Here is a 57,671-nt window from a genome sequence, read left to right as displayed (position 1 = left end):
CGAGGTAGGTCAGGGCGTATTTGTCGTAGCAGGTGGCGACCGCGCGCCAGTGTTTGAGCCGGTTGAAGCTTCGCTCGACGGTGTTACGGTGCTTGTAAATTCGGCCTGAGAACCCCGGAGGCCGTCCTCTGTTGCGGCCTTTGGCTTTGCGGCGGGTGATCTGGTCGCTGCGCTCGGGGATGGTATGGGCGATCTTGAGCCGGCGCAGCTGTGCCCGCGTCGAGTCATAGGAGTACGCCTTGTCCGCCAGCAGGCGAAACGGGGCGTATGAGTTGCTGCACCGGGCGGCCAGCAGTGGCCAAAGCATCGGATTATCACCGGCTTGACCGGCCGACAGTGCCAGGGTGACCGGACTGCACAGCTGGTCGGTCAAGGCGTGGATCTTGGTAGTCAGCCCGCCGCGGGAACGCCCAATGGCGTGGTCATCGGGCTCATCGAGATATTTCTTGTAATTCGACAGATCCCCCTGTGCGGCGCCCGGGGCGCTCCGGCTGCGTGTTGGTGGGCGCGCACACTGGTCGAATCGACCGACAACAGTGCGCCCAGGTCGGCGTCCTCGGCGTCGAGGTCAGAGGCGATCGCCGCGAAGATCCGCGCGTAGATGCCATCGACCGACCAGCGTAGATGCCTCTCGGCCACCGATTGCCAGGGACCGAAGTGCTCGGGCAGGTCACGCCACGGAGATCCCGTACGGTAACGCCAGATAATGCCCTCCAGAGTACGTCGATGATCGTTCCACGGCCGGCCACGCCGCCGCCCCGCAGGCAACACCGCCACGATCAGCGACCACAAATCATCAGAAATCGCATGCGTCCGCATCACCCAAACAGCATCAGCCAAAACACCATTCACATTAAGCAGACACGCCCTAGCCCGCCTTTCCCAACGCGCCAAGCCGCGGAATCGACCCCTGCCTGGACTACGATCACGGCCGTCGGCGACAACCGACGCCGGACTGCGACGACAACGATAGGCAGGTTGGCATGACGGCGACTTCCGATGACAGTGCTGCGGTTCCGCGGTTCGACGGCCTGCGCGCCCTGTTCATCAACACAACCCTGAAGCGCTCCCCGGACCTCAGCCACACCGAGGGGCTGATCGCGCGTAGTTCGCAGATCATGCGCGAGCACGGTGTCGAGGTGGACAGCTTCCGTGCCATCGACCACAACATCGCGACCGGCGTGTGGCCGGACATGACCGAACACGGCTGGGAGGCCGACGAGTAGCCCGACCTGTATCAGCGGGTCCTGCGGGCGAACATCCTGGTGCTGTGCGGACCGATCTGGCTGGGCGACAACAGTTCGGTGATGAAGCTGGTGATCGAGCGTCTCTACTCGTGCTCAGGCCTGCTCAACGAGAACGGACAGTACGCGTACTACGGCCGGGTGGGCGGTTGTCTCTTCACGGGCAACGAGGACGAGGTCAAGCACTGCGCGATGAACGTGCCGTGATGCATCAAGTCAAGATGCCTGCGAAACCTGGTTCATGCATCAGGTAAGGAATGCCCGCGAAATCGGGGTCAGCTGGTGGTCTTGCTTTTGATGCGGATGCCGGCTTTGAGGGCGGGTAGAGCGGCGGGTATGGCGGCGGGGTAGAGCTGTTCGGTCTTGTCTTTGGCGAGTCTGAGCAGGGCGGCTTGCAGGTCGGCGATCTGGTGGGCGATCGCGGCGGGGTTGAGGCTGTTGCGGTAGGTGAGCAGCTCTGTTTGTTGGGCCGCTGAGAGGACTCCGGCGGCCAGCAGCCGGTCCAGGGGTCTGGGGCTTGTCGTAGAGCCGGCGGCGGTGACCGTCGCGGCTGCAGCCGTAGCTGATGGGTTTGATGGTGGGGGTCAGGTAGTTGAGCCGGTCGTTGACCAGGTGCCACAGCCGGTTGAGCACGGCGCGTTCTTCGTCGGTGTCGTAGCGGTAGTAGAACCCGTAGCGACGCACGAGGTGGTTGTTTTTGGACTCGATGGTGGCCTGGTCGTTCTTCTTGTAGGGTCGTGAGCGGGTGAAGAAGATCTCCATGTCCGCGGCCCACTTGATGACCGCCTTATTGAGGAATTCGGTGCCGTTGTCGAAGTCCAAACCCGTTACCTTATAGGGATTTTAGTAATTCCGGTTTTGAGGGCGCCCAGGATGTGGGGGTGGGCGTTGTTGCGCACCGTGCGGGTGAACACCCAGCCGATGTGCATGTCGGTGAGGTTGACCGTGCGGGCGAACTCACCTTTCAGTGTCGGGCCGCAGTGCGCCACGGTGTCGCCTTCGAAGAACCCCGGAGATTCTTCGGCCTCATCGCCTGCTTTGCAGATGGTGATCGAGGACCGCAGCAGCGGGGAGGGTTTCGTCGTCGACACACCCGAGATCTGGTCGCGGGCCTTGGCGCCGCGCAGGTAGCGGTCGATCGTGGCGCTGCTCATCGCCAACAGCTCGGCACGCACCGCCGGGCCGTAACGGTCACGGCCGTCCACCAGTTCGCCGTGGCGTTCTAGAGCATCCAACTGAAGTGCCATGGAAGCGGCCAGGTACCGGCCGCACTGCCCGCCTGAGGCCGCCCACACCTTCTGCAACACCTTGAGCGCATCCTAGGAGTACTTCGGATTGCGTTGCCGGCGAGTCCGTTTGGCGACCTGCCGACCCGCTCCCGCCGGCGCGGCCGCCGCCCTCAACCGCCGCCGGGCGTTGTCACGCGACCAGCCGGTGACCGCCACCACCTGATCCAGAATCTGCCCCTTGTCCGCCTTCGGCGCCCCCACATACGCCCTGGCGAACTTCGCGGTGATCTCGGCCCGAGACGACATCGACAGCCCACTTCCCATGCCTGCTGAGGATCGACCGTTTCGCGGGCATTTTTACGTGATGCACCGAGGACGCTTCACGGGCATTTCTCGTGATGCTTGCCGCGTGCTTTACAGCCTGCAGCATCTGGGGTAGACTATCCCCCCGAAGGCCGATGCGGGCTGGATCGGCGAGGCCGGCCCCGGTCCGTCGTATCTCGACCCCGGTTCGGGCGGGCCGCAAAATGACTTCACCAACCGCAACACCACGTTTATGACCTTCAACTTGATGCACCTGGCGCAGATGTTGGCGCGCGCCGGTGGTGTCCCGGCATACAGGAACCAACGCACCGAATGGGACGCCGGGTGCCGCCCGGACTTCGCCAATCCCGATTACCGCTAAGCGGCCTGCTGGCGGCGCGCCGAGTTGTTTCGGCTAGCCTCACTTTGTTGTTCGGTGGTGCTGATCGAAGTCCGGTGAATTAGCGCAAGACACTCAGACCTCGTTCAAGACGAGTTGGTATCTGCTCGGACCGGCTTTCGTAGCGGCGATCGCCTACGTCGATCCCGGCAATGTCGCGGCCAATGTCAGCTCCGGCGCCCAGTTCGGCTACCTGCTGTTGTGGGTCATCGTGGTGGCCAATGTCATGGCCGGCCTGGTGCAGTACCTGTCGGCAAAGCTCGGGCTGGTCACCGGACATTCGCTGCCGGAACAAATCGGCAAGCGAATGGGGCGCCCGGCCCGGCTGACCTATTGGGTGCAGGCCGAGATCGTCGCAATCGCCACAGACGTGGCCGAAGTCGTGGGCGGCGCCATCGCCCTGCGCATCCTGTTCGGCCTGCCACTACCGATCGGCGGGATCATCACCGGTGTGATTTCGCTGCTGCTGCTGCTCATCCAGGACCGCCGCGGCCAACTCCTGTTCGAGCGAGTCATCACCGGACTGCTGTTGATCATTGCCGTCGGCTTCACGGCCAGCTTCTTCGTCGCAACACCTCCCCCCGATGCGATGTTCACCGGACTGGTGCCGCACTTTCAGGGCACCGAAAGCGTGCTGCTGGCCGCCGCGATCCTGGGGGCCACGGTGATGCCGCACGCGGTATATCTGCACTCGGGCCTGGCCCGTGACCGCCACGGCCATCCCGAGCCCGGGCCATACCGGCGCCGGCTGCTGCGCGTCACCCGCTGGGACGTGGGTCTGGCAATGATCGTCGCGGGCGGGGTCAACGCCGCGATGTTGCTGGTTGCCGCCCTCAACTTGCAGGGCCGGGAGGACACCGCCTCGATCGAAGGCACCTACGCTGCCGTGCACGACACGCTGGGCGCGACCATCGCGGTCCTGTTCGCGATCGGATTGCTGGCCTCCGGTTTGGCGTCGACGTCGGTGGGCGCCTACGCGGGCGCCATGATCATGCAGGGATTGCTGCATTGGTCGGTCCCCATGGCGGTGCGGCGTTTGGTCACGTTGTGCCCCGCCGTGGCGATCTTGGCGCTGGGCCTGGACCCGACCCGCACCCTGGTGCTCTCACAGGTCGTGCTGTCCTTCGGCATACCGTTCGCGGTGCTTCCGCTGGTCAGGCTCACCAGCAATCCCGAGGTGATGGGTAGCGACACCAACCATCGCTTGACCACCTGGATCGGCTGGGGGGTGGCGGTGCTGATCAGCGTGCTCAACGTGGCGCTGATCTATCTGATGCTGACCGGCTGACGGCTTCCCGACACCCGCCAAACCGCGAACAATGGGTGCTTGACGGGCCAGGACTCGCAAACCGTCGGTGCCCGGCTTCCCGGTTGGGATCGGTAGCGAATCCGAGCTTGTGTACTTGCCGCGACTACGCCTGGCGAGGCGGGGCATGAACAGAGGAAGCTCACCATGAACACCACCGCAAACCTGAAGCGGATGTTCACCGCCGCGCTGGTGTCCGGGGGTGTCGCGGCAGCCGGGTTCGGGTTGACCGCGGGCACCGCACACGCTGGGCCCGGAGCCCATGGACCGGTGCCGCAAGCGCCGCGAGGCCCCTACGAATGGTGTCCCGGGGACCCGGTGCCGGCGGGCGGTGTCAACTGGGACATGAACGTCTGCCACACCTGGTATTGGGTGGACTACCGATTCCAGGCCAATCGCGGCGGATTTGTCTATGAAGGCGACGCGCCCCCGGCGGATCTGGGCTATATCCCGCTGCTGTGCCTGCCCGGGCTGTGAGCGCGGCGACAATACGGCAGGATGGATTGCGTCGTCGTCCGTGCTGGCCCGCGGGGAGTTGGTTTGCGTCAAAAAACACCGCGTCGAAGTCTGCCGAGCCGATGGTGACCCGCTAAATGCTCACCGGCCGGCATCTGTACTTCGCATACGGTTCCAACCTGTGCGTACGGCAGATGTCGGCGCGATGCCCCGACGCGAGCGACCCGCGTCCGGCGGTCCTGTCCGATCACGACTGGTTGATCAACGAGCGCGGGGTGGCCACCGTTGAGCCGCTCACCGGCGGCCAGGTGCACGGTGTGCTCTGGCAGATCTCCGATCGGGACCTGGCCACGCTGGACAGCGCCGAGGGGGTTCCGGTCCGCTATCGGCGTGACCTGCTGTGCGTGCGCACCCACGACGGACCGACGACGGCCTGGGTGTATATCGACCACCGGATCACCCCGGGTCCGCCCCGGCCGGGATACCTCAATCGCGTCATCGACGGCGCGCTACATCACGGACTACCGCAACGCTGGATCGACTTTCTGCACCGCTGGGATCCGGTGCATTGGCTCCAGCCGGTATCCGCGGCGGCTTCCGGCGCTGGGCCACAATCGCTTTCGGCATTGTTGAGCGAGCCCGGCCTGAGCGAGATCAGCCAGCTACGGTCGCGCTTCGGCTTCCTCGCCATCCACGGCGGCGGCCTGGAGAAGATGACCGACGTCATCGCCGAGCGAGCCGCCGATGCCGCTGGCTCATCGGTGTACGTGCTGCGACATCCCGACCGCTACCCCCACCACCTGCCATCGTCGCGGTTCGACCCCGGCGAGTCGCCGCGGCTCGCGGAGTTCATCGACCACGTCGACGTCGCGGTCTCACTGCACGGCTACGGCCGCATCGGACGTGGCACCCAGCTGCTGGCCGGCGGCCGCAACCGCGAGCTGGCCGACCACCTGGCGCGCCACCTTGAACTGCCTGGTTACCAGGTGGTCACCGATCTGGACGCCATCCCGGCGGAGCTACGCGGGCTGCATCCGGACAACCCGGTCAACCGGGTCCGCGGCGGTGGGGCGCAATTGGAACTGTCCATCCGGGTGCGAGGGCTCAGCCCCCGCAGCCCCCTGCCCAGGGACGACGGTTTGTCGCCGGTCACCGCCACCCTGGTACAAGGCCTGGTGGCTGCCGCGCGTGCTTGGTAAGTGTCGATGGTGGAACGGAGATTGTTGGTGGCCAAAGATTTTCGCTTCGGGTTGAGCGTCCGCTTCATCAAATCGCGCGCAGCGCTGCAAGAGCTGGCCAAACGGGCCGAAGATCTCGGTTTCGACGTTCTCTGCGTGCCCGATCATCTCGGTGCCGCGGCGCCGTTTCCCACCCTGACCGCCGCCGCGATGGTGACCACGAAGATGCGGTTGAGCATGTATGTGCTCAACGCCGCCTTCTACAAGCCGGCCCTGCTGAGCCGCGACGCCGAGGCCCTGGATCTGCTCAGCGAAGGTCGTCTCGAGCTCGGCCTGGGCACCGGCTACGTCCGGGTAGAGTTCGATGCCGCCGAGCTGCCCTACCCCAGCGCCGGAGCCCGCGTCGACTATCTCGAACACATGACGGCCTACCTGAAGCAGCATCACCCGACGGTGCCGATCCTGATCGCCGGCAACGGTAACCGGGTGATGACGTTGGCGGCCCAGCAGGCCAACATCGTCGGGCTGACCGGGTCCAACGTCCACGGGGCAGACGATCCGCTGGCCGAACGTGTGGACTTTGTCCGCCGGGCCGCCGGCGACCGGTTTGACGCGCTCGAGCTCAACCTGGCGATCACCGCCCTGCCCAACGAAGGCGAAACCGCGCCCGACCTGGCGATGACCCGCCGGTACGCGCCAGAGCTGTCCGACGAACAGATACTGGCGCTGCACTCGGTGCTCGGCGGGTCACCGCGCGAAATTGCCGACACCTTGGCAGGCTACCGCGATATCTATGGGGTGACGTCGTTCACCGTGCAGGACAATCACCTGGATAACTTCGCAAAGGTGATCGCCGAGCTGCGCTGAGTCGCCCCCGGTAAGCTCAGCGAAGCCGCCCCCGTAGCTCAGGGGATAGAGCACGGCTCTCCTAAAGCCGGTGTCGCAGGTTCGAATCCTGCCGGGGGCACCATGTGAACAGGACATATGGATGTCCGCACAAGATTTGCGCAACTAATGCGGCGTGGCTCCAACCGGAATGGAGCCCACGATGCCCACCACACCCCACGACAACGATGGTCTCAGCCCTGCCGGCCTGCGCTGGCTTGCCCGCCCGACCACCGACGTCGGCCCGGCCACTCCGGCACCCGCGTGGTGCGCACCCGGCACCATGCCGGTGTGGGAGCGACTATCCGAGCAGTACGGCGGCGGGCAGGAGTGTGGCTGGTACCGCTATTTCCCCGACTATGACGATGGCGTCGGGGCTGATGTGTGGATCCGCGCTTATGACCGCATCGTGGACGGACGCTTACTGCGCACCGACGCGGAGATCCACTACGTGGAGCCGTCCAGCCGCGGCGTCACCCCAGCGCAAGCTCGGCAGTTGGCCGCCGAGCTGCTCAATGCCGCTGACGTGCTGGACGGGCGGCCGTGAACAACACCAACCGGGCGCGGGTGGCCCGCAAACGCGCCCAGCGGCTGGGCCTGGCGCTGACTCAGCGGGGCGTCGTGTTCACGCTCCGCGACGAACACGACGTAACCCTCGCTGTCGGCCCGCTCGGTGTGGTCGAGGTCTACATGATTCAACAGGCTCAGCCCAAGCGCCCCGGGCCGCCACCGAGCACCTCGGCGCCCGAATCGTGGCGCCGCGATCTCGACGACTATTTGTTGGCGTTGGCCGCCGGCGGGCAACGCGCGTTGACCATCCGACTGCGGAAGGCGATCTTGCGTACTGCCGCCCGGGGGGTGGGCTGCCCGCCTGCTGAGATCACCGCCGAGCAGCTCGTGAATTGGCTCGGCCGGCAACAGCACCTGTCTCAGGAGGGCAGGAAGAGCTACCGAACAACCTTGCGAGGGTTTTTCACGTGGCTGTATGAATTGGACCGGATACCCGTGTTTATCGGAGATTCCCTACCCAAGGTGCGTTTCCCCAAATCGCCACCCCGACCGGCGACCGACGACGCCTGGTGGACGGCGTTGGCGAAGGCCGACCGGCGCACCGAGATGATGTTGCGGCTGGCCGGTGAGGCGGGGCTACGGCGGGCTGAAATCGCGCAGGTGCACACCAGCGATTTGATGGACGGGGGTGCGCTGTTGGTCAAGGGAAAGGGCGGGAAACAGCGCGTAGTGCCGATCAGCGACCACCTGGTCGCGTTGATCCGCGAGGCACAACCGGGGTGGTTATTTCCAAACGTGGCGGGGCAACACCTGACCCCGGGGCATGTGGGCAAGCTGATGAGCCGGGCACTGCCGGATCATTGGACCGCCCACACCCTGCGCCACCGCTTCGCATCCCGCGCCTACCGCGGATAACACAACCTGCGGGCAGTGCAGGCGCTATTGGGGCATGAGTCGATCCTGACCACCGAGCGATATGTCGCCATCTGTGACGATGAGGTCCGCGCGGCTGCTGCGTGCGCGTTGGGTGACCGGTGACCGCCGCGCCGGGGTCGTCCCGCGACCAGGGTGACAGTCCCTCGAGGCCCGTGGCGACGACCTTCACGGAGATTGTTGCCAGGTTCGGTGAGCAGCTGCGGTGTGAGGCTATGACCCAGCTCAGAGGCCGCTGCCTGCGGCCCGTGCGCTGGCGGCTCAATCTCCATGGCTGCGAGCAGGTGCTGTTGTGCGGTCACCGGTCACCAGTGATGACAGCGGCCACCTGCCGCCGCTGGGTCGGGACGCGCGGAGCCGGCCACTCCGAGCACACGCAGCGTACAATGCAGAATTATAGTTGCATTTGGCAGGAATTTAGATGGTAGTCTCGCGTACATGAGGAGTAGACGGGCAATACCACATGATCCAACCCGAGTTTCTGCTGCAGCCGCAAAGGAATCATTCCAGCATTCTGCATGCTCAAGACTAGTGCGACTCCGACAAAAACCCCCAGCGCAGCTTCGAGGGGAAACCGAGCTTATCTACGTTAACCAACAGATGGCGCACGACCACGCCCACACCGACGCCCCTATGACAACAGGCCCCTCAGGCACGGCCTCAAGAATTAGAAGTGGTGACAGCCCAATGCCCGACTTGGATCTCGCCAGTGACCAACACATCCGTACCACGCTGCTCAACGTCCATGAGCTAGTGCGCCAACTGAATGCCCACCTTGGCCCCACCCTAGTGGCCACGCTTGCTGGCGTCCGTGATCGCGGACTGCCCTTGAAGTGGGCTACAACGGATGGCCCCACGCCCCGCGCAGAACCTGAAAGGCGTCTACGCATGGCGCACCGAGTGTGGGGCCATCTCAGCAGCGCCGAGAACGAACATGTCGCCCGGGCATGGTTCATCGGCGCGAACCCGCGCCTGGGCGAGGAAAGCCCAGTGATGAAGCTTCGGGAAGGTGACCTTCCCGCAGTTATGAATGCCGCCAAGGCCTTCATGGAAGGAACCGACGACTAGGGCGTGTCTGCTTAATGTGAATGGTGTTTTGGCTGATGCTGTTTGGGTGATGCGGACGCATGCGATTTCTGATGATTTGTGGTCGCTGATCGTGGCGGTGTTGCCTGCGGGGCGGCGGCGTGGCCGGCCGTGGAACGATCATCGACGTACTCTGGAGGGCATTATCTGGCGTTACCGTACGGGATCTCCGTGGTGTGACCTGCCCGAGCATTTCGGTCCCTGGCAATCGGTGGCCGAGAGGCATCTACGCTGGTCGGTCGATGGCATCTACGCGCGGATCTTCGCGGCGATCGCCTCTGACCTCGACGCCGAGGACGCCGACCTGGGCGCACTGTTGTCGGTCGATTCGACCAGTGTGCGCGCCCACCAACACGCAGCCGGAGCGCCCGGGCGCCGCACAGGGGATCTGTCGAATTACAAGAAATATCTCGATGAGCCCGATGACCACGCCATTGGGCGTTCCCGCGGCGGGCTGACTACCAAGATCCACGCCTTGACCGACCAGCTGTGCAGTCCGGTCACCCTGGCACTGTCGGCCGGTCAAGCCGGTGATAATCCGATGCTTTGGCCACTGCTGGCCGCCCGGCGCAGCAACTCATACGCCCCGTTTCGCCTGCTGGCGGACAAGGCGTACTCCCATGACTCGACGCGGGCACAGCTGCGCCGGCTCAAGATCGCCCATACCATCCCCGAGCGCAGCGACCAGATCACCCGCCGCAAAGCCAAAGGCCGCAACAGAGGACGGCCTCCGGGGTTCTCAGGCCGAATTTACAAGCACCGTAACACCGTCGAGCGAAGCTTCAACCGGCTCAAACACTGGCGCGCGGTCGCCACCTGCTACGACAAATACGCCCTGACCTACCTCGGCGGTGCCACCCTGGCCGCCATCATCACCTACCACCGCGTCCGCAATTAGCAGACAGGACCTAGACGCGGTGCGGTCCGAATGGCATCGGCGGCGCGAACGTGACCCTCGTCGCCGGCATCGACTCGTCCACCCAGTCCTGCAAGGTGCTGGTATGTGACGCCGACACCGGTGAGGTGGCCCGCAGGGGCCAGGCCGCGCACCCCGATGGAACCGAAATCGATCCTGCCGCATGGGAATCCGCCGCGCAAGCAGCGATCGCGGCCGCCGGCGGATTCGACGACGTCGAGGCGGTGGCGGTGGGCGCCCAGCAACACGGCATGGTGTGCCTGGACATGGCCGGAGCGGTGGTGCGGCCCGCGCTGCTGTGGAACGACGTCCGCTCGGCCGACGCGGCCCTGGCGCTCATCGACGAACTCGGTGGCCCACAGGCGTGGGCACAAGCCGTCGGCCTGGTGCCGTTGGCCGCGGTCACGGTGGCCAAGCTGCGCTGGCTCGCCGACAACGAACCGCAACATGCCGACCGCACCGCCGCGGTCTGCCTGCCCCATGACTGGCTGACGTGGCGGTTACGCGGGGACACCGATGTCGCCACGCTGACCACCGACCGCAGCGACGCCAGCGGCACCGGCTACTACGACGCCGGCAGCGATCGCTACCGCTTTGACCTACTCGAACTCACCATGCACGGCCGCCGCCCCAACCTGCCCAGGGTGCTCGGCCCGTCGGCGCGAACTACCCGCGGCAGCAAAACATTCGGCGCGGGCCTGGGCGACAACGCCGCCGCGGCGCTGGGCCTGGGCGCCTACGAAGGCGACGTGATGGTCTCGATCGGGACCTCGGGGGTGGTGTGCGCCGTCGCGGCCGATCCGGTTCGCGACGAGGCGGGTCTGGTTGCCGGGTTCGCCGACGGCACCGGACGCTATCTGCCGTTGGTGTGCACGCTCAACGGTGCCCGGGTGCTCGATGCGGCGGCGGCGATGTTGCGGGTCGACCACGACGAGTTGTCCCGGCTGGCGCTGTCGGCGCCGCCCGGCAGCGCCGGACTGGTTCTTGTCCCGTACTTGGAAGGCGAGCGAACCCCTAACCGTCCCAAGGCAACTGGCGCACTACATGGCCTGCGGCTGGCCAACGCCACGCCCGCGCACCTGGCCCGGGCAGCGGCGGAAGGGCTGCTGTGCGCATTGGCTGACGGCCTGGCGCAGCTCACCGAACACGGCGTGGTCGCACGCCGGGTCCTGCTGATCGGCGGCGGCGCCCGATCGCAGGCGCTGCGCGAGATCGCGCCGCTGATATTCGGTGTGCCCGTGCTGGTTCCGGACCCCGCGGAGTACGTCGCCCTGGGGGCTGCCCGGCAGGCCGCGTGGGCGCTGCGCGGCTCGACTCGGCCACCCTCGTGGCAGCCACCGGCAACCGACGAGTACACCGGCGAGCCGTCACCCGCCGTACGCCAGCGCTACGGGCAGGTCCGCGAGCTGACCGAAGGAGTGGCTAGCGTCCCGGGCCCGGGCGAAACACCGCCAGCACCCGATACTTCGCGGTGAAACTGGCCTGGTCGTATTGCTCACCCACCTCGCCGTCATGAGCAAGCACGGTCGGCGCGTCCACGGTGCTGAAGCTGAATTCGGGCACCTGCAGTTCGTGGTAGAGCGGGCTGCGCTGCAGCCGGCCCAGGGCCAGCGCGGTGAGGATCCTGACGGTCGCCAAGCGGCGTCCGGTCTCGAGGATGCGCACATCGATCAGGCCTACGCCGATGGCAAATGCGGCGGCGCTGGCGGAGTGTCCGGACGGCAGCGAATTGGATGTCGGCCGTCGTCGGACTCGTCTGGCCAGCGGCACCGAGTCCGAGAGCGGACGCGGGCGCTGCCGGATCCGCTTGGCCACCTGGTTAGTAAACAAGCTGGCCGCCCCCAGCGTCACCACCCCGCGCACCGCGCCCCGTTGCGCGGACTGACTTGTCGACGCGAGCAGGCCCGCGGCCATCGCGAACCACAGCTTGGAATGGTCGGCCGCGCGGGTCAGCGGCGGCATCACCGTGTCGAGCAGCGGGGTGGGTGTGTCGGCAATCGCTTCGAACAATTCCCGATCCAGCGCCCCCAGGCCCCGGGTGATCTGTTTGATGCTGCGCGCTCGTTGCCACGGCCGCCCGTTCATTCGCTCCACCCTAACCAGCGCCCGGGCGCGGGCTTCAGCACTGGCGGTTCGGTTCGCGCCCGCCCCCCGCGCGGCGCGCCCAAGACAGCCGGATCGGGTCGCTGGGGTGCGGTCGCAGCGGGGTGGTTTCGATGGTCATCCACCCCGAAAGCGGGAGCGACTCCACCACGGCCATCAGCTCGCCGGGGTCGTGCGCACGCCATAACCCCAGCATCCGCGGGCCGTCCGGGCCGGCCGGTAGCGCCCAGAACCGCACCAGGTGACCGGCCTCGGCCAGCTCGTGACAACGGCGGGCCTCGCGCTCGGTGGCGTCGTCGACAACCCGCGCCGACGTGCCGGACGGGACGGTGAGCGTGGTCGTGATCAAGAACTCCGGCCCCTTACCGGGCCGAGGGGTTACCCCAGCACCGAGCGGGTCGTTGGGGTGGGCGCCGAGCACGGCGACCTCGTCGCTGCGCCAATCCTGCAGCGGCACCGTCACCAGCAGCTTGCGCTGTGACGGCTCGTCGCGCGCGGCGAACAGACCCAGGGTGCACCATTGGCCCGGTCCGCACGGCGGACGCCACAACCGCAGCAAGCGGCCCTGGGCACCCAGCTCACGCCAGCCGGCATTCTCGCTCACACGGGCCCAATCGATCTCAGCCGCCGGTGTGCCCCGGGGAACCTCGATGGTCATGCTGACCAGAAATTCCATGCTGTCTCCCGGTGCCACCGTTGCGCACCGGATGCCTACAGCGCAAGAACCGCCAGGAAATTCGGGTACCGCGGTCACGCGGTAGAGCGTGCGAAGCCCTTAGAAGACGCGCACCCAGTCGACGAGCATTTCCTGGGGATACGTACCCGCCGCGGGGTCACCGCCACCGGAACCACCGACCGCAAGGTTCAACACCGGGAACACGGTGTAGTCGGGGTCGTTGAACGGCCATTCACGGATGGGCTCGTTCAAGTCCTCGATGCCGGTGGCCGGAACGCTGAAGTAGGGCTGCATGCCGTCGGCATAGTCGAGCCAGAAGTACATGCCGGTCACGTTCCAGGTGACCCGCCAGTTGTGCCAGTTGTCGTCCACACCGATCGGGAAGGTCTCGAATGCCGTTCCGTCGGGGTTGGCGTGCACGGTGGTCCCCGACGGCCAGGAGCCATTGCCGTACCACTCGATCAGGTCGATTTCGCCGCTGCGGCCGGGATCGTCGTTGGACAGCCACCAGGCCGGCCACATACCGGGCGCCAGGCAGTTGAACTTGATGCGGGCTTCCCAGGTGGTCACGATGCCGCCGCGCCAGAGGCCATGCACCAGGCCCCCGAAGTAGTCGTTGCCGCTCCTGGTGGCGCGCAGGACCAGGTTGGAGTTGCCGTCGAGGAAGACGTTTTGACGGTTGTCGCGGTACTGCCCCCAAAATTCGGGCCGGTCAAAGCCCACTGGGTTGCGGATTGGCGTCCGGTGGTTGGACACCTGCCACTTGGACGGATCGGGGGCAGAGCCGGCCGGGCCATCAAACTCGTCGTGCCACAGAAATATGGGGCCGGCGCCCGCCGCGGGGGCGGCGGGGGCGGGTTCCGGTGCGGCGCCGGCAGTCGGGGCCGGGATAGCGGCCGCAAGCGCGCCAAATCCTGCCATCATGATCATGCGACGGCGATCAATCTCCTGCATGAGCATGGGACGATAGCAGCTAACGCCCCGCTACGTTGACTCCGAGCGAGCAATCCTGGGATAACCGCAGTTCACAGCGCTAACCGGGGAACAATTCCGCGGCCCGCCAACGAATGCCGGTCGCGGCGGGACGGCTCGGTTCCGCGATCGGTCCGCGAAAAGCGAATCAGCACAACGCATCTCGGTACATCGCGAAGTCCACCAACCCCAAAGCGCCCTAGCCACTTGAGGGTTCGCCGAGCTTGACCAGCGTCTTGCCGATATTTGCCCCGGTGAACAATCCGTTAAGCGCATCTACGCAGGAGTCAATACCTTCGTAGACGGTCTGCCGATGCTTGAGACGCCCCTCGGCCTCCCATTTGCGCAGGTTGGCGAAGGCTTCGTCGAAACGGCCCCATTGATCGAGCGCGTTGAACCCCTGCATCAGCGCGGTCTTGGACAGCAGGTTGACGTAGTTGGCCGGCCCCGGATGTTCACCGGTCAGATAGCTAGAGATAACCCCGCACAGCACAACTCGGGCCTTGGGAACGAGCCGGCCCAGCACCGAGTCGAGGATCGGGCCGCCGACGTTGTCGAAATAGACATCGACGCGCCGGGGGGCAGCGCGCTTTGAGCGCCGCGTCCAAGTCGTCGTTCTTGTAGTCGATGCACGCGTCGAAACCGAAGTTCTCGACCACCGCCCGGCATTTCTCCCGCCCACCGGCAATGCCCACCACTCGGGCGCCGGCGATCTTGGCGATCTGCCCGGCGATCGACCCGGTGGCGCCGGCCGCGGCGGAGACCACCACGGTCTCCCCCGGCTGCGGCCGGCCGATGTCGGTCATGCCGAAGTAGGCGGTGGCGCCGGTGGGGCCGTACACCGACATGATCGCCAACTGGTCATCCTCGCCCGGAATCGGCGTGCTGAACACGTCGTCGCGGATGATCACGTACTCCTGAAACCCCGTCAGCGTGGTCACCACATCACCGACGGCGTAAGCGTCGCAACGTGATTCGACCACTTCGCCGATCCCGGCGTCCCGGATCACCTCGCCCAAACGCACCGGCGGCAGGTAGCCGGGCTGGTCATCGAGCCAGGTCCGTGCGGCGGCATCGATACCGACGTAGGTGGTACGCAGGAGCGCCTCACCGTCGGCCGGTTCGGGTGCCGGCATGGTGACCAGCATCGTGTCTCCGGGTTGGACCAGGCCGCTAGGGCGACGACGCAACACGATCTGACTGTTCAGCAAGTCCGACACATACCGAAACTACCCAAGGAAGAGGCCCTATTCGGCACGAATCCGGTGTGGGAGCATCTGTGCATGAATCCAGAGGATGACCCCGAAGCTCGGATCCGCCAGCTCGAGCAACCGCTGGCCGATGCGGCGCGCGCATCCGAACTGGGCAGCTCACAGCCGGCCGGCGAGTCTGCCTACCAGAACTACCAGGGTTATCAGGGTTACCAGGGTTATCCCGGTTACCAGCCGCCGCCGGGCTCGGTGCCACCGCCACCACCGACTTATGGCTATCAGCCGGCCTTCCCCGGGGCCACGCCGCGTTCGTCCTCGGGCAACCGGGCGTTCTGGATAATTGCCGCCGTTTTTGTCGTCGGCGTCCTGGGGGCGGTGGCAGCGGTCGCCCTGTTCGCGGTAAACCGGGTTTCCGAACCGTTCACAACTTTGTCGCCCGGCACCACGGTGATCTCTACCCCACCGGGGCCGATGTCCCCGGGGAACAAGACCCAAACCCCGACCGCCGAGCCATCGACGTCGGCCGGGCCGCCCGCGGGCAGCACGATCAGCGTTGTGGATGTCAACCAGAGCCAGACGATTACCTGCAATGACAACATCGTCAATGTCAGCGGAATGTCCAACACGGTCACCATCACCGGCCACTGCGCCAGCGTTTCGGTGTCTGGGCTGCAGAACACGGTCACCGTCGAGACCGCCGACCGCATCACGGCCTCGGGCCTCAACAACAAGGTGACCTACCAGTCGGGCTCACCCAAGATCAGCAAGTCCGGCAGCGGGAACGTCATCGAACAAGGCTGACCAGCACGGCACCAACATCTCGCGGGCCGGCACCGGCGCCGGACCGACTACTCGGGCTCGCCGGACGAGTCGTCCAGGACGCTGACCGCGATGCCGTACGGCAAGAAGCGGACCTTGCGCCTGGAATCGGTGTTGTCCTTGTTCGCCCGCAACGCGTCCAGTTCGGTCGCATAGACCTGTTCGACGCGGGCACCGCTATCGGCATCCACCGTGTAGATGGCCCACACGCCGTCGCCGGCTTCGCCCGCGGTTTCCGGCGCGGGGCGCCGGCGATGCCCGAGATCTTCGAAGATCATCGACCACGCGGGCCGGTCACCCGGGCCGGAGACGAACCTGCCGATTCGCTCGAACGCGTCGCGCAGCCCCTCACTTCCCTCCCTGATCACCCGATCGAAGTCGTCGGGATCAAATCCGAAACCACCGTTGTCGCCCACACCATCTCCTCGCGGTTCATGCCCTTGATGCCCAGTCTGCGCGCACCCAAGCCGATGCGCCACGTGCCTACGGCCCCGGTTCGGGCGGTGGCGGCTCGACCGGCGCCGGCTCCGGCGGCGGTGCTGGGGGTGGGGGCGGGTTGATCGGAATGGGAATCGACACGAACGGCAGGTGCAGGTACATCGTCATCGGGGCTTGGGTAGGCACCGGTGGGGCCGGGGCGGGTTCGGGCACCGCGACCGGCGGCGGCACTTCCGGGGCCGGGGCCTGCACCGGGGTCAGTGCCGGAGCCTGCGGGGCCGGAGTCCGCCGGGGCTGCGTCGCCGGCGCAATGTATTGCGGCGGTGGCTTGACCACCGTTGGGCGCGGCGCCCGCACCACCGGGGGTGGCTGTACCACCGACGGCGGGGCGGCCACCGGAACCGGGGCGGCCACCGGAACCGGGGACGCTGCCGGCGCCGGACCAGGGGCGGGCACCTGCGCGGGCGCCTTGGCCGGCACCGGAGCCGCCGTCTTCGGCGGAGCCGCCGGCGACGCTGGGGTCAGAACCCCTTCTCGCGGGCTTGGCTGGGTGGCCGCAGCGGGACGGACGTCCGAGGTGAGCGTCACCACCATCAGCCCAGCGGCAAAGGCGGCAATCCCCAGCATCGCGCTACCGGCCAGCACCAGCGGCCGGCGCCGGCCCTCGACGGCGTCTTCGCCGTCATCGGCGAGGGCACTGTAGGCCAGCGCGCCGGCGCCGCGGTCCGCGTTGGCGCAGACGTCGAGGTAGCTGGGGGCGAGCGCACGAGGATTCACCTCGCCGGTGCCCGGATCCAGCGCGTAGGCCAGCGCCGAGGTGGACGAGGCGAACAGCGGCGCATTGGCAGACGCCAGCGCCGCTCCCCGGGCCAGCGCCATGTCCGGCTCCTCGGGAACGCTCACCACCAGCGACGTCGCTGCCTCCAGCACGGGCTTGAGCGCGACGATGTCGACCCCACAGCCGACGACGAACACGCCCTCGGCCACCGACTGCGCGGTCGCCAGCCCGCCCACCAGCGAAGTCAGATCGGCCGCCGTGGATTCGGCGCCCAACGACCTGCGGTGCAGGTCGACGATCGAGCCGTCGCCGATGTCAACCACGGCCAGCGTCGCGCTGTCGGCCTCGACGAACAGCATCGCGATGTATTCGTAGTCGAGCACGCAGCCAACCGTCTGGGCCAGCGCGGCGGCGGCCAGCAGGGGCGAGACCAGCATGACGCTGCCGGCATCATGTCCGGCGAGTTCGGCACGCAGCGCCGCGACGTCGGTGGGGTCTGTCCAGGTCACGCCCGCCGACATCAGCCGGTAGCCGCCTTCGATCGCACCCTCGCGGGTGCCGATCAAGGCGGCCACCGCCGCAGCGGGCGCGCCTTGCGAGCGGTCGGCCGTGTCGAGCTCGAACGTGTCTTCCTCGACCGTCACCCCGTCCGCATCAATGCCTTCGACCAGCACCAAGCGAACCGCACCGGGCTCCATCGACACCCCAAGCACGATGTCCATAGCCCCTCCAAGCCGGGTGATAGCCAGCCATGGAGTCTGGGGCGGACGAGCGCACCGCGCGGGCCGCCGTCGACAGTCTTCGCGCCGCAATGCGGGTGCGACGAGTTACATCCGGATCAGCTGGCGCGTATGCAGTTTTGCCAGCTCAAACACTACTCGTCCGGGCCAGGACGCGGACCGATTCTGATCAAGCTCAAATCGGCCGGCGCTGCGGTGCTAGCTCAGGGGGTGCCGGGGCTCATGAAGGGGTTCTGCGGGCCGGGGTTCTGCGAGACGGGACTCGGCGGCGCCTGACTGGCCGGCACCCGGATGGGTATCGGGATCGGCAACAGCGGGACATGCAACCACTCCGTGGTCATCTTGACCGTCGAAGTGGTGCTCGGCGGCGCGGTCGTGGTTGGGGGCGCCGTCGTGGTCGGCGGCGGCGTGGTCGTCGGGGTGGTCGCCGCGGTGGTGGTGGGCGGCACCGTCGTCTTGGTGGTCGTCACCGGGGGCGCCACCGTGGTTGTCGCCGTTGCGACCGGACGCGGCGGTGGCGGCGGCGGCGCGACGCTGGTGGGAGCGGGCGCGGCGCTGGGCGCCCGTGCGGCGCTGGCGGGCGGTGGGACAAAGCTTGGCTCCAGCGCCTTGGGCGGCGCGGAGCTCGCGGCAATGGATCGAGATGGCGCCGGCAGCGGCCCCACACTGGGCACCACCGGACTCTGGCGGCGCTCGATGGCCGTCAACGTGAATGCCACGCCACCGATCGCGGTCATCGCCACCACGGCCGAGAGTCCGATCAGCACCTGGGACACCCGAAATCGCCGCCACGCCGGTTCTTTGAGCGGTTCGATCATGTTCAACCGCATCGACCAGCAGGGGCCCTCTTCGCTGTAGGAATCGCCCTCGAATCGCACCAGCCCTTCACTGGGAAAGTCGGTCTGTGACCAGGCCAATTCGCGATCGGTCAGGGCGTCCTGGTCGATCACCATGACGTCGCCGGCCGGCGGCTCGATCACGGTCGTTGCGGCGGTAGCCGCCGAAGCCGCCGAAGCCGCCGACAAAACGATCGACGTTCGGGTCCGGAAGTCGAGTTCCTTGCCGCGGGCGGCCAGCACCAGCGCACCGTTTGCCGCCGCGCACGCAGGTTCCGGCACGGCCAGCACGGGTAGCCTGGTATGGACGGAAAGACGTTGTGTGACGAGCGGAATACTAGCGCCGCCGCCAACGGTGACCACCGCCGAGAGATCGGCCCAGCTGGCGTTGTTACGGGCGAGCAGGTCATCGAACGCGTAGACGAAACCGGTGAGCTGATCCTGGATCAGGTCTTCTAGCTGATCTCGCGTGACTTGAATGGTCGCAGCGGATCCAGCGAGATCGACGGCCAATTCCGTTACCGCGTCGATGGACAACCGCTCTTTGGCCGCACGACACTGCTCTCTGAGTAGGCCGAGTTGACTGGCCGCGGCGGTCCCGGCCTGGTCGACGCCGTTGGGGCCAAGTTCCTCGATGACGTGCAGCATCAACGCCTGGTCGATCTGATTGCCCGAGAAGTCCTCGTAACGCATTGTGGCGCAGACGGGCTCGAAATCCGTCTTGGCCTCCATCAGCGTGACGTAGGAGGCCGAGGCACCGAAATCCAGCAGGCCCACGACCCCATCGGCCGGAATACCCAGTTCCGAGTTCGCCGCCGCCATCGCCGCCACCGCATCCGGGACCAGCCGAGGCGCCATGCCACTGCGGACAAAGCCGACGTGTGTCCGCAAGCCGTTACGCAGCGCCTGTACCGCTGTCGTTTTCCAGTGCGCCGGAACAGCAATCACAATTTCGGAGGAACTCGAATCGGCCCCGGCAGCAACAACCATCGCGTCCAGCGCCTCGACCATCAGAAGATCCGGATCATGAGCCGATCCGTCCGGAGACACCAATGCGACCGAGTCACCGATGCGCTCGACAAAGCCGCTCATGAAGGCGCCGGGCTGGTCCAGACTCGGGTTCTCGCCGAGCACACCAATTTTGGGGGCGCAGTGCGGGTACAGTGTGAGCACGGCACGGCGAATAACGGCAGGCTTACCGTTTGACGCCGCAACCAAGTTCATGGTCCCGATCGACAACCCCAGCGGGTCGTACATATGAGAATACTTTCGTCGAAAGGGTCGGTGGCCAGCGTTAACCATAGTCGTGAACGGGCCGTATATAGTTCCTTGCCAATCTGATTGGTATGCGCTCGAGGCCGTGTCGTCATCAAAAAGGTATAAACGCCACCTTGACAGGCGGCGCCAAATCAGACCACGGTGAGGGGCAGCGAACGCCTGGGCTGGAACTGAAACTGTGCACCATGACTTACCTTGGCTACCAACATCTCCGGCAGCTCGTCGGCCGGTTTTTCGGTTCGCACCAGCTCAGCAGTCCAGTCGGTGTTCGTCCCGGCCACCCGAACCTCGAGGTGGGGATCGACGGCGGTGGCGATCGCCTGCAGCGGCCGCACGGATTCCGGCGTGCACAGCGAAATCCATGCCCCGTCGTCGTGGGCCGGCGAGCGATGAACCAGCAGTCGGTCCGCAACCGTCTCGGCCACAACGTAACCAGTGGGATTGAACAGTGGATGCAGTTCGAACACCCGCAGCACCCCTTCGGCGCCGCCGGGTAGTCCCAGCGCCCGTTGAATACGTTCGGCGGCCAAACCGGCCACGCCGGTCAACTGGCGGGTGCCCACGGATACGGCCAGTTCGGCGTCCGCCCCGGCCCGTTCGCGCACCGCGATGCCGAACGACAGATTGAGCAGGTGCATCTGCAGACACACTTCCTCCGCCATCCGCACCAGCGCGGAGTGCGAGAAGGCGGTGAAGTCCAGATCGGACAGGAGCGCACCCGAGTAGTCCGCCAGCCCCTCCTCGGAGGGATCGATCGCAGCTAATTTCCAAGCGGCGGCCTTGGTTTCACGGACCACGTCCAGCGCCGGAATTCGCTTGACCTCGGGATAGGCCTCGTCGATGATGACCGTCCAGGCACAGTGCGGATGCCGGTCCGCTGGGCTACGGGGCGGGCGGTGAATCGGACGCACCTGGGCGAGTGGGTTGGTTGCGATCGCGGTCGCATCGAACGTCGGGTCCTCGATGGTGTGACACATCCCGAAGACGTACTCATCGCCCATTGGTTCGACGTCGAGCAGGGCGCCGCAATGGTCCAGGTGGAATTCACCGTGCCAGCGATCATGGAGCGCATAGCGGAAGTCCATGAACTGCGGCGGAGCGCCGATGTCCAGCTGGAGGCCTTTGAACTGGAGGCCTTTGAAGATGGTGGGCACGTCGGTGCCCTCGAAGTTGAGCGCCCGCTGCATGCGCTTGGTGTAGATCGGGCTGGCACCCGCCCATTCTTCGATGGCGATCTGCAGCATCTCCTCGCGGCCGAACGCCTGAATGCACCAAGCCATCCCCGAACGGTCGATCAACTGGCCGATCAGCAGCAGCTCAGGTACCAGGATTGCCAGCTCGCTGCGGGACAACCCCGCGTACCGGGATTGGCTCATACTCCCAAGGTAAGCCACCGCGGGCCGAGTCCAAAGACGCGGGGCGCGGTGGGCAGCAGTTGTGCTGCAATGGCGTGATGAGCCGAAACGATGTCTCGCCCGATGTCACCGCCGACATTGCCGCGATCCAACAGGTCAAATACCGCTACCTGCGCGCGCTGGACCCCAAGCATTGGGACGAATTCGCCGACACCCTGACCGAAGATGTCGTCGGCGACTACGGGTCGTCGGTCGGCACCGAGCTGCACTTCACCAACCGCACCGACTTGGTGGACTACATGCGCTCAGCACTGGGCCCCACCATCATCACCGATCATCGGGTTACCCATCCGGAAATCACCGTCACCGGCGATACGGCGACCGGCCGCTGGTATTTGCAGGACCGGGTGATCGTCGCCGAAGCCAATTTCATGCTCATCGGTGCGGCGTTCTACCGCGACCAGTATCGGCGCACCGCGGCCGGCTGGCGGATCAGCGCCACCGGCTACGACCGCACCTACGAGGCGACGATGTCGTTGGCCAATATCGGCTTTCAGGTGAAACCCGGTCGCGCTCTTGCCGATTGACCTGAGGGTCACTTGGCGATTGCGATCACCGCGCCGGGACGCAGCCAGCGGATGATCTGCACCAGCGTGGCATCGTCGATCGCCACGCACCCGGCGGTGGGGCCGCCGTCGGTGGTGTGAAAGAAGAACGCCGAGCCGCCCCCGGGAACCTTGTTCTTGTTGACGCCCATGACCACCGAGTGCTTGTACTGCGGAATCTGCAGGTTTTCGCTCGCGGCCGTGCTGAACGGACAGTCGGACTTCTTACACACCTGCATGGAGTTGAAGGTGGGGCTGTTGTCGTCGCCGCTCCACCAGTGATTGGGCCCGACTTGGGTATAGGGCAGTCCCCCACCGGGATTCGGGGCGGTGCCGAACGCGGAGTCGAGGCTGTAGACGCCCATCGGGGTTGCCGGATAACCGCTCTTGGCCTTCGGCGCCATCCCCGCCGAACCGACATGGGTGGTGATCCCGGCCTTGAGCGGCTGCCAGCCGGCGGTGGTGCGCTGATAGATATCCATCTTTGCGTTCGAGCCGCCGGTTGAGACCACCGAAACCACCTGGGTGGCGTTGCCGACCGAGTTGGCAAACCACGGATTACCCGCCGCCGCGGTCACCGGCGCGAGCCCTACCGCCACACCGACGGTGCACACTCCAGCGAACAGAACAGCTACCAGTCGACGCACCGTTTCATCGTCAAGGTTGCCAAACCTGAAGGTCAAGTATAGGTTTCGTTCCGGTTGGGTCACTGCTCCGAGATCACCCGGCGAAACCCGCAGCGCGGTAAGGCGTTAACCCGCGCTGACCAGCTCGGCCGGCTCCTGCTCAGCTACCGGGACCGGCCGAAGCACCCACAGCCAGAACAAGAAATACACGTAGCCCAGCGCCCAACCGGCGATCACGTCGGAGGGGTGGTGCACGTTCAACGCGACTCGGGATATCCCGACCAACAACACGCTCAGCGCACCCACGACCACTGCCAGGATGCGCATCCGGTGCACCCGGATCATGGGAAGCAGGAAGGTCAGCATCGCCAGGACACTGGCCGTGAGCTCCAGGGCGTGCCCCGACGGGAACGAGGCGGAATGCGCAGCGACGAGCTTGGTCACCGGTCGCGGCCGGTCCGCCAGTCCCTTGGCGATCATGGTCACGATCCAGTTCAACGGCACACAGGCCAGTAACAGCAGCGCCATCCGCATCTTGCGCTGCACCAGCGCGATCGTGATCGCCACCAAGCCGACGATCCGCGTGGTGATCGGGCCCAGCACAAACGAGACGGCGAACCAGAAGTTGACCCATGCCGGGTGCTTGACCCCAATGTCATGGGACGCGTTCAACAACGACCAGTCCATGGCGTGCAGCCAGCCCCAGTCCTGGCGATAGCCGATCCACATCAGTGCGTAGACAACGATGGCGGCCAGGGCGAGCAGAAGAGGCAAAGTCATTCGTGGGCGGGTCATGCTCAACGGATACCAGCATCGATGCAGCGCCGCGAAAACGGGCCCATACTGGCGGCATGGCGGTGATCATTCGGCGGCTGTTCGGCATCGGCAAGCTCAGCGAGGATTTTCGGGCTCAGGTCGAGGCCGAAGGGCTCATCTACCTCGAGGAGTATGTTCCGGTCACCAGGCGATTTACCGGAACCATCCCGGGCGTGCGGGCCTCACACAGCGTCGCGAGCTATCCGGGCGCCTTGGCGTTCACCCAGGAGCGGGTACTGGGCACCCTCTCCTCGCTGCCCAAGCTAGCCGGCCGGGCCATCGACGTGCGCTGGGACGCACCCCACAGCGGCGCCGCGACGGCCGAGATCTCGTCGACGGGGGTGCAGGTCGATATCGATGTCGCCAAGGTCGACCCGCGGTTTCACGGCGACCTCTCGCTGCACTTCAAAGCGGACATCCCCGGGGACGTGCTGGCCCGGCTGCCGCTGCGTTCACTCGCCTTCGACGTGCCGCCGGAGTACGTCTTCCGCGCGGTCGGGGTTACCTACAGTCCCTGATGGTGATGTCGGGCCACGGCGGACGCCGCAGCACCGCGAGGCTGCCGATCACCGCCGCGAACAGGCCGGTGAGCACTCCGACCAGCGCGATGCGGTTCGCATCGACGGCAGGCACCCATTTCGCGTCGCCGCCGTGGATGACGAACACGCCGATCGGTACCGCAGCCAGCCCGTAGGGCTGCCCGGAGTCGGCGTCCGGGCCGCGGCGGAGCCGGCCGCGGCCTTCCTGGATCTTGGCCACCGGAATCACCGTCGCACCGTCGGGGGTGACGTGTGGCTCGCCATAGACACGTCTGACCGCCGGGTCGGCGGGCAGGTCGTCGAAAACATCGGGAACCTTCACGGGCCACCCTTTCGTTTGTCTGCCTTCGCAATGCTCGTCTTAGTGTTCGTACTTCTTCCTAGTCTTCACATTTCTACGATGGCTGTGTGGCTGACTACGCATTCACCGCCCAAGAACGGCAAGCGGTGTATCGCGTGATCACCGAGCGGCGGGACATGCGCCGCTTCGTCCCGGGCGCCGTGGTGCCCGAGGACGTGCTGACACGCCTATTACACGCCGCGCACGCCGCACCCAACGTGGGCCTGATGCAGCCCTGGCGGTTCATCCGGATCACCGACACGGGGCTGCGCAGACGCATCCACGCCCTGGTCGACGAGGAACGGGCGCTGACCGCCGGGGCGCTGGGCGAGCGGGCCGAGGAATTTCTCGCACTGAAAGTCGAAAGCATTCTCGAGTGCGCGGAGCTGATGGTGGTGGCCCTGCGCGACGGGCGCGACGGGCACATCTTCGGACGGCGAACGCTGCCGCAGATGGATCTCGCCTCGGTGTCCTGCGCGATCCAGAATCTGTGGCTGGCCGCCCGCGCCGAAGGCCTGGGCATGGGTTGGGTGTCGCTGTTCGACCCGCATCGGTTGGCGGGTCTGTTGCAGATGCCCGACGGGGCCGAACCGGTGGCAGTCTTGTGCCTGGGCCCGGTGCCCGAGTTTCCGCAGCAGCCGGCGTTGGAGCTGGACGGATGGGCCGTTGCGCGGCCACTGCCGGAGTTCGTTTCGGAGAACCGGTGGGAACAGCCGTGACCTTCGGCGCATCCGCTGCACCCGGTATCGTCGCCGCCGCGAGCGGGCTGAAGGGGTGAGGCCAAGATGACGGGTGCGGGCAGCGGCAGCAACGACGGCGGGCAAAATGTGCTGATCGTGCACTGGCACGATCTGGGGCGCTACCTGGGCGCCTACGGCCACTGCGATGTCGACAGCCCGCGGTTGGACCGGCTCGCCGGCGAGGCAATCCTGTTCACCCGCGCCCACGCCACCGCCCCGCTGTGCTCGCCGTCGCGCGGCTCGCTGTTCACCGGCCGCTACCCGCAGAGCAATGGCCTGGTAGGTCTGGCCCATCACGGCTGGGAGTACCGCTCCGGTGTTCGGACCCTGCCCCAGTTGCTCGGTGAACATGGCTGGCATTCAGCGCTTTTCGGGATGCAACACGAGACTTCGCAGCCGAGTCGACTGGGCTTTGATGAGCTGGACGTCTCGAATTCTTACTGCGACTATGTGGTGGACAAAGTGCAGAACTGGCTGCATGAGGGCGTCGCAGCCCTTGCCGGGCAGCCGTTTCTGCTCACCGCCGGGTTCTTCGAAACTCACCGCCCCTACCCGCACGAACGCTACGAGCCCGCGGACAGCTCGACCGTCGACCTGCCCGACTACCTGCCCGACACCCCGAGAGTGCGTCAGGATCTTGCGGATTTCTATGGTGCCATCACCACCGCGGACGCGGCCGTCGGCCGCATCCTGGACACGCTCGAGCAGACCGGGCTGGACGCCAGCACCTGGGTGGTATTCCTCACCGATCACGGCCCGGCCTTTCCCCGCGCCAAGTCGACGCTGTATGACGCCGGTACCGGCATTGCAATGATCGTCCGTCCGCCCAAGCGCCTGGCGGTGCCACCTCGGGTCTATGACGAATTGTTCAGCGGGGTCGACCTGCTACCAACCTTGCTGAGCCTGTTGGGAATCGACATCCCCGCCGATGTCGAAGGCCTCTCCCACGCGCACGCGCTGATCTCGCCTAAAGCCGATGCCGGTGGCCGGCCGGTTCGTGAGCATGTCTACACCATGAAGACCTACCACGACTCGTTCGATCCCATTCGGGCTATCCGCACCAAGGAATACAGCTACATCGAGAACTACGTCTCGCGGCCAATGCTGGATTTGCCCAAGGACATCGAGGAAAGCCCGTCCGGGCTGGCGGTCGCACCCCTGGTTTCATCACCGCGACCGGCGCAAGAATTGTATGACCTGCGCAGCGACCCCACCGAGACCACCAACCTGCTGGCCGGCGAGGGCGCCGCGTCCGCGGATACCGTCGCGGCCGAACTGGCGGCGCTCCTCAACAATTGGCGCCAGAGCACCGGGGACGTGATCCCTTCGGATTTCGCCGGTTCCCACATCGCGGCGCGCTATACCGAAACCTACCTGAAGAGCCATCAGCCGACGCCACGCGAGGACTCGTCAGCCGCAGCGGACCGTGACATCGAAAGCTAAGTCGCACGAGACAATAACTAGGAAACGTCAGCGGAGCGGCGGGCGCCACCCACCTCGGCCACGATGAACAGCCGCCGGAAGGGGAACATGGTCGTGCCATCGGACCGCGGCGGATAGGCGTCATCCAACAGCGGAATCAGTTCTTGGCGGAACTGTTCCCAGCTCACGTCGTCGAGCCGTTCCCGCACCGGAACCAGCGCGGTGCCGGTAATCCATTCCAGCACCGGATTCTTGCCGGTGAGCTGGTGTAGATAAGTCGTCTCCCAGGCATCGACCTTACATCCGGCGTCCATCAACAAACCTGCGTAGTTTGCCGGTGAGCCGACCACAGCGCCAACCCGAAATGGTACGTCGCGCATCAGTTTTGCATAGGGTTCGCGGCGGGACAGCGCACGCACCACGGCGTGCGACGGTGTTTCGAAGTTCCCCGGAACCTGAACCGCGATCCACGATCCGTGCGGCAGCTCCGTTGCCCACTGGACCATCAGGTCGGCGTGTTCGGGCACCCAGTGCAACGCGGCGCTGCTGATCACCACATCGGTGTCGGGCTTCGGCTTCCACGTCCGCAAGTCGCCTGTAGTGGCATCGATTCCACGTTCCCGGGCGGCCGCGACCATCTGCGGCGAACTGTCCCACGCTTCGATGATCGCCTCGGGCCAGCGTCGCGCCAGGTATCGGGTCAAGTTGCCCGGTCCGCAGCCGAGGTCGACCACTCGGCGCGCCCGTTTGGCACCTATCCGCGAGACCAGGTCATAGAACGGGCGGCCGCGATGATCCGCAAAGGCTAGGTAGACGTCGGGATCCCACATATCGGTCCTCCTGATCAACACCGTCGCCAGCTGGGTGCCATAGGACAAACCTACTTACCGAAAACGCCCCTAACACGCACCCAAACCCACGCAGAAATTGACGATACTGTCGGAACAACCCACACTCTGGGATATCGACGCGATAGCATCGACGGGATGTCGGAGATTTCGGAGACGTCCGGGACTTCTGAGGCCGATCCCATTGATCCGCCGGTCCCGATTCCCGATGTGCCCGGCGGGGAAGCCGGTGCCGAAGGCCTGCCCCCACTGTAGGCGCTGTCGCTTCGGCAACGCCTCGTTGTCGAGTCATCGGCAGTCGGCTATATCGCGCTGCGCACCTACGCGTCCTCACTGCTGTCCACCACCGTGGCACCCGCCGTGGTCGCTCACGCACTGCGCCGCCTCGATTCCGGTGGTGAGCGGGCAAACCTGAATTTCTATGCCGAGCTCGCGGCCGAACACGACCCGCGCAAGTCCTTTCCGGCGCCCACCGAATTGCCCAGGATTTCGGCCCGCCCGGCCAGCCCGCTGGCGGAGTGGATCGCCCGTGGCAGCGTCGATGACATCTCGTTCACCAGCGGCTTTCGCGCAATCAATCCCAACATGCGCCAGCACTGGAGCGCACTGACCTCCAACAACGTCGTACGCGCACAACACTGGCGCCACGACGACGGGCCACGGCCCACCCTGTGCGTCATTCATGGCTTCATGGGGTCGTCGTACTTGCTCAACGGACTCTTTTTCTCACTGCCGTAGTATTACCGATCCGGCTATGACGTGCTGTTGTACAAGTTGCCTTTTCATGGGAAGCGAGCCGAAAGATTCTCGCCATTTAGCGGTTTCGGATTCTTCGCAAGCGGGTTGAGCGGTTTCGCCGAGTCGATGGCCCAAGCGGTGTACGACTTCCGGTCTATCGTGGACTACCTGCACCACACCGGGGTCACGCGAATAGCACTGACTGGCATATCGATGGGCGGCTATACCTCCGCGCTGGTGTCGTCGGTCGAAAACCGGCTAGAGGCCGTGATCCCGAACTGTCCGGTCGTCACACCAGCAAAGCTATTCGAGCAATGGTTCCCGGCCAGCAAACTGGTCCGGCTCGGACTGTGCCTGTCCAGCATCAGCCGCGGCGAGCTGGATGCGGGGCTGGCGTTTCACAGCCCGCTGAACTACCTGCCGCAACTACCCAAGCACCGCCGGATGATCATCGCCGGCCTGGGCGATCGGATGGCTCCACCCGATCACGCGGAAACGCTTTGGGAACACTGGGATCGCTGCGCGCTGCACTGGTTTCCCGGCAGTCACGTGCTACACGTGAGTCAGTTGGACTATCTGCGGCGGATGACCGCGTTCCTGGGCGACTTCATGTTCGACTAGCGGTTTCGGTCGGCGCAGCGCGGTGCAACCCGGCACCCGGGGTGGACCACACCAGCCGCATCAGCAGGTTCTCCGGCGCGTCGGCGTACCCGTCGAGCGCACGGGTGGAGGACAGTTCCATGGCCGCAAGCGTGGGCCCATGGTTTCCCCGTTGCGGGATCAAGGTGGCCAACGGTGCTGCGACGGCCGGTTGCTCATCGGTGCGGAATGCGCACGCGGCGGCGACCGAATAATCGGCTCCCGACCGACCGCGCGCGGCGATCTCGATGGCCATCCAGGTTTCCAACGCCGGATGCGACCAGATCTCGGCCAGTGTGTCGGGCAGCGCAGCGTCCACAATCACCCGATATGAGGCCAGATACTCCGAGTCGCCGTGCTGCACGCCCCGCCAGGTCTCGCGGAGAGCGTGATCGGAGTCGGGATCCAGCAGCGACGGCAAGTCCTCGGCCGCGACCAAGCTGACCTCCCAGCCGATCTCGCGCAGGTGATCAGCGAGCCGGCGGGCGGTAACCCGGGCGGTCTCGTGCAACGGGATGCGCGCTGCGCGAGCCTGCAGCGCCGCCAGGTTGGTGGCCGCCGAAACCGTCAGTCCGATCCAGGTCTGAGTTTCACCCGACCCGGTGGTGCGGCCGGTGATGCGAATCGCGTCAACGCGGATGCCGTAGCAGTTCAGGTATCGAGCTATTACCGGCAGCGGCAGCACGTCGATGTCGGAGACCGGCGGCCCGATGCGCAATGTCACCGTCGTGCTGGTGTCGGCTTCGGCCCCTGGCTCAGCGGGCCGACGGCGCATCATCGCCACTCGCCGGTGCAGGATGGTTGTCAAGTAAAGCCCGCGCCACCAGGCGAAGAGCACGATCACGACGAAGGCGGCGATGCCGATCAGCCAGTAGTCCCTGCGGCAATGCCAGGGATAGGCCATCACGGCGGGCACCACCGCGAGCAGCGCCAGGGTGATCCGCCCCGAACCCGGCCGAAGTATAGATCGATCAAAGCTCACGCGCAGTCCTTCCTTCGGCGTCCTTGCGTCGGCGCGCTATTGCCACGATCGCCGCTACACCCGCAACGAGCACCGTCAAGGCGGCGGCGCCGGCGAAAGCCACGTTTCGTGGGGTGGTGTTCCGCGGCTGCGGTGCCGGCGGAACTGACACCGGCTTTGCCGGTGCCACCTGCGGCGCACCCCCGTCGGCGGCAGGCAGCTCCCAGGTCAGCGCCGCCGCTGGGTCCAGAATTCCGCCTCCGACGACGTTGGACGGATCCCTGGCACCGTTGTGTGCCGTGGCGGTGAGGCGATGCATCACCTGCGCCGCGGTCAGTTCGGGATACTTGCTGCGGACCAGTGCGGCGACGCCGGAGACGTAGCCCGCCGCGTAGCTGGTGCCGCTGAGCGGCGTCAGTTGCTGGCGCTGGTTGGGCAGGCCGTTGGCCAGACCACCGCCGTCAGCGTTGGTCACCGAGACGATGTTTTCGCCGGGAGCGGCGATGCCCACCCACGGCCCGGCCATGGTGAACTTCGACGGCTGTCCACCCGCAGTCAACGATGCCACCGACAGCACGTAGGGCTGCCACAGCGACGGGATCGACACCGAGGTGACGCCGGCCCAGTTGCGCGGATCGTCCGGATGGCTCAGGTCGGTCAGCGGATTGGACTCACACGAGCCGCCGCTGCCCGAGCCACCAGCTCCGCTGTTGCCGGCGGCGGCCACAATCACCACGTCCTTGTCCACGGCCGCATAGCGGATCGCGGCGCCGAGCGCGGCCTGGTCGACCTGGCGGTCCGCCGGCAGACAGGTGATCGAGGAAATGTTGATCACCCGCGCGCCCCGGTCGGCGGCATGCACAATGGCCCGCCCCAGGGCCGCGACGTCGATCGTCGCTCGCTCCACCGAAGGATCCCCGCCGCTCGAGCGGGCCGAGAACTTGTCCGATGTCACTCTGATGGACAGCAGGCGTGCCGCGGGTGCCACGCCCGAGAAGCCGTCGTTACCGGGCTGGCCGGCGACGATCCCGGCGACCAGGGTGCCACGGCCATCACAGTCGGTCAGCCCGTCCGTCGAATCCACGAAGTCGCCACCGGCATCGACGTTGGGTAGCCGTGGGCCCGGCTGCACGCCGGTGTCCAGGATTGCCACCAGCTGACCTTCACCACGCGAAAACTGCCATGCGGCAGGAAGGTTCAGCATCGCTTGGCTGGCTCCCGGGACGCTGATGTCGGTACCGGGGATCAGCCCCGAGACGCTGCACGCGCCACGTTGCTCCATCGTCTGCACGGGCCCGAGGGTGCCGCTTGGCGGCTGAACCGAGTCATCAACCACCGGAGGGCTGATCGCCGATACCGGCGGCGCGGCCCACAGCGCACCCGTGGTGAAAATGGCCAGAATTGCTGTGAGGCAGGCCGAACCGGCCCGCTTCATCGATTGAGCACCGAGGTGAACAAGCCCACCAGATACGCCATGACCGGGATGAGCGACGCGTCCAAGCCCGCGGCGAGGAAGCCCAACAGCCGCCGCAGCGGCAGCGAGTAGCTTTCCGGCGAGCCGATGACGGGATTCAGTGCGACCACAACCCAGGCCACCGCCAGCACCGCCAGCACCACCAATGCGCCGAAGGCAGCAATGAAGTGGCCGGTCGCGGCGTAGAGCACCAACAGCGTCCCGCCTACCAGATAGGGCTGGGTGAGCAGCCATGCCTTGCAGGCGGCCGAATCCCAAATCCGGGCGCGCAACGTGGCGGTCGCCGCGGTTGCCGCGACCACGTACCAGCCCAGAGCGCTCACCGTGTCCGAGCGCAGCGCGATTGCCACCGACCCCAGCACGCTGAGCAGTACGGCCGCGGCGATGAAACCGCTCTGGTGGGCGTCACTGACCCGCACCCGCCGCGGCAGGTCTTCCAACACTCGCAGCGATGGAGCCGACGGGGTGGGGTCCCCCGGCGCCGGGATCACCGGCAACGGGAAGCGCGCCCACACCGCGGAGAGCTGAGCAGCCTGGATGGTGACCAGCAGCGCCGACACGATCAACCCGCAGCCAATGCTCGACACCGGCAGCTGCCAGAGCAGTTCGGCACCGGCCGCAAGCAACAGCGCGGCCCCGACCACAGCCACGGCGGTGAACAGCGCGACGATGCGCTCACGCTGCTCACCGGGAACCATCAGACAGATCAGCGACCAAGCGGTCACGCCGGCGGCCGCGAGCAGCACCTGCGCGGCACCAAACGATCCGGGCACCGCCAGCGCCAGCGCCGCGCCGACGGGCGCCAACGCGGCGATCGACAATGCGATACCGGTTAGTGGCGAACGGGCGCCCAACAGCAGACCGGCCAACGCCATGGCCACCGCGATCACACTGACGATGAGCAGTCCGGCCAGTGCACCGGTGGCCGCCCGGTAGGCGACCGCCAGGCCGGATCCCGCCAGCGCCACACCGATCAACGCCGCCAGCGCGCCGCGTTGCAGATGCCGGGCGTCCCAGGGCCGCAACCGCGAAGTCGAGAAGATCATGGCCGCGTCGGCGATGTCCTCGACGATTCCCGGCGCGGCCGGACCGGTGGGTACCGGCTGCAGCACGAGCAGATCGCCGTCGACCACCCCGACGGTGTCCAGGCTGGCGTCCAGGCTGAACGGCGCCCCACCGACGGGCGCCAGGCTCAGATGTCCAGCTATGCCCAGGTCGGCCGATCCAGCGTCACCGTCTTCGGCCACCGGAATCACCAACCGCTGTACGGCAGGCAGGATTTCGCGTAGCGGTAGCTCCGCGGGCAGCGCAACTTCCGTCAGCCGGCTGTCCGCCAGAATCGCGACGCGGACGATCGGCATGACGGTGCCGGACATCATTGGGCCCTCGAAAGGCGCTGCGGCCGTTGCTGGGACATCATGCTCTCTTTCTCATTGCTAGGAGGTCACTAGGAGGGTTGACTCGAGAAATCTCGGGACAACCTTTGGCCGGGGAACCACTGGCCGTCCGGCAGGTTGGCGATCAGTTGGTCTATCGCGACCGCTGTCGCGAAGGGAGTCCCGGCGCTGAAGGTGGAGACCCATTCCCCGTCGAAGGCGCGCGACGGGCTGACCAGCACTCGCCCCGCGGTGGTATCGACGATGCTCAGGCCGACGTCGGTGGTGGTGTGCTCGCCGTCGCGATTGCAGCCGGCGACAATCTCGACGTAGCTGCGCGGCCCGGAGAAGACGGCCTGGACCACCGGCCGCGCCGAAACTGGAATGCCGAGGTAGTCGAGAACCTCGTCGAGCGACTCGCCGGAGCGCAACCTCTCATCGGCCCTGGCACCGACCCGCATCGGCATGCTGAATTCCTCGAAGCGGGCCGGCGGCCGGGCCGACAGTCCGACCCCGAGCACCGGAACCAGCACCCTGGGGTCGTCGATGTCCATTGCCGTGAAGGTGACCAATTGGGCATTACGCAGCGCGACAACGGTGTTGAAGCTCGGGTGGGCCTTGCCGGCCTTGCCCATGATTCCGGCATTTTGCGCCACGATGCCACGCAACAGATCCTCGCCGCCGTTGCCCGTGCCTGGACCCACGTAACGCAGGTCCAGCCACCGCTCGGGAAAGCAGACCACTTTGATCCACTCGGCCACCGCCGGATTGACCACACCGTCCGAGGACAACAGACCTAGCTGGGTCAGCTCATCTCGTTGCCGCGCGAAAAAGGCACTGCGCTGGGCCTCATCGCTGTAGGGCGTGGTGATCGCGAGCACCCACGGAAAGGTGCCCGCGCCAACCATCTCCGCAATAAACCACGCGTTCTCGACCGTGAGTTCAACTGCGTTGGGCATTGACTCCATTTAAAGGATTAGCCGCCCCATTTTGCGGCTTCGGACGTGTCGCGAGCCAGCATGGCCATGGTGTTGGCTTCGTGGGTTCTAGACATCGACTGGTAGGCCCGCACCAGGTCTTCCATCGCCTGGTTCCACTGTGCCTGCCACGCCTGGTAGGTCACCCCGGTGTCACCCTGCCAGGCGCTGGACAACGCGGCCTGCTCGGCGGAGATGTCGGCACCCAGCCCCTGCATCGTGCCGGCGTAGCCCGACATGTCCCCGGCGTGGGCCAGCATCGCCGGGTAGTTGTACATGATCTGTGACATCACAAACCCTTTCGTTCTATGACTGGACTCAGAAACCGGTGTACGCAGAGGCGGCCGCAGCGTCGGCAGCCACATAGGTGCCGGCGGCTTCGCCCATGTTCGTCTGCGCGATATCCAGCAAGGTGTTCACCTTGGCGGCTGCCGCAACGAAACGCGCGTGGGCGGCCTGAAAAGATGCCGCGGACTCGCCCTGGTGAAACGCCTGCGCCGACAGCGCAGCCTGCTCGGCCTGGCTGATGATGTGGCGCATCAATCCGGCCTTCGCGCCAAACGCTGCCTGCGACGCCACCAACTGTGGAATGTGTGCATCCAAAAGACTCATAACTATCTCCTTGTCTCCTCTCGGCGTGGGTTTCGGTCACTCACTTTGTAAACCGTCTTCTCTCCCTTCCTGGGGGCTGTCCCAGCTGCCCGGCACCATCGGCATCCGGGGACCGTTTCCAAATTCGTCCACCACGAGCCCCGTCAGGCCCGCGGCCTGCAACACCGCCTCGGTGGATACGGTGCCGGCGAAGCCGAATTGCCCGGCCCCACGCTCGGACGCCCGTGCGGCGTCGTCGGTCACCGCCGGCCCGGTGACACCATTTGCGTCCATATCCAGGAATTCGTCTCCGTAGTCCCGCATTTCGGTTCGCCGACGTCGCCGGCTGCGCGCGGAGGCTCGGCTGGCCGCCGCCGCGCCGGCCGCCGGGATGGTCGCCGCCGGCGCCTTGGCACCGCTTCGACCGCCTACCGTTGGCCCCAGGCTGGGACCCCAATCACCGCTGCCACCAACGGCATAGAGAAAACTCGCCGGCGCCGGAGCCGCCGGGCCCGGTGGCGCACTTCCGGGTGCGCCGGCGCCGGCGCCCGATGCAGGAGCCCCCGCGGAGCCGGTGCCCGGCGAAGCGAGGCTGGCCGCCGGGAACACAGACTTGGCAGTGACGGCCGCGGCGGCCAGTGGCGCGGCCGCGGCCGGCACCTCCGCCGCAATCTGGATGGGCGTGAACGCTATGGCGCTCAAGGCCAGACCCAGCGCCGCCGGCAGCAGGAAAGGAGAACTCAAGATCAGGGCCCAGGTCGGCCAGCCGACGAGGTTGAAGAAAATCTGATAGCTCAACGCGAACAACAGTGGGCCGTAGGTGATGATGGCCTGCAACGGGTTGGTCAGGAACGCGATGATGATTTTGATCGTGTTTCCGATTGGGTCCTGCAGGAATTCCCAGATCAAATCGAACATCCAGGTGTTGAACCCGGTGTAGGCATTCCACAGATATTGCAGCAACTGCCAAAGCAACTGCCAGGGGTCAGAGCCCCCTGCCGCTGCGGCACCGGACTGCGCCTGGGCCGCGTCGGCGGCAAGGTGAGCCACCTGCCCACCGCCGGGGTTGACCACCTTCGGCGGCGGACCGGTGCGCGGCGCCGAGGCCAGCGCCGCACCCGCAGTCGCCTGATACAAACCCATGGTGGTAGCGGCCTGCACCCACATCCGGACGTAGTCGGCTTCATTGAGCGCGATCGGAATCGCATTGAGCCCAAAGAAGTTCGTTGCGACCAGGACACCGTGCAGGGCGTGATTTGCGCCCAGCTCGGTGAGCGTCGGCATTGCCGCCAACGCGGCCGAGTAGGCCACCGCAGCGGCCTCGTGCTCGGCCGCCTGGCCGGCACCATCGGCGCTGGCCTGCAGCAGCCATGCCACATACGGAAGATGCGCGGCCACGTACTGGAAACCGCTTGGCCCCTGCCAGGCTCCCGCTTGCACCGCCGCCAGTACCTCACTGAGTTCCGCCGCCGTCAAGGCATACTCGGCGCTGAGCGCGCTCCAGACTCCGGCCGCTGCAAGCAGCGAAGCCGGGCCGGGACCGCTACTCAGCATCGCCGAATGCACCTCGGGTGGCGACGCAATCCAGATAGGACCGGCGGCAACAGCCATTGTCAGGCGCCTGCGATCCCGTAGGTAGCAGCGGCAACCGCATCGCCGGCGAGATAGCTCACGCCGGACTCACCAACGCCGAGACCGGCTCGTCCCAACTCTTCGACACCCTCGGCCGCCACCGCAGCGTGCTCAATGCCTTGGGCGCTGAACCCGGCCGCGGTCTGCAACGACACCGGATCGACCGCGGCGGGCACCACCGCTGAGATCACTGGGGATGCGCTTGCGTGCGCAGCCGCCAGCCGGGCCGTCAGCGCTTCCACCGCAGCACTAGCCGCGTCCAATCCCTCCGGAACCACTCGCAACGTCATGACTAATTTCCCTTCTGCTGCGTTTCAGTAACTGTCGTGGCCTCACCGACAAGCGGATTGACCAATTGCACGTACGTCGGATCATCACTGTCGCCCAACAACATCGCTCGTCCCGCCGGCAGGCGACTGAACCGTTGACCGCGGATCTTGCCGCTGTCTTGCGGGTTGCCCGCCAACATCAACGTGGTCGCCTGCAGATCGTTGAACCGGCGCAACAGCGGGCTGGTCATCAGCGCGTGCGCCGATCCGGACGCGCGCGCCGTGACGATCACCCGCAACCCGAGATCTGCGGCTTGGGCCAGCAGACCGATCAGCGGTGTCCACGGCCGCTGCCCGGCAAAGGGACCCGACATCGCGGCCGTGTCCGGGATCTGGTCAACGTCATCGATGATCAGGTAGTGGGTGTGGCCCTGATAAGTCCACCGGGCCAGCTCCGCGGCAGACATGCCCGCCGGCGGCCGTCGTGAGTCGATCAGGTTGGCCAGGCCCAGCATCGCCGGGACGATCCGATCGATGTTGGCGGTGTACTCGTTTTCGGGGAATAACGGCTCGTCAACGAGATGCAGCCGTCGATCCAGCACGGTGAAAGCCACCTGATCCTCGGTGGAGTGCTCACGTACGGTGCGGATGATGTGGCGCAGCAGGGTCGTCTTGCCCGACTTGCTGTCACCGAACACCATCAACAGCGGGTTCTCGGCAAGGTTGAGCACCACCGGCGCCAAGTCTTCTTCGCGCTGACCGATGACGATCTGATCCGGGCCGCGATAGAGGTTTCCGACCGCGTCCGGGGCAAGGTCGATCGGCAACAGCCGCACCGGTGGGGCGGCCATGCCCGGGTAGCGCGCGTTGATTGCCGGCACCTGATCCAGCTCTGGCGCGGCGAACAGGAAATGCTCGGCGGCCATGGTCAGCCCGCGGCCGGGCTGGTCGTGCGGAACGGATTCAGCCGGTCGACGTAGCGCGCCGACCACCCGCACGTTGCTGTCCCGCGCGTCGTGCAACCGCAGTTCGAGACGCATCCCCAGACCGTCGCGCATCGCCAACGGCACTTCCAGCCAGCTGGGGGTGGTGATGATGACGTGGATCCCGTACGCCATGCCGACATTGACCAACTCAGTCACCCTGGCCAGCAACGGGTTACGAGTGTTGAACTGGTCGGTGTTGTCGCGGCTGAACGCGTACAGGTTGTCGATGACCAGGAATACCTCGCCGAAACCGTCGTCGGGGACCGAACCATGGGCCTGACCGTTTCCACCCCGGTCCCGGAACACCTCGCGCTGCTGACGCGCCAGCAGCAACTGCTCCAACTCACCGAAGGTGCGCCGAATGCGTTCGGGTTCCAGTGCGGATGCGACGCTACCGACGTGGGCCAGATCCTGCAGCGCCCGCAGTTGCCCGCCGCCGTAGTCCAGGCAATAGAACGTGACCTCGCTGGGCGAATGCAGGCTGGCGGCCGACAGCATGAACGACTGCAGCGCGGTGGACTTTCCGGATTTGGGACCACCATGGATCACCAAGTTCCCGGCCGACGAGTTCGCATCGAACACCAGCGGGTCGCGGCGCATCTCGAATGGCTTGTCGATCTCGCCGAGGGGCCAGCGCCACTGTCGTTGCGCCACCCCGGCCGTGGCCAGCAGCGTGCTCAACGGGATGGGCTCGTCCAACGGCGGCAGCCACAGCCGTGGCGCCTGCGGACCGTAGCAGGCCAGCTGTTCGCCGATCGTTGCGATCAGCTTGCGCGGCGGACCAACCGGGTGCTCCTCTTCGACCTCGGAGATGACGGTGTCCGGATCCGGCTCCACCGCGGTGGCGGTGAACAACTTGGGCTCCGGGATGTTGTGCACAACCCGGGTCTTGGTCTGCTGGGGCGGCTCGTAGATGCCGTCGACGTAGGTGCTGCGGAACCGGATCGGGGCCGCACCCGGCGCCGGAACCAGAAAGCCGACGCCCTTGTGCTCTTTGCCCGCCTCGATGTGGTAGGCGTCCTCCACCCCGATGATCTGGCGAGAAACGCTGGCGCTGGCCACTTTCAGCCCGATCCGATAGGAGGTGTTCTTGTCGATGTCCTTGATCTTGCCGACATCGAGGGTCTGGGACGCGAACAGGATGTGGATGCGGAACGACCGGCCTTTACGAGCCACGTAGTCGAACAGCTCCGCGTACTCGGGATGGTCGGCCAGCATCAGGGTGAACTCGTCGGCGACCACGAACAGCGTCGGGATCGGGGGAAGGTCAAGTCCGGCAACGCCCCCCGATTCCCGGGCGTTCTCGTACTCGAGCACCGAGTTGAAGGCGCTGCCCTGGATCTTGCGGCCGGCCTCGCGCAACAGCGTCTCGCGACGAGCCACCTCACCGCGCAGGGTGTCGGCGAACCGGTCGGCCAACGACTTCTTCTCGGCCATGTTGGAGATCACCGCGACGACCTGAGGGAAATTCCGGAAGCTGTCCGCCCCGGCCTCACCCTTGAAGTCGGCGTAGATGACGATGAGCCGCTCCGCTGAGTGAGTTGTCAACAGCGACAGCAAGATCGACATCAGGGTCTGGGATTTCCCGGACCCGGTCATGCCGATCATCAGGCCGTGCGGCCCCATCCCGCCTTCGGCTTCGTCCTTCAGGTCGAACATCAACGGCTCGCCGCTGGCGGTGATGCCGATCGGCACGCGCAACTCGTCGTCGCGGCGGCGCTGACCCCAGATTGCCTGTACATCCAGCTGTGAAGCGTCCGGGATGCCCAGCAGCGTGGTGAAGCTCGCGCCGCGGGTGGCCGCCGAGCGCAGCCCGGCATGCGTTGGGTTGGAATCCCACCGTGACAGCCGGCGGGCCAGGTGCGAGGCTTCGTCGGCACCCAACTGGTCCGCGTGGTCAATGTAGGCCTGCCAGCCGCCGCCGGTCTGCCAGCGGGTGATGGCGCCATCCTCGATGCGCAGGATCGGCTTCTCCGGATCCGAATACTGCTCGCGGTGCGGAAGGGTGGACGAACAGTGCACCACGGTGACCCCGGCGCGGCCCATCGCCAGCATCGACGCGTTGATGTCGTAGTCGGGATCGTCGACCACGATCAGCAAGTGCCGCAACGCGTCTGCTGCCGATCCAGCGTAGGCGGGTCGATCGAGTATCGCGGGAGCCAACATTTCGACCAGGTCATCGGGGTCGGCCGCCAGGTAGCGGGCCGGGCCCACGCCGTCGGCCTGACCGGGGATGTCGACGTGCGGCAACCACTTCAGCCAGGACCACTGGCCGCTTTCCAGGTCGCGGGTGGCCAGCGCCACTCCCAGCACCGTCGGGTCGTGCCAGGTCACCGCTTGGGCAACCCAGGCCCGCAGCGCGTCGCGCACCTGGGCACGGTCCCCGACGAGGGTGACCCGCGAGACCTCGGTCAGATCGATCCCGGTCGGCACGTCACGAACCGTGCGTTGGGTGTCGAGCAGGCTACGTAATGCACTGTGCGACACCGGCTCCAAGTCGATTTCATCCGCGGTGTCGCTAACCCGCAGGGTGGTGGTGAGCGGCACGGAATGGCGGCCGGCCCGCAGCACCAGGAAGTCGGGATCGTGCGGGTCGCGCTCCCACTGCCGACGGGATCCGGGCACCGCGGCCAACACGTCCGGGTCGGGATGGGACCACTGCGCCGCGGCCCGCTGCTGAGCCGCCTGGGCCCGGATGTTGTCCCGCACCACCGACAGATAACGCAGGTAATCGGCCCGTTCGGCGTCGACTTCCTCGGTGCGCATCTTCTTGTCGTTGCCGCGGAAGAGCGCGGTCGCGGCCAGCAGCAGCACGAAGGGGAAGAACAGGGTCTGCGGGGAAATCATCTTCATGCCGGTCGCCACCAGGGCGATGATCATTCCGACGATGAGGATCACGATCAGAACAGGCATCGCACGCCGCAACATCGACGGCGGAATCACCCGGGGCAACTCCGGCGGAGCCTCGATGGTGATGGTGCCCTTGCGGGTATTCGGCGGCGCCAGCCGCCGGCGGGCCTCGAAGATCAGTCTGCTCATCGGGGCTCCCCCTCGGCCGATACCGGACGACCCGGCTTGCTGTCAGGTGCCAACCCGTCGTGGGCCATCAGTGCGTCGGCGCGGGACAGCGTCGGGCCTGGCGCGAACAACGACAGGACGGACCACGGAATCAGTACCGGGGGATCTTGCAGCCCAAGCGCCTCAACCGTCTTGCGGCCGCCTTCCCCTTCGGTGTCGATGCCGTAGCGCACCCCGGTGTCGGAGACCCAGAACAACGACCCGGTGGGCGGCGCCGCGGGGCCACCACCAGCGGTCTGGGTGAAGTAGCCGGTACCTGGCGCCAGGGCAACTCGGGTTGCCACAGCACCGTTTTGCGATCCGCCACCCACCAAGTCGACGGTGTGGACCGCGTCGAGCACCGGCAACGCCGCTCCGGACAACAAGGTCAGCGAGCTGGTCGTCGCACCGACCGGTTTGCTCCAGTAGGCGCAGGTGATGGGATTGCTTTCGGTGTCGACAAGGTGCATCGGTGTGGCGGGATAGCGGGTGGTATCCAGCATTCGCGCCACCGGCAGCTTGGCGACGTCATCGGCACCGATCCGCGGCGGCTGCTGCAGACCGTAGGAGTTGGTGTTGCGCAGGATGGCAGCCAGCACCGGCGAGATCGGCTGCAGTCCGTCCGGCAGCACGGCATAGTACTGAATGCTGTTGTCACCCAGGGTGTAAGCCTGAACCACTGAGCCAATAGGCCCGGGCACGGCAAAGGCCGCCGGATTGCCTGCGTCGGGAATAGCCGGTGCCGCCAGCGGTGCCGCCTCCGGTATCGCGTTGAACAAGCCCGGCGCGATGGGTCGCGGCGCGGGCAGGTCGGTGCCAAATCCCAGCGCATTGGTGACCGCATGGTCGGCCAGGTCCATCCGGCTGCGCTTGCCGTCCCACAGCAGCCAGCTACTAGTGCCGTCATTGACCAGAATCACCTGCCCGGCGCCGAGCGCGGTTGCCCGGTGGCCGCTGGGCTCCGGCGAGCCGGCGATCACCGTAACGCCGGTGCTGTGGGCGGCGCTGCCGCCTTGCGACCCACTGCTGATGGCGTCGCACACCGTCCAGTCGGAGTCGCGGGCCTCGCTCTGCACCATCCGCTCGGGGGCACCAGGAATGCCGATCAGGTTGCCGCGCGGAAAACGGTCCAGCTCAGTACTTTTCACCGTCGTGGGGTTGAAGGGGTGGCCGACGATCAGCCGAGCGGAGGTCAGGTTGAGCACCGGGTGCAGGGTGTCTCCGACCCGCACGTACAGCGCGGCGCTGGACCGATCGGCGAGTACCGCGTTGCTCCCCACCTGGCCGTTGGGCCGGATGAGCGAGAATACGAAGCAGCCAACCAAACCGGTGATGAAGATCAGCACACCCATCAGGACCGAACGCGACTGGGTGCGCAACGGGTCGACCAGCATCCGGGTGTCGTGCAACGCGATACCCGAAGCGATGCGGCGCATCACGAACCGCCAACCGGTCACCTGGTGACGGGTGACGAAACCGCGCCGGTACTCGACCTTGTCGGGGTTGTCGTTGACCGGGGTACGCGACGTGAACGATCGCCGGGCACCGGCCCATTCGCCATCGGGCTCATTGGTCGTCATGCGGGCACCGAAAGACCCAGGCCGCGCAGCAGCGGTTCAACCGACCTGCCCACGTCGGAGCCGGTGATTGTCATTAGCTCGTCATCGCTGAACTCGCCGGATCCAGCGTGCTCGGAGTGGTCGAGCCGGAATTCGCGTTCTTCTTCGGAACGTTCGACGATGTTACGCACGAACCGGCCGTTGCCGGCGATGTCGAGGCTGCGCCGCGAGACTCCGTTGGAGTCCGGAGTTGAGCCGGCCGCCAGCCTGGCGAACAGCCCCTCCAAGTCCTGCAGCGCCGCCGGTTCGAAGATGCTGTCGCGCTGTTCGGCCATCTTGTGTGCGATCTCCACCAGCTCATGTGAGGTGTACGAGGGGAAGTCGATGCTGCGGGTGAATCGCGAGCGCAAGCCCTCGTTGGTATCCAGAAACTTGTCCAGATCGGCCCGGTAACCGGCGATGATCACCACCAGCCGATCACGGTCGTTTTCCATGCGGGCCAGCAAGGTGTCGATGGCCACCAGCCCGAAGTCGTTCTTGGCGCCGGTTGCTACCAGCGCGTAGGCCTCATCGAGGAACAGCACCCCATCCAGTGCGCTGTCGATGATGGCGTTGGTCTTGGCCTCGGTTTCGCCGATGTGTTGGCCGATGAGGTCGGCGCGGTGCACCTCCCTGATGTTCTCCCGCTTCAACAGACCAAGGCCGCAATAGATCTTGGCAACCACGCGCGCAATCGTCGTCTTACCGGTCCCAGGCGGGCCAGCGAAGATCAGGTGGTGGGTGCGCTGAGCTACGGCAAGCCCCCGCTGCTTACGCACCAGCTCCATGGCCACCGAACTCTTCAGCCGGGAAACCTGGTTTTTCACCTCTTCCAGTCCGATGAACTCGGCCAGCTGAAGCTCGGCCTCGTGCAGCAGCACGCCCTTGCGCTCGTGGGCGGCGGGGTCGACGAAGTCGTCGGCGCTGGGCTCGGTTTCGGGATCCCAGGGGTCGGTACGAGCCTCGATCTGACCTGTCGTGGTGGTCACAATCCCAAAGCTGGTGTCGGAGAGCGCGTGCTCGATTTGCTCGTTCTCCGGATGGGCGGCATACAGGTCCTGCAGGACTTCGCTCGCCGACTCCTCGTCCACGTGGGCACGCAACACCAACGCCTTGGCCAGTGCGCCATCGACCGCGGCGACCGGAACGGGGCCGTCCGGTTCCTCGAGGTAGGACAGCGCCGGGGCAAACATGCCCAACCGGGCCAGCGCGGTGCCCAGGGTGATCTTGGCCGCGTGCGCAAAGGCCTCGTCAAGTTCGGAGTCGTTGACGATCGGGGTCAGCAGCTTGACGACATCCGACCAACGCTGGGCGCGGTAGTTGATGACGACCGCGAGCCAGCGCGCGTCGCGCCAGCTCGGCCGGCGGTCGACAATGCCCGACACCAACTCGTTGGCCTTGGCGAATTGCGCCGACTCTCCCGCCAGCGCCAGTGCCGCCGCGTACGCGAGATGAAAGCCATCCGGGTCGGTCGCCCGAAACCACAGATAAAGGCCGGTGTCGTAGAGGAAGCCCAACGACCCGGCCGCCAACTCCACGTGGCGCTGCAACGTACCGGCCGTACCCGCGGTCCGCGAGACCGCCTCGAGGACTCCAATTGACTGATCTCCGGCGGCCGCCAATCCGGTCCATGCGTCACACTGATCGCTGGCGACCCGGGTCAGCGCACCGAAACCCGATCGTGCGGCGTCCAGGTCAGCTGGGCGCTTGCGGTCATAAACCGCGATGCCAAGCGCGCGGCAGCAGGTCGCGAACCGACTGACAACGTCAGCGTCTACCCGGCCGCTTACCCGCGACGTAGGGGACTGAGCAGCAGGCATGCCGTTATCACCACGTTTCACGCTTCTGCTGTCTCCTGAACCTCGCGTTGCTCTAAACTACCGTCAAAATCAGCCCTGAAGTTAGCATTGCATAAGCTAACTGTCGAGGTGATTGCGAGCACGTTACTCACCACCGGACCTCGCGCCCCAGTGCGCTGAACTGCAACTTATAGTCCCCCGGCGGACTACTGCACACAGCTTGCATTCGCATGATGAATATTTCCTCCCCAGACGAGCCCACCGCGCGTCATCAAGCACTCCAGAGTAGTGAACATGATTTTCATTATCAAACCTTGGTCGACGCCAGGACCACCCACCAGCCGACCCCTCACCACGGTTGATCACCCGCAGAACGCATCGCCTGGGCGGCGTAAACCACAAGCCGCCCAGTGGTCGGATCCAGGCATCCAGAAGTTCCGAGCCGAACCGAATCCGGCATCAATAACGGCATCGGATCGCTGATCAGGGCTTGGTGGCGCTCATCAGGGTGTTGCGCGCGAACATCGCCGCAACCTCGGACCCGGGACCGGGTACCGGTCGGCCCACCTCGCGCAGGTAGTTGTTCAACCGGGTGCCCAGCGCGGTCCAGCCGTGTTCGCTAAACCAGTCGGCGGCCGGAGCACATCGCTCGTTGTAGAGCAGCTGGAAAAACGGCCGCTCACCTCCAGCAGCCAAGGCGGCGCGTTCTTCCTCCAACTTGGCGGCGAACTCCGCGTCGGGCAGCGGTGCACCATCCTCCACCGCAACATGACTGCCGAGGCAGGCCAGGCTGTCGATGCCGGTAAACAGTTGCTCTTGCGCCGCAGCGGGCAGATAAATCAGCAACCCTTCGGCGATCCACGCCGACGGAGCTTCGGCATCAAAGCCGCTGTCCCGTAGTGCCTGGGGCCAATCGTCTCGCAGATCGACGGCGATCTCCCGACGCTCGGTGCGCGGCCGAACACCATGGCCACCGAGCACCTCACGCTTGAAATCGAGGACCTGAGGTCGGTCCAACTCGAAGATGGTGGTCCCGTCCGGCCAGGACAATCGGTAGGCGCGCGAATCCAGCCCCGCCGCCAAGACCACCACCTGCCGCACCCCCGCCTCGACCGCGCGGCGGAAGTAGGCGTCGAAGTACTTGGTGCGGGCACCCTGGAAATTGACGAAGTGCTTGCCAAAGTCGTCGCTCTGCAATTCGTGGTCCGCTGCGTTGCCGTCCAGGGCGTCGGCCCAGGAACCGCCGACGGCGCGGCAGAACAGCTCCGCGTACGGGTCCACGGCCAAGGGGTCGGGCTTCAGCGCCTCTAGTGCACGTGCCGTGGCGACGAACAGTGCCGTCGACCCAACACTGGTGGTGATGTCCCAGCTATCGCCTTCGCTACGCACCCAACCGACATTACGCGGCTAGGTCCTGTCTGCTAATTGCGGACGCGATGGTAGGTGATGATGGCGGCCAGGGTGGCACCGCCGAGGTAGGTCAGGGCGTATTTGTCGTAGCAGGTGGCGACCGCGCGCCAGTGTTTGAGCCCGTTGAAGCTTCGCTCGACGGTGTTACGGTGCTTGTAAATTCGGCCTGAGAACCCCGGAGGCCGTCCTCTGTTGCGGCCTTTGGCTTTGCGGCGGGTGATCTGGTCGCTGCGCTCGGGGATGGTATGGGCGATCTTGAGCCGGCGCAGCTGTGCCCGCGTCGAGTCATGGGAGTACGCCTTGTCCGCCAGCAGGCGATACGGGGCGTATGAGTTGCTGCACCGGGCGGCCAGCAGTGGCCAAAGCATCGGATTATCACCGGCTTGACCGGCCGACAGTGCCAGGGTGACCGGACTGCACAGCTGGTCGGTCAAGGCGTGGATCTTGGTAGTCAGCCCGCCGCGGGAACGCCCAATGGCGTGGTCATCGGGCTCATCGAGATATTTCTTGTAATTCGACAGATCCCCCTGTGCGGCGCCCGGAGCGCGCTCCGGCTGCGTGTCGGTGGGCGCGCACACTGGTCGAATCGACCGACAACAGTGCGCCCAGGTCGGCGTCCTCGGCGTCGAGGTCAGAGGCGATCGCCGCGAAGATCCGCGCGTAGATGCCATCGACCGACCAGCGTAGATGCCTCTCGGCCACCGATTGCCAGGGACCGAAGTGCTCGGGCAGGTCACACCACGGAGATCCCGTACGGTAACGCCAGATAATGCCCTCCAGAGTACGTCGATGATCGTTCCACGGCCGGCCACGCCGCCGCCCCGCAGGCAACACCGCCACGATCAGCGACCACAAATCATCAGAAATCGCATGCGTCCGCATCACCCAAACAGCATCAGCCAAAACACCATTCACATTAAGCAGACACGCCCTAGTCGCTCGGCGCATCCGAGTCGGTGTCCCAGGTACCCGGAAGCATCGGCATCTTCGGACCGCCACCGAACTCGCCGGCGACCAGGGTGGTCAACCCCGCCGCCGTGGCGGCCGATTCGCTGTGCACCGTGCCGGCGAATCCCAGTCGCCCGGCACCCTGCGTCGAGGCCACCGGCTCATCGTCACGGGGTCCGCCCCAGTCCGGATCGACCTCCACGTCCATGAACTCCTCGCCGTAGCCACGTTCCGTCTTACGCTTGCGCCGACGCCGACGTGCCTCCTCGCGCGCGGCCGCCGCGGCGGCCAGCGCCGCGGAATCCGGCTCCGGCGCCTTTCTCCTGGCGCTCGCGGCCGCGCTGGCGCTCATACCCTCGCCATAGCCGATACCGGGACCACCCCCCACCAGGAAGGGGAACCCGAAGCCCCCTGCGGCCGGGGCGGGCGGGGGCGGCGGCGCGGCGTTGGCCACCGTGCTCGTCGCGGACGGCGGTGCAGATGGCGGTGTGGGCGCCGCCACCGACGCGGCGACCGTGGGGGCCAACACAACGCCGGGCGGCATCGGCGGGGCGATCGGCGCGATGGCGGCCGGAAGGGCGGCCGAATGCAGACCGGCCAGCCCGGATAGCCCGGCCAATCCCGATATCGCCCCCAGATTGGCAACAACGCCACCGAGTGCAACGGCGAGCAACTGCGGGGATTGCGCCAGCGCTTGAATGATCTGGGCGATGTGCGTCGGCCAATCGAACAAGACGAGTTCGACCATGAACTCGATGGCGCCGATCGGATTGGTGAACAATTCCTTGATGAAGGTCTGAAAGTCCTGACCGAACTCCAGGGCACGAACCAGCCACCAGATCGGTTGGGCTGCGTTGACGTAGTCGTCGTAGGGGATGCCGTTCACGGTCCCTTCGGCGGGATCCCAGATGATCCTGCCGCCGCTGATGATGCGCAGTACCTCGGCAACGAAGTAGTCGATCGGGGTGGGATCGCCCCCATGGTCATGGTCATGGTCATGGGCGGCGGCCGGCGCTGCCAGGATGCGCGGAGCCGGAGTGCTCGGTGGCGTCGACGCCACGGCGGTCGCGGATACCGCTTGATAGGTCGACATGGTGGTCGCCGCTTGAATCCACATTCGGACGTAGTCGGCCTCGTTGGCGGCGACCGGAATGGTGTTGATGCCGAAGAAGTTCGTCGCCATCAAGACCCCGTGGATGACGTGGTTGGCGGCCAACTCCGGCATGGTCGGCATGGCCGCCAATGCGGTGGTGTAGGCGGCGGCCGCCGCCTCATGCTGTGCAGCCGCCTGCGCACTGGTCGCGCTGGCCCGCATCAGCCACATCAGGTAAGGCACATGGGCGGCCACATACAGCTCTGCGCTCAACCCCTCCCAGGCCCCGCCCTGCACCGCTGCGAGCACGCCCATGAGTTCGTCTGCCACCGACGCGTACTCGGTGCTCAACCCCGCCCACGCCGCTGCCCCCGACAGCAGCGACGCCGGCCCCGGGCCGCTGCTGAGCAGGGCCGAATGCACCTCAGGCGGCGAGGCGAACCACACCGGAGCCACCACGGCCAGCACTGCCAGAGATGAATATGATTGTCATTATCGACATAATGACACCACGGACGGCCACATTGCAAGTCCGGCGGGAAACCACTTCCTGGGGGTTTTGGAGGCCGCCATCAGGTCCATAAACGCCGGTGGGCGGCCCAACGGATCGGGCCGAACAGATCTGGTCAGGGCGCGCCGAAGTCCACGCCCCTTCCGCAAGATAGAGAGTCAGCCGCGTTGGCCGGACCGCCCGCTCGGGCGTTACACCAACCGACGGCCGGTCCTGATCCGGCGGTCCAGGTCCCAGAGCATCAAATTGAACGGGAACTCCCGCACGATTCGCGGCATCATCCGATTTAGCGCACCCACCACGGCAATCAACCGATCGAACCGCCGTTGCTTGGCCGCATCCCAGGGCAACCGCATCTCGTCACGGAACCGCTGCGGCAGAAAACCGGTGGTGATCAGCAGCGCCAAGCCTTCCGACCACCGCCGCAGCGGGCCCGGCAGGGCAACCCCGCGCACCCGGGACGCGGCGATCGGATAAAGATATTCGCGCACGGCGTCATCGATGTGGATCTTCTGCAGCGACTCCTGCCAGTACCGATCAAAGGCGGCCCGATCCGGCGGCCACAGCTCGGCGGGCACCTGCAGGGTGGTGCCCATCGACATGCCGTCGCGATAGTGGCGATCGGCCTCCTCGTCGTCCATCTCGCCGACGAAGGTTCGATAGATATCAACGCCGCCCTTATACAGGCAGGCCGCCACCCAAAGCTGCAGCTCCACGTCGAAGGCGCTGTAACTCACCGGGCTCTCCGGTGTCGAGTAGACCTGGGCATGGACCCGGTTCACGGCACGGCGAAAGGCGGCCTTTTGCTCGTCGGTGCCGGCGCTGGCCAGCGCAACGTAGGTGAAGGTGGTTCGGGCCCGTTTTATCGGATGGCGGTCGATTCGACCGCTTTCGACCCGACTTTCCATCACGCCGTGTCCAACTCCAGGACGCGCCAACTCCATGATCACGTTGGCCGGACCGGCCAGCAGCGCCACCCCCATCAGCCCATCCCCGAAACCGCCGCGTTTTCGCCGCCTGACCTGGCGCGGCGGGTCAGAGATCGGCCGCTCGACATGCGGCGCAAGTCGGCCCGCCGCCTCCTGGATCGTCACCGAAACCCCCTGCCCGCGGGTATCAATTATGAAAACACCCGTTTCCCGATGGTGTCGTGCTACCGCTTTAATGTCAAGATATTTGGCAATGACTAGTAATACCGAGGGGTCCAGCGCCCCAAGCATGCGTCCGTACCGGGGAGTGGAGGCGACCGAACGGCTCGCAGCTCGCCGCAGCCAGCTACTCGAGGCCGGGCTGGAACTGCTCGGTTCCAGCGATCGCGATATCGCCGAGCTAACGGTGCGGGGCATCTGCCGCCAGGCCGGCCTGTCGGCACGCTATTTCTACGAGAGCTTCCCCGACAAGGATGAATTCATCGGCGGGGTCTTCGACTGGGTGGTCGGCGATCTGGCCACCACCATCCAGGCCGCGGTTGCGACGGTGCCCCCTCCCGAGCAGGCCCGCGCCGGGATCGCCGAAATTGTGCGCACCATCGTCGGTGACGCCCGCATCGGGCGGCTGCTCTTCAGCACCCACCTGGCCAATCCCGTGGTCGTGCGCAAGCGCACCGAATCCAGCGCACTGTTCGCCATGCTGTCGGGCCAGCATGCCGGCGATGCGCTCAGAATCCCGGCCAACGACCGGATCAAGGTGGGCGCGCACTTCATCGTCGGCGGCGTTGCCCAGACCATCAGCGCCTGGATCGAGGGCGACGTCGAACTCGAGCCCGGCCAGCTCGTCGACCAGCTGGCTTCGCTGCTCGATGAACTCTCCGATCCCAGGCTTTACGGCCTCAGGGGAACAAGGGCAGGTGCCACAGCCGCGTCCCCGGCTCAATAAGCCACAGCCGCGCCAGCGTGAGTCGCATGATGCGTTGCGCCCCGGTGATCATCACGACGGCTATCGGTAGCTCGATGAACAGCACGGACCCCACCGACCACCAGCGGTCGTTGGGCCCCGCCGTCATCAGATCGAACCAGGCGTCACAGATCAGCAGCACACCGGTGGTGAAAGCGGTCAGCAGCAGCAGTTGGCGGCGCAGATAGCCCAGCACCGCGGTAGCCGCCATGAAGGCCACCAACAGGATATCGAAGCCCACCCAAGTGGCCGGCCAGTTGTGCGCCACGTAGTTTCCCGGCAAGGTCAGCCCCAGAAATACCGTCCACGGGATCAGCACCAGCGCGCAACTGATGATGAGCCGCAGTCGGATACGACGAGTCCGGGAGAGGATCGTCGGGTCCACCAACTCGCCAAGCGGCCGTTCCAGCCGGGAAATCAGATCACGCCGTTGCTGCGGGCTCAGTGCCGCGATCTGATCGTCGGTCAAGATAGCGTCGGTCACGCTTGCCTAGTGCCCCGCTGCCACCGGAGGCCGCCGGTCTGCCGCCGTGCGGGGCACCGCCGGCGTGTCGTCGGCAGTGAACTCCTTTATCCAGCAGGCGAATTCCAGCGTGATGCCATCGGGATCCTGGAAGTAGAAGGAGCGAACGTACACCCCCGGATGCACCGTCGCCGACACCTGGAACTCGCTGTGGTCGTGATTGAGCACGGGGCCGACCCGCACGCCCTTGTCCTTCAACCGTTGCCGGTAGGCGTCGAACTTTTCCGCCGGTACGTGAAAGGCCAGGTGGTTCATGGTGCTCACGGCGCTGGTGATGTCGCCAATGCCGGGGATAGCCCCCGGCGACGAGATGCCCGGGACGCGATCGGGTGCGTCGGCGAACCAGAAGAAGGCGACGCAGTCACCGTTGCCCGCATCGAAAAAGAAGTGCTGGCCCTGGCCGCCGGGCAGGTCGAGCGACTTGATCAGCGGCATCCCGAGGATGTTGCTGTAGAAGTCCACGGTACGAGCCATGTCCGAACAAACCAGCGCGACGTGGTTGATTCCGCCGAACTCGAATTCGGTATTGGTGTTGTGCGGCTTGATCATCTGTTGACTCCGATCAAGTGCGTGGCCTGGCCACGATTCAAATCTGAATCTAACATCAGATTCAGATTTGTTCCAGAGGAGGTACGCCAGGTGCCGGAGTTCCCGACGCACCGCGGACGCCAGACGCAGGCCGCGATCGACACCGCCGCCCGGACGGTTATTGCGCGCAAGGGCGTCTTGGCCACCACGATTGCCGACATCGCCGCCGAGGCCGGCCGCTCGGCGGCATCCTTCTACAACTACTACGACTCCAAAGAAGCAATGGTCCGCCAGTGGGCACTGCGGTTTCGCGATGAAGTCAACCAGCGGGCACTGTCGGTGACCAGCCACGGTCTCTCCAATCGGGAGCGCGCCTATGAAGCCGCCGCCGCGCACTGGAACACCTATCGCAACCGCCTCGCAGAGATGGTCAGCGTGTCGCAGTTGGCCATGGTCAACGAGGACTTTGCCCAACAGTGGGCCGATATGTGTGCAGTCCCCATCAGTTTCATCAAGGAAACGGTCAAGCGCGCCCAGGCCGAGGACTACTGCCCGGGCGACGACCCGCAGCTGGTCGCCGAGGCGATCGTGGCAATGTTCAACCAGTTCTGTTACATCCAGCTCAGCGGGTCTCGTACCAAAGAGCCCGACGACCTGGCCTGCATCCAGACCCTGGCCAACATCTACTACCGAGCCATCTACGGCGTGGAGGTCTCCTGAATTGTCCGCTGCAACCGGCACACCCGAGATCAACCGCGAGTTCGTCGGGCTGAGTTCGCCGACCGCCGGACGAGCCGGTGCCGGCGGACACCCGTGCCAAGGGCTCTATCACCGTGCCGCGGGAACCAGGCCAACGGTGGCGATGATCGCCACGCACTACCAGATCGATTTCTCCGAGCACTACCTCGCCGACTACATGGCCGCCCGCGGCATCGGGTTCCTGGGCTGGAACACCAGGTTTCGCGGCTTCGAAAGCAACTTTGCGCTGGACCACGCGCTGGTCGACATCGGGGTCGGGGTGCGCTGGCTGCGCGAAGTCGCCGGCGCGGAAACGGTGGTGCTGCTGGGTAACTCCGGAGGCGGGTCGCTGATGGCCGCCTATCAGTCACAGGCGGTGGATCCAAACGTAACGCCGCTGGCGGGAACGCGCCCGGCGGCCGGCGTCAACGAACTACCCACCGCGGACGGCTACGTGGCCACGGCCGCCCATCCCGGCCGCCCGGAAGTGCTGACGGCCTGGATGGACGCCGCCGTCATCGACGAAAACTACCCCGTTGCAACCGATCCCGACCTGGACCTGTTCAACGAGCGCAACGGGCCGCCATACTCCCCAGAGTTCCTCAGCCGCTACCGGGCGGCGCAGGCGGCGCGCAACGAGAGCATCACCGACTGGGCCGAGGACGAACTCAAACGCGTACGCGCCGCGGGATTTTCCGACCGGCCATTCACCGTGATGCGCACCTGGGCCGATCCGCGCATGGTCGACGCCAGCATCGAACCGACCAACCGAGAGCCCAATCTGTGCTATGCCGGAAAACCGGTGCGGGCAAACCGCTCAGCGCGCGGCATCGCCGCGGCCTGCACGCTGCGCAACTGGCTGGGCATGTGGAGCCTGCGGGTGGCGCAGACCCGGGCGGCACCGCACCTAGCCCGGATCACGTGTCCCGCCCTGGTGATCAATGCCGACGCCGACACCGGAGTGTTCCCCTCCGACGCGCAGTGCATCTACGACGGGCTCGCCAGCACGGACAAAGCACGCGCCTCCATCGATACCGACCACTACTTCACCACCCCCGGCGCACGCGACGAACAAGCCGACACCATCACCGACTGGATAGCGAAGCGGTGGCAGTGAACCAGCCGTTACGAGTTCTGGCCCACTTCGTCCCCGGCGAGAAGGTACTTGAATTTATTGCCGCACAGCGTGATTGGCTCGACATCAGATGGTGCGCCGAAGACGACGACAGTGGCTTCTATCGGGAGTTGGACCACGCCGAGGTAATTTGGCACGTCTTGCGCCCACTCTCGGGCGCCGACCTGCAACGCGCGCCGCGGTTGCGGCTGGTCCAAAAGCTCGGCGCCGGAGTGAACACGATCGACGTGGCGACCGCGACCAAGCACGGCATCGCCGTCGCCAACATGCCCGGCGCCAACGCGCCTTCGGTCGCCGAGGGCACGGTGCTGCTCATGCTGGCAGCGCTGCGCCGGCTGCCGGAGCTCGACGCGGCGACCCGGCAGGGACGGGGCTGGCCAACCGACCCGCAACTGGGCGAATCGGTGCGCGACATCGGCAGTTGTACCGTCGGACTGATCGGTTACGGCAACATCGCCAAGCGGGTGGCCACCATAGTCTCAGCGATGGGCGCAACCGTGCTGCACACCAGCACCCGAGACGACGGGCGGCCCGGCTGGCGGCCCCTGCCCGAACTGCTGGCCACCAGTGACATCGTCTCGCTGCACCTGCCGTTGACGCCGCACACCGATCGGCTGCTCGACGCCGACGCCCTGGCCCGGATGAAGCCGAATTCATTGCTGATCAACACTTCTCGCGGCGCCGTCGTCGACGAAGACGCCCTGGTTGACGCGCTGCGCAGCGGATCGCTGGCCGCCGCCGGGCTCGATGTGTTCGCCGTGGAGCCGGTGGTGCGCGAGAATCCGTTGCTGCGCCTGGACAACGTGGTGCTCACCCCCCACGTCACCTGGTACACCGTCGACACCATGCGGCGCTATCTGACCGAGGCCGTCGACAACTGCCGCCGCCTGCGCGACGGCCTGTCACTAGCCAATGTGGTCAACTGCAAAGCCGATTGTTAGCTTGGAGGTGCTTGGCCGATACGGCGGTTCAGCAACAAAGCAAGGGAAGGCGAGCAATGCCGATCGCGATAACCCCTGAGCATCGGGACCTGGCCGATTCGGTGCGATCACTGGTAGCGCGCGTGGCGCCGTCGGAAGTGCTGCACGCGGCTATGGAAACTCCGGTCGAGAATCCACCGCCCTACTGGCAAGCGGCGGCCGAACAAGGCTTGCAGGGTGTTCATCTCGCCGAGTCCGTCGGCGGACAGGGTTACGGGATCCTCGAGCTGGCTGTGGCGCTGGCCGAATTCGGCTACGGGGCGGTCCCCGGTCCGTTCGTCCCGGCGGCGATCGCCAGCGCACTGATTTCGGTGCATGACCCCGAGGCCAAGGTGCTTTCCGAGCTCGCCAGCGGTGCCGCCATCGCGGCCTACGCGCTGGACTCGGGGCTCACCGCAACGCGCCAGGGGCTAGAGGACGGTGGCGTGCTAGTCATCCGCGGCGAGGTCCGCGCGGTTCCAGCCGCAGCCCAGGCCTCCATTCTGGTGCTGCCAGTCGCCATCGATAGCGGCGACGAGTGGGTGGTGCTGCGCGCCGAGCAACTTGAAATCGAACCGGTCCGCAGCCTGGACCCGCTGCGCCCCGTCGCACACGTCCACGCCAACGCCGTCGAGGTTGGCGATGACGTGGTGCTGAGCAATCTGAGCATGACCACCGCCCACGCGCTGATGTCCACCCTGCTCTCGGCCGAGGCGGTGGGTGTAGCCCGCTGGGCCACCGATGCCGCGTCGGGCTACGCCAAGATCCGCGAACAGTTCGGCAGGCCGATCGGCCAGTTCCAGGCGATCAAGCACAAATGCGCCGAGATGATCGCCGACACCGAGCGCGCCACCGCCGCCGTGTGGGACGCGGCCCGCGCGCTAGACGAGGACAGTCCGCACATCGAGTTCGCCGCGGCCGTCGCCGCGACACTGGCACCGGCCGCAGCCCAGCGCTGCACCCAGGACTGCATACAGGTGCACGGCGGCATCGGCTACACCTGGGAGCACGACACCAACGTCTACTACCGCCGGGCCCTGATGCTGGCGGCCTGTTTCGGCCGCAGCGTCGAGTACCCACAGCGGGTGGTGGACACCGCCACCACCACGGGCATGCGAGCGGTGGACATCGACTTGGATCCCGACACCGAGAAGCTGCGGGCCGAGATTCGCGCCGATGTGGAGGCCCTCAAGCAGATGGATCGGGAGCCCCGAAAGGCCGCGATCGCCGAAGGCGGCTGGGTGCTGCCATATCTGCCCAAGCCCTGGGGACGGGCCTCCAGCCCGGTCGAGCAGGTCATCATCGCCCAGGAGTTCAGCACCGGTCGGGTAAAACGGCCCCAGGTCGGCATCGCGGCTTGGATCCTCCCGTCGATCGTGGCGTTCGGTACCGAAGAGCAGAAGCAACGATTTCTGCCGCCCACCTTCCGCGGCGAGATGATCTGGTGCCAGCTGTTCTCGGAGCCCGGCGCCGGCTCGGACCTGGCCGGCCTGAGCACGAAGGCGACGCGGGTAGACGGCGGCTGGCGCATTACCGGACAGAAAATTTGGACCACCGCCGCTCAGTACTCGCAATGGGGAGCACTACTGGCCAGAACCGACCCGAACGCACCCAAGCACAACGGCATCACCTACTTCCTGCTGGACATGAAAAGCGAAGGCGTACAGGTAAAGCCGCTGCGCGAGCTGACCGGCCACGAAATGTTCAACACCGTCTACATCGACGATGTGTTCGTCCCGGACGAGTATGTCCTGGGCGAAGTCAACCGGGGCTGGGAAGTCAGCCGCAACACCCTGACCGCCGAACGAGTATCGATTGGCAGCACCGACAACAACTTCCTGGCCACCTTGCCGCAGTTCGTCGAGTTCGTCCGGGACGGCCAGTTCGATCAGGTCGCCCAGCACCGCGCCGGACACCTGATCGCCGAGGGGCACGCCGCCAAGGTGCTCAACCTGCGCTCCACCCTGTTGACCCTCTCGGGTGGGGACGCCATGCCGTCGGCGGCGATATCCAAGCTGCTGTCGATGCGCACCGGTCAGGGCTACGCGGAGTTCGCCGTGTCGTCGTTCGGCACGGATGCCGCGATCGGCGACACCGACGAGTTGGCCGGTAAGTGGGGCGAGTACCTGCTATCCAGTCGCGCCACCACGATCTACGGCGGCACCTCCGAGGTGCAGCTCAACATCATCGCCGAGCGGCTGCTAGGCCTGCCCCGCGACCCGTAGGCCGCAAGCGGTCTGTCTGCGATTCGATTCGATCCGCGGCGGGGTTCGCGCACCGGCCAGTTCCTTGAACCAAGGCTCGATCAGGTTCAGCCAGCAACTCGACGTCGCCATGAAATGAAGATGCCGGCGGCGACCTGTTGTGCGCCGCATATTTCACGATCTCTGCTGTGGGATCCGCCGACAGTTTCATCGATGCCGGTTGCTCGCCATGGGCCCCCGCTGTCTAATGACTTCGATGGAATTGATGATGCCGACCGATGCGTCCTTCCTGTTCACCGAGTCCCGCGAGCACCCCATGCATGTGGCCGGTTTGCAGCTGTTCGACCCTCCCGACGCGGCCGGTCCGGGATTTGTCGATGAGATATATAGATGCCTGGCGGCAAATCGGGAGGGACAACCCGCATTCCGTAAGCGCCCCGCAACATTATTGGGCGGTATTACCAGCCTGGGCTGGCAGTACGACAACGAGATCGATACCGATTATCACGTGCGACGTTCGGTGCTTCCGTATCCCGGGAGGGTACGCGAGCTGCTCCAATTGGTTTCTCAGCTACACAGCCACCTGCTCGATCGCCATTACCCGTTGTGGGAAATGCATGTGGTGGACGGGTTGGCAGACAGCCGGTTCGCGATCTACTCCAAGTTCCACCATGCCCTGCTCGACGGTGCCTCGGCATTGATGCTGCTGCAGCGCGCACTTTCGGATGACCCTCGCGACACCGAAGTGCGGGCACCATGGAATCTGCCCCCGCAGCCCGATCACGCGGTTGGCTCCTCCAGGCTGGGATCGCTGGCCAACACGGCGGGATCTCTGATGGCACTCGGTCCATCGACAGTGTCCTTGATCCGCGCTGCGCTGGTTGAGCAGCAGTTGACCCTGCCATTTGGGGCTCCACGCACCCTGTTCAACGTAAAGGTCGGCGGCGCGCGCCGATGCGCAGCGCAGTCATGGTCGTTGGATCGGTTCCGGGCCGTAGCGAAATGCGCGGAGGTCACCATCAACGATGTAGTGCTGGCAATGTGCGCCGGTGCGTTGCGCCAGTACTTGCTCGAGCAGAATGCGCTACCGGATGCGCCGCTAGTTGCCTTGGTCCCGGTTAGCCTGCGCTCGCAAACCGATGACTCCGGCGGCACCATGGTCGGGACCGTGCTTTGCGGTCTCGCGACCGACAACACGGATCCGGCGAAACGACTGGAAATGATCAGTCAGTCGATGCGCCGAAACAAGAAGGCATTTTCCGAATTGTCCCCGCTGCAGGCAAAAGCGTTGTGGGCCTTCAATATGGCGCCTTTGACGCTGACAGCTGTTCCGGGCTTCGTCCCATGGACAAAGCCGTCGTTCAATGTCATTGTGTCGAACCTGCCGGGACCGACCAAACCCATGTACTGGCACGGGGCCCGGCTGGACAGCATCTATCCACTGTCGATCGCTCACGACGGTCAGGCGCTGAGCATCACTCTGCTCAGCAACGCCGGCACGCTCGAATTCGGCCTAGGTCCTGTCTGCTAATTGCGGACGCGGTGGTAGGTGATGATGGCGGCCAGGGTGACACCGCTGAGGTAGGTCAGGGCGTATTTGTCGTAGCAGGTGGCGACCGCGCGCCAGTGTTTGAGCCGGTTGAAGCTTCGCTCGACGGTGTTACGGTGCTTGTAGATTCGGCCTGAGAACCCCGGAGGCCGTCCTCCGTTGCGGCCTTTGGCTTTGCGGCGGGTGATCTGGTCGCTGCGCTCGGGGATGGTATGGGCGATCTTGAGCCGGCGCAGCTGTGCCCGCGTCGAGTCATAGGAGTACGCCTTGTCCGCCAGCAGGCGATACGGGGCGTATGAGTTGCTGCACCGGGCGGCCAGCAATGGCCAAAGCATCGGATTATCACCGGCTTGACCGGCCGACAGTGCCAGGGTGACCGGACTGCACAGCTGGTCGGTCAAGGCGTGGATCTTGGTAGTCAGCCCGCCGCGGGAACGCCCAATGGCGTGGTCATCGGGCTCATCGAGATATTTCTTGTAATTCGACAGATCCCCC

The 57,671-nt window shown here is 65.9% G+C and carries 47 protein-coding genes, 1 tRNA gene and 10 pseudogenes (2 of these 58 running past the window's edge); 24 read left to right on the top strand and 34 right to left on the bottom strand.

The window, feature by feature from the left end:
- Nucleotides 1-822: pseudogene (locus tag G6N41_RS08935) on the bottom strand (IS5 family transposase); it reaches 50 nt to the left of the window's first position.
- Nucleotides 823-983: 161 nt separating this feature from the next.
- On the opposite strand from G6N41_RS08935, the pseudogene G6N41_RS08930 reads away from it, so the two are divergent.
- Nucleotides 984-1,445: pseudogene (locus tag G6N41_RS08930) on the top strand (flavodoxin family protein); the annotation flags it as partial.
- Between the two features lie 45 nt (nucleotides 1,446-1,490).
- On the opposite strand, the gene G6N41_RS28285 reads toward G6N41_RS08930, so the two are convergent.
- The 3 genes from G6N41_RS28285 to G6N41_RS08915 all read right to left on the bottom strand — a co-directional run bounded on the left by G6N41_RS28285 (nucleotide 1,491) and on the right by G6N41_RS08915 (nucleotide 2,779).
- Nucleotides 1,491-2,066, bottom strand: coding sequence for a hypothetical protein (locus G6N41_RS28285; protein WP_231608839.1), 576 nt, complete (start codon nucleotides 2,064-2,066; stop codon nucleotides 1,491-1,493).
- A 5-nt stretch (nucleotides 2,067-2,071) separates the two neighbouring features.
- The gene (locus G6N41_RS08920) at nucleotides 2,072-2,491 is read right to left on the bottom strand and encodes a hypothetical protein (RefSeq protein ID WP_198913147.1); all 420 of its coding nucleotides are present in this window, start codon (nucleotides 2,489-2,491) and stop codon (nucleotides 2,072-2,074) included.
- Between the two features lie 72 nt (nucleotides 2,492-2,563).
- Nucleotides 2,564-2,779, bottom strand: a complete 216-nt coding sequence (locus tag G6N41_RS08915) for a hypothetical protein (protein ID WP_198968097.1) — start codon at nucleotides 2,777-2,779, stop codon at nucleotides 2,564-2,566.
- Between the two features lie 94 nt (nucleotides 2,780-2,873).
- Between G6N41_RS08915 and G6N41_RS08910 the strand changes: the two are divergent.
- The 11 genes and pseudogenes from G6N41_RS08910 to G6N41_RS08860 form a co-directional block, all read left to right on the top strand.
- Nucleotides 2,874-3,158 (top strand): annotated as a pseudogene (locus G6N41_RS08910) (flavodoxin family protein); the annotation flags it as partial.
- Between the two features lie 64 nt (nucleotides 3,159-3,222).
- A pseudogene (locus G6N41_RS08905) lies at nucleotides 3,223-4,464 on the top strand (Nramp family divalent metal transporter); the annotation flags it as partial.
- 165 nt (nucleotides 4,465-4,629) lie between these two features.
- The gene (locus tag G6N41_RS08900; protein ID WP_198967159.1) at nucleotides 4,630-4,959 is read left to right on the top strand and encodes a hypothetical protein; all 330 of its coding nucleotides are present in this window, start codon (nucleotides 4,630-4,632) and stop codon (nucleotides 4,957-4,959) included.
- A gap of 116 nt (nucleotides 4,960-5,075) precedes the next feature.
- Nucleotides 5,076-6,137, top strand: a complete 1,062-nt coding sequence (locus G6N41_RS08895; protein WP_198967158.1) for a poly-gamma-glutamate hydrolase family protein — start codon at nucleotides 5,076-5,078, stop codon at nucleotides 6,135-6,137.
- A gap of 21 nt (nucleotides 6,138-6,158) precedes the next feature.
- On the top strand, nucleotides 6,159-6,983 hold the full coding sequence (locus G6N41_RS08890) for an LLM class F420-dependent oxidoreductase (protein WP_198967790.1): 825 nt from the start codon (nucleotides 6,159-6,161) through the stop codon (nucleotides 6,981-6,983).
- 27 nt (nucleotides 6,984-7,010) lie between these two features.
- Nucleotides 7,011-7,086 (top strand) — tRNA-Arg (locus tag G6N41_RS08885).
- A gap of 78 nt (nucleotides 7,087-7,164) precedes the next feature.
- Nucleotides 7,165-7,548 carry a hypothetical protein gene (locus G6N41_RS08880; protein WP_198967157.1) on the top strand — a complete coding sequence of 128 codons (384 nt, stop codon included), beginning with the start codon at nucleotides 7,165-7,167 and terminating at the stop codon, nucleotides 7,546-7,548.
- A gap of 143 nt (nucleotides 7,549-7,691) precedes the next feature.
- Nucleotides 7,692-8,549, top strand: a pseudogene (locus G6N41_RS08875) (tyrosine-type recombinase/integrase).
- Between the two features lie 582 nt (nucleotides 8,550-9,131).
- On the top strand, nucleotides 9,132-9,512 hold the full coding sequence (locus tag G6N41_RS08870; protein WP_198967156.1) for a hypothetical protein: 381 nt from the start codon (nucleotides 9,132-9,134) through the stop codon (nucleotides 9,510-9,512).
- A gap of 46 nt (nucleotides 9,513-9,558) precedes the next feature.
- Nucleotides 9,559-10,428, top strand: a complete 870-nt coding sequence (locus tag G6N41_RS08865) for an IS5 family transposase (protein ID WP_407663794.1) — start codon at nucleotides 9,559-9,561, stop codon at nucleotides 10,426-10,428.
- Between the two features lie 50 nt (nucleotides 10,429-10,478).
- Nucleotides 10,479-11,921 (top strand): xylulokinase, encoded by a 1,443-nt coding sequence (locus G6N41_RS08860; protein ID WP_198967155.1) that lies wholly within the window; start codon nucleotides 10,479-10,481, stop codon nucleotides 11,919-11,921.
- On the opposite strand, the gene G6N41_RS08855 is transcribed toward G6N41_RS08860, so the two are convergent.
- The 4 genes and pseudogenes from G6N41_RS08855 to G6N41_RS08840 form a co-directional block, all read right to left on the bottom strand.
- Nucleotides 11,869-12,531 carry a phosphatase PAP2 family protein gene (locus G6N41_RS08855; RefSeq protein WP_198967154.1) on the bottom strand — a complete coding sequence of 221 codons (663 nt, stop codon included), beginning with the start codon at nucleotides 12,529-12,531 and terminating at the stop codon, nucleotides 11,869-11,871. The genes G6N41_RS08860 and G6N41_RS08855 overlap by 53 nt on opposite strands.
- A gap of 34 nt (nucleotides 12,532-12,565) precedes the next feature.
- A complete protein-coding gene (locus G6N41_RS08850) occupies nucleotides 12,566-13,225 on the bottom strand; it encodes a muconolactone Delta-isomerase family protein (RefSeq protein ID WP_198967788.1) in 660 nt (219 codons plus the stop codon).
- Nucleotides 13,226-13,324: 99 nt separating this feature from the next.
- Complete coding sequence (locus G6N41_RS08845) at nucleotides 13,325-14,185, bottom strand: glycoside hydrolase family 16 protein (protein WP_198967153.1); 861 nt, start codon at nucleotides 14,183-14,185, stop codon at nucleotides 13,325-13,327.
- A 211-nt stretch (nucleotides 14,186-14,396) separates the two neighbouring features.
- A pseudogene (locus tag G6N41_RS08840) lies at nucleotides 14,397-15,417 on the bottom strand (NADP-dependent oxidoreductase).
- Nucleotides 15,418-15,480: 63 nt separating this feature from the next.
- On the opposite strand from G6N41_RS08840, the gene G6N41_RS08835 reads away from it, so the two are divergent.
- Nucleotides 15,481-16,209, top strand: a complete 729-nt coding sequence (locus G6N41_RS08835; RefSeq protein WP_198967152.1) for a DUF3060 domain-containing protein — start codon at nucleotides 15,481-15,483, stop codon at nucleotides 16,207-16,209.
- Between the two features lie 47 nt (nucleotides 16,210-16,256).
- On the opposite strand, the gene G6N41_RS08830 is transcribed toward G6N41_RS08835, so the two are convergent.
- From G6N41_RS08830 to G6N41_RS08815, 4 genes are all read right to left on the bottom strand, one after another.
- Entirely contained in the window at nucleotides 16,257-16,643 is a 387-nt protein-coding gene (locus G6N41_RS08830) for a hypothetical protein (RefSeq protein WP_198967151.1), read from the bottom strand.
- A gap of 67 nt (nucleotides 16,644-16,710) precedes the next feature.
- On the bottom strand, nucleotides 16,711-18,165 hold the full coding sequence (locus tag G6N41_RS08825) for a DUF7159 family protein (protein WP_198967150.1): 1,455 nt from the start codon (nucleotides 18,163-18,165) through the stop codon (nucleotides 16,711-16,713).
- 221 nt (nucleotides 18,166-18,386) lie between these two features.
- Nucleotides 18,387-20,276 (bottom strand): Hsp70 family protein, encoded by a 1,890-nt coding sequence (locus tag G6N41_RS08820; protein WP_198967149.1) that lies wholly within the window; start codon nucleotides 20,274-20,276, stop codon nucleotides 18,387-18,389.
- A gap of 152 nt (nucleotides 20,277-20,428) precedes the next feature.
- Entirely contained in the window at nucleotides 20,429-21,673 is a 1,245-nt protein-coding gene (locus tag G6N41_RS08815; protein ID WP_198967148.1) for a hypothetical protein, read from the bottom strand.
- Between the two features lie 59 nt (nucleotides 21,674-21,732).
- Here G6N41_RS08815 and G6N41_RS08810 point away from each other — a divergent pair, with 59 nt between their 5' ends.
- Nucleotides 21,733-22,239 carry a nuclear transport factor 2 family protein gene (locus tag G6N41_RS08810; protein ID WP_198967147.1) on the top strand — a complete coding sequence of 169 codons (507 nt, stop codon included), beginning with the start codon at nucleotides 21,733-21,735 and terminating at the stop codon, nucleotides 22,237-22,239.
- Nucleotides 22,240-22,247: 8 nt separating this feature from the next.
- Here G6N41_RS08810 and G6N41_RS08805 read toward each other — a convergent pair whose 3' ends face one another.
- Entirely contained in the window at nucleotides 22,248-22,904 is a 657-nt protein-coding gene (locus tag G6N41_RS08805) for a L,D-transpeptidase family protein (RefSeq protein WP_036457184.1), read from the bottom strand.
- A 105-nt stretch (nucleotides 22,905-23,009) separates the two neighbouring features.
- The gene (locus tag G6N41_RS08800; protein ID WP_020731572.1) at nucleotides 23,010-23,678 is read right to left on the bottom strand and encodes a phosphatase PAP2 family protein; all 669 of its coding nucleotides are present in this window, start codon (nucleotides 23,676-23,678) and stop codon (nucleotides 23,010-23,012) included.
- Between the two features lie 56 nt (nucleotides 23,679-23,734).
- Here G6N41_RS08800 and G6N41_RS08795 point away from each other — a divergent pair, with 56 nt between their 5' ends.
- Nucleotides 23,735-24,217: a hypothetical protein gene (locus G6N41_RS08795; RefSeq protein ID WP_198967146.1), complete on the top strand. Its 483-nt coding sequence runs from the start codon at nucleotides 23,735-23,737 to the stop codon at nucleotides 24,215-24,217.
- Here the strand turns inward: G6N41_RS08795 and G6N41_RS08790 are convergent.
- Nucleotides 24,201-24,560 carry a hypothetical protein gene (locus tag G6N41_RS08790; RefSeq protein WP_015354289.1) on the bottom strand — a complete coding sequence of 120 codons (360 nt, stop codon included), beginning with the start codon at nucleotides 24,558-24,560 and terminating at the stop codon, nucleotides 24,201-24,203. The genes G6N41_RS08795 and G6N41_RS08790 overlap by 17 nt on opposite strands.
- 86 nt (nucleotides 24,561-24,646) lie before the next feature.
- Between G6N41_RS08790 and bluB the strand changes: the two genes are divergently transcribed.
- Together bluB and G6N41_RS08780 are read left to right on the top strand one after the other, a co-directional pair.
- The gene (bluB, locus tag G6N41_RS08785) at nucleotides 24,647-25,297 is read left to right on the top strand and encodes a 5,6-dimethylbenzimidazole synthase (RefSeq protein WP_198967145.1); all 651 of its coding nucleotides are present in this window, start codon (nucleotides 24,647-24,649) and stop codon (nucleotides 25,295-25,297) included.
- A gap of 66 nt (nucleotides 25,298-25,363) precedes the next feature.
- Complete coding sequence (locus G6N41_RS08780) at nucleotides 25,364-26,761, top strand: sulfatase family protein (protein ID WP_198967144.1); 1,398 nt, start codon at nucleotides 25,364-25,366, stop codon at nucleotides 26,759-26,761.
- Between the two features lie 17 nt (nucleotides 26,762-26,778).
- Here G6N41_RS08780 and G6N41_RS08775 read toward each other — a convergent pair whose 3' ends face one another.
- A complete protein-coding gene (locus G6N41_RS08775; RefSeq protein ID WP_198967787.1) occupies nucleotides 26,779-27,570 on the bottom strand; it encodes a trans-aconitate 2-methyltransferase in 792 nt (263 codons plus the stop codon).
- 156 nt (nucleotides 27,571-27,726) lie between these two features.
- Between G6N41_RS08775 and G6N41_RS08770 the strand changes: the two are divergent.
- Nucleotides 27,727-28,947, top strand: a pseudogene (locus G6N41_RS08770) (alpha/beta hydrolase family protein).
- Here G6N41_RS08770 and eccE read toward each other — a convergent pair.
- The 15 genes and pseudogenes from eccE to G6N41_RS08695 form a co-directional block, all read right to left on the bottom strand.
- The gene (eccE, locus tag G6N41_RS08765; RefSeq protein WP_198967143.1) at nucleotides 28,934-29,947 is read right to left on the bottom strand and encodes a type VII secretion protein EccE; all 1,014 of its coding nucleotides are present in this window, start codon (nucleotides 29,945-29,947) and stop codon (nucleotides 28,934-28,936) included. The pseudogene G6N41_RS08770 and the gene eccE overlap by 14 nt on opposite strands.
- Nucleotides 29,937-31,361, bottom strand: a complete 1,425-nt coding sequence (gene mycP3 / locus G6N41_RS08760) for a type VII secretion system ESX-3 serine protease mycosin MycP3 (RefSeq protein ID WP_198967142.1) — start codon at nucleotides 31,359-31,361, stop codon at nucleotides 29,937-29,939. Before mycP3 ends, eccE begins: the two co-directional genes overlap by 11 nt.
- Nucleotides 31,358-32,776, bottom strand: a complete 1,419-nt coding sequence (gene eccD / locus G6N41_RS08755) for a type VII secretion integral membrane protein EccD (protein WP_198967141.1) — start codon at nucleotides 32,774-32,776, stop codon at nucleotides 31,358-31,360. The genes mycP3 and eccD overlap by 4 nt, the downstream gene beginning before the upstream one ends.
- A 71-nt stretch (nucleotides 32,777-32,847) precedes the next feature.
- Nucleotides 32,848-33,744, bottom strand: a complete 897-nt coding sequence (locus G6N41_RS08750) for an ESX secretion-associated protein EspG (protein ID WP_198967140.1) — start codon at nucleotides 33,742-33,744, stop codon at nucleotides 32,848-32,850.
- A gap of 8 nt (nucleotides 33,745-33,752) precedes the next feature.
- Nucleotides 33,753-34,043: a WXG100 family type VII secretion target gene (locus G6N41_RS08745; protein WP_198967139.1), complete on the bottom strand. Its 291-nt coding sequence runs from the start codon at nucleotides 34,041-34,043 to the stop codon at nucleotides 33,753-33,755.
- Nucleotides 34,044-34,071: 28 nt separating this feature from the next.
- Entirely contained in the window at nucleotides 34,072-34,365 is a 294-nt protein-coding gene (esxG, locus tag G6N41_RS08740) for a type VII secretion system protein EsxG (protein WP_198967138.1), read from the bottom strand.
- A 36-nt stretch (nucleotides 34,366-34,401) separates the two neighbouring features.
- A complete protein-coding gene (locus G6N41_RS08735) occupies nucleotides 34,402-35,955 on the bottom strand; it encodes a PPE family protein (protein ID WP_198967137.1) in 1,554 nt (517 codons plus the stop codon).
- Between the two features lie 2 nt (nucleotides 35,956-35,957).
- Nucleotides 35,958-36,266, bottom strand: coding sequence for a PE family protein (locus G6N41_RS08730; protein ID WP_198967136.1), 309 nt, complete (start codon nucleotides 36,264-36,266; stop codon nucleotides 35,958-35,960).
- A 2-nt stretch (nucleotides 36,267-36,268) separates the two neighbouring features.
- A complete protein-coding gene (eccCa, locus tag G6N41_RS08725) occupies nucleotides 36,269-40,270 on the bottom strand; it encodes a type VII secretion protein EccCa (protein WP_198967135.1) in 4,002 nt (1,333 codons plus the stop codon).
- The gene (eccB, locus tag G6N41_RS08720; RefSeq protein WP_198967134.1) at nucleotides 40,267-41,868 is read right to left on the bottom strand and encodes a type VII secretion protein EccB; all 1,602 of its coding nucleotides are present in this window, start codon (nucleotides 41,866-41,868) and stop codon (nucleotides 40,267-40,269) included. Before eccB ends, eccCa begins: the two co-directional genes overlap by 4 nt.
- Nucleotides 41,865-43,727: a type VII secretion system ESX-3 AAA family ATPase EccA3 gene (gene eccA3, locus G6N41_RS08715; RefSeq protein WP_220075365.1), complete on the bottom strand. Its 1,863-nt coding sequence runs from the start codon at nucleotides 43,725-43,727 to the stop codon at nucleotides 41,865-41,867. The genes eccB and eccA3 overlap by 4 nt, the downstream gene beginning before the upstream one ends.
- A gap of 441 nt (nucleotides 43,728-44,168) precedes the next feature.
- Nucleotides 44,169-45,074 carry a class I SAM-dependent methyltransferase gene (locus tag G6N41_RS08710; protein WP_198967133.1) on the bottom strand — a complete coding sequence of 302 codons (906 nt, stop codon included), beginning with the start codon at nucleotides 45,072-45,074 and terminating at the stop codon, nucleotides 44,169-44,171.
- 32 nt (nucleotides 45,075-45,106) lie between these two features.
- Nucleotides 45,107-45,980, bottom strand: a pseudogene (locus tag G6N41_RS08705) (IS5 family transposase).
- Between the two features lie 46 nt (nucleotides 45,981-46,026).
- The gene (locus G6N41_RS08700) at nucleotides 46,027-47,604 is read right to left on the bottom strand and encodes a PPE family protein (protein WP_198967132.1); all 1,578 of its coding nucleotides are present in this window, start codon (nucleotides 47,602-47,604) and stop codon (nucleotides 46,027-46,029) included.
- Between the two features lie 234 nt (nucleotides 47,605-47,838).
- Nucleotides 47,839-48,741 carry an oxygenase MpaB family protein gene (locus G6N41_RS08695; RefSeq protein ID WP_198967131.1) on the bottom strand — a complete coding sequence of 301 codons (903 nt, stop codon included), beginning with the start codon at nucleotides 48,739-48,741 and terminating at the stop codon, nucleotides 47,839-47,841.
- 124 nt (nucleotides 48,742-48,865) lie between these two features.
- Here G6N41_RS08695 and G6N41_RS08690 point away from each other — a divergent pair, with 124 nt between their 5' ends.
- Nucleotides 48,866-49,522, top strand: coding sequence for a TetR/AcrR family transcriptional regulator (locus G6N41_RS08690; RefSeq protein ID WP_181005677.1), 657 nt, complete (start codon nucleotides 48,866-48,868; stop codon nucleotides 49,520-49,522).
- Here the strand turns inward: G6N41_RS08690 and G6N41_RS08685 are convergent.
- Nucleotides 49,476-50,024 carry a hypothetical protein gene (locus G6N41_RS08685; protein ID WP_198967130.1) on the bottom strand — a complete coding sequence of 183 codons (549 nt, stop codon included), beginning with the start codon at nucleotides 50,022-50,024 and terminating at the stop codon, nucleotides 49,476-49,478. The two genes, G6N41_RS08690 and G6N41_RS08685, sit on opposite strands and share 47 nt — an antisense overlap.
- 6 nt (nucleotides 50,025-50,030) lie before the next feature.
- On the bottom strand, nucleotides 50,031-50,612 hold the full coding sequence (locus tag G6N41_RS08680) for a VOC family protein (RefSeq protein ID WP_012392501.1): 582 nt from the start codon (nucleotides 50,610-50,612) through the stop codon (nucleotides 50,031-50,033).
- A 90-nt stretch (nucleotides 50,613-50,702) separates the two neighbouring features.
- Between G6N41_RS08680 and G6N41_RS08675 the strand changes: the two genes are divergently transcribed.
- From G6N41_RS08675 to G6N41_RS08655, 5 genes and pseudogenes are all read left to right on the top strand, one after another.
- On the top strand, nucleotides 50,703-51,311 hold the full coding sequence (locus G6N41_RS08675) for a TetR/AcrR family transcriptional regulator (RefSeq protein ID WP_198967129.1): 609 nt from the start codon (nucleotides 50,703-50,705) through the stop codon (nucleotides 51,309-51,311).
- A 1-nt stretch (nucleotide 51,312) separates the two neighbouring features.
- Nucleotides 51,313-52,446 (top strand): alpha/beta hydrolase, encoded by a 1,134-nt coding sequence (locus G6N41_RS08670; RefSeq protein WP_198967128.1) that lies wholly within the window; start codon nucleotides 51,313-51,315, stop codon nucleotides 52,444-52,446.
- Nucleotides 52,437-53,405 (top strand): 2-hydroxyacid dehydrogenase, encoded by a 969-nt coding sequence (locus G6N41_RS08665; RefSeq protein WP_020731551.1) that lies wholly within the window; start codon nucleotides 52,437-52,439, stop codon nucleotides 53,403-53,405. The genes G6N41_RS08670 and G6N41_RS08665 overlap by 10 nt, the downstream gene beginning before the upstream one ends.
- 56 nt (nucleotides 53,406-53,461) lie before the next feature.
- Nucleotides 53,462-55,648 (top strand): acyl-CoA dehydrogenase, encoded by a 2,187-nt coding sequence (locus tag G6N41_RS08660; protein WP_198967127.1) that lies wholly within the window; start codon nucleotides 53,462-53,464, stop codon nucleotides 55,646-55,648.
- Nucleotides 55,649-55,883: 235 nt separating this feature from the next.
- A pseudogene (locus G6N41_RS08655) lies at nucleotides 55,884-57,143 on the top strand (WS/DGAT/MGAT family O-acyltransferase); the annotation flags it as partial.
- A gap of 11 nt (nucleotides 57,144-57,154) precedes the next feature.
- Here G6N41_RS08655 and G6N41_RS08650 read toward each other — a convergent pair.
- Nucleotides 57,155-57,671 (bottom strand): annotated as a pseudogene (locus G6N41_RS08650) (IS5 family transposase); it runs 357 nt beyond the window's last position.

This window comes from Mycobacterium shottsii (genome assembly GCF_010728525.1).
Taxonomy (GTDB): domain Bacteria; phylum Actinomycetota; class Actinomycetes; order Mycobacteriales; family Mycobacteriaceae; genus Mycobacterium; species Mycobacterium marinum.
The sequence above is the reverse complement of the archived record's forward strand: the minus strand, read 5'-3'. Positions and strand labels throughout refer to the sequence as shown.

Excerpts from the sequence above, each read along its gene's own strand:
- G6N41_RS08920 (WP_198913147.1), bottom strand. The coding sequence starts at position 2,491 with ATGGCACTTCAGTTGGATGCTCTAGAACGCCACGGCGAACTGGTGGAC.
- G6N41_RS08915 (WP_198968097.1), bottom strand. The coding sequence starts at position 2,779 with ATGTCGTCTCGGGCCGAGATCACCGCGAAGTTCGCCAGGGCGTATGTG.
- G6N41_RS08900 (WP_198967159.1), top strand. The coding sequence starts at position 4,630 with ATGAACACCACCGCAAACCTGAAGCGGATGTTCACCGCCGCGCTGGTG.
- G6N41_RS08895 (WP_198967158.1), top strand. The coding sequence starts at position 5,076 with ATGCTCACCGGCCGGCATCTGTACTTCGCATACGGTTCCAACCTGTGC.
- G6N41_RS08880 (WP_198967157.1), top strand. The coding sequence starts at position 7,165 with ATGCCCACCACACCCCACGACAACGATGGTCTCAGCCCTGCCGGCCTG.
- G6N41_RS08870 (WP_198967156.1), top strand. The coding sequence starts at position 9,132 with ATGCCCGACTTGGATCTCGCCAGTGACCAACACATCCGTACCACGCTG.
- G6N41_RS08855 (WP_198967154.1), bottom strand. The coding sequence starts at position 12,531 with ATGAACGGGCGGCCGTGGCAACGAGCGCGCAGCATCAAACAGATCACC.
- G6N41_RS08850 (WP_198967788.1), bottom strand. The coding sequence starts at position 13,225 with ATGGAATTTCTGGTCAGCATGACCATCGAGGTTCCCCGGGGCACACCG.
- G6N41_RS08845 (WP_198967153.1), bottom strand. The coding sequence starts at position 14,185 with ATGCTCATGCAGGAGATTGATCGCCGTCGCATGATCATGATGGCAGGA.
- G6N41_RS08835 (WP_198967152.1), top strand. The coding sequence starts at position 15,481 with ATGAATCCAGAGGATGACCCCGAAGCTCGGATCCGCCAGCTCGAGCAA.
- G6N41_RS08825 (WP_198967150.1), bottom strand. The coding sequence starts at position 18,165 with ATGGACATCGTGCTTGGGGTGTCGATGGAGCCCGGTGCGGTTCGCTTG.
- G6N41_RS08820 (WP_198967149.1), bottom strand. The coding sequence starts at position 20,276 with ATGTACGACCCGCTGGGGTTGTCGATCGGGACCATGAACTTGGTTGCG.
- G6N41_RS08815 (WP_198967148.1), bottom strand. The coding sequence starts at position 21,673 with ATGAGCCAATCCCGGTACGCGGGGTTGTCCCGCAGCGAGCTGGCAATC.
- G6N41_RS08800 (WP_020731572.1), bottom strand. The coding sequence starts at position 23,678 with ATGACCCGCCCACGAATGACTTTGCCTCTTCTGCTCGCCCTGGCCGCC.
- G6N41_RS08795 (WP_198967146.1), top strand. The coding sequence starts at position 23,735 with ATGGCGGTGATCATTCGGCGGCTGTTCGGCATCGGCAAGCTCAGCGAG.
- G6N41_RS08780 (WP_198967144.1), top strand. The coding sequence starts at position 25,364 with ATGACGGGTGCGGGCAGCGGCAGCAACGACGGCGGGCAAAATGTGCTG.
- G6N41_RS08775 (WP_198967787.1), bottom strand. The coding sequence starts at position 27,570 with ATGTGGGATCCCGACGTCTACCTAGCCTTTGCGGATCATCGCGGCCGC.
- mycP3 (WP_198967142.1), bottom strand. The coding sequence starts at position 31,361 with ATGAAGCGGGCCGGTTCGGCCTGCCTCACAGCAATTCTGGCCATTTTC.
- eccD (WP_198967141.1), bottom strand. The coding sequence starts at position 32,776 with ATGTCCGGCACCGTCATGCCGATCGTCCGCGTCGCGATTCTGGCGGAC.
- G6N41_RS08750 (WP_198967140.1), bottom strand. The coding sequence starts at position 33,744 with ATGGAGTCAATGCCCAACGCAGTTGAACTCACGGTCGAGAACGCGTGG.
- G6N41_RS08745 (WP_198967139.1), bottom strand. The coding sequence starts at position 34,043 with ATGTCACAGATCATGTACAACTACCCGGCGATGCTGGCCCACGCCGGG.
- esxG (WP_198967138.1), bottom strand. The coding sequence starts at position 34,365 with ATGAGTCTTTTGGATGCACACATTCCACAGTTGGTGGCGTCGCAGGCA.
- G6N41_RS08735 (WP_198967137.1), bottom strand. The coding sequence starts at position 35,955 with ATGGCTGTTGCCGCCGGTCCTATCTGGATTGCGTCGCCACCCGAGGTG.
- G6N41_RS08730 (WP_198967136.1), bottom strand. The coding sequence starts at position 36,266 with ATGACGTTGCGAGTGGTTCCGGAGGGATTGGACGCGGCTAGTGCTGCG.
- eccCa (WP_198967135.1), bottom strand. The coding sequence starts at position 40,270 with ATGAGCAGACTGATCTTCGAGGCCCGCCGGCGGCTGGCGCCGCCGAAT.
- eccB (WP_198967134.1), bottom strand. The coding sequence starts at position 41,868 with ATGACGACCAATGAGCCCGATGGCGAATGGGCCGGTGCCCGGCGATCG.
- G6N41_RS08690 (WP_181005677.1), top strand. The coding sequence starts at position 48,866 with ATGCGTCCGTACCGGGGAGTGGAGGCGACCGAACGGCTCGCAGCTCGC.
- G6N41_RS08680 (WP_012392501.1), bottom strand. The coding sequence starts at position 50,612 with ATGATCAAGCCGCACAACACCAATACCGAATTCGAGTTCGGCGGAATC.
- G6N41_RS08660 (WP_198967127.1), top strand. The coding sequence starts at position 53,462 with ATGCCGATCGCGATAACCCCTGAGCATCGGGACCTGGCCGATTCGGTG.